At 45.3% G+C, this 57,671-nt stretch carries 56 protein-coding genes (2 of these 56 running past the window's edge); 31 read left to right on the top strand and 25 right to left on the bottom strand.

Annotation, left to right across the window (positions count from 1 at the left end):
* From VJL_RS01580 to VJL_RS01545, 8 genes are all read right to left on the bottom strand, one after another.
* A protein-coding gene (locus VJL_RS01580) for a formate dehydrogenase subunit gamma (RefSeq protein WP_038875059.1) crosses the window boundary here: on the bottom strand, positions 1-280 show its start. Its footprint begins 773 nt before the window's first position; the window shows 280 of its 1,053 coding nt (coding positions 1-280); the start codon lies at positions 278-280; its stop codon lies off the left edge, out of view.
* A gap of 13 nt (positions 281-293) precedes the next feature.
* A complete protein-coding gene (gene fdh3B / locus VJL_RS01575) occupies positions 294-902 on the bottom strand; it encodes a formate dehydrogenase FDH3 subunit beta (protein ID WP_005427693.1) in 609 nt (202 codons plus the stop codon).
* Between the two features lie 11 nt (positions 903-913).
* Complete coding sequence (locus VJL_RS01570) at positions 914-3,769, bottom strand: formate dehydrogenase subunit alpha (RefSeq protein WP_033006499.1); 2,856 nt, start codon at positions 3,767-3,769, stop codon at positions 914-916.
* 10 nt (positions 3,770-3,779) lie between these two features.
* Entirely contained in the window at positions 3,780-3,980 is a 201-nt protein-coding gene (locus VJL_RS01565) for a twin-arginine translocation signal domain-containing protein (RefSeq protein WP_005427585.1), read from the bottom strand.
* A 73-nt stretch (positions 3,981-4,053) separates the two neighbouring features.
* Positions 4,054-4,686: a TorD/DmsD family molecular chaperone gene (locus tag VJL_RS01560; RefSeq protein ID WP_038875056.1), complete on the bottom strand. Its 633-nt coding sequence runs from the start codon at positions 4,684-4,686 to the stop codon at positions 4,054-4,056.
* A gap of 9 nt (positions 4,687-4,695) precedes the next feature.
* Positions 4,696-6,357 carry a 4Fe-4S dicluster domain-containing protein gene (locus VJL_RS01555; RefSeq protein WP_038875053.1) on the bottom strand — a complete coding sequence of 554 codons (1,662 nt, stop codon included), beginning with the start codon at positions 6,355-6,357 and terminating at the stop codon, positions 4,696-4,698.
* Positions 6,358-6,667: 310 nt separating this feature from the next.
* Positions 6,668-7,306: a DUF3306 domain-containing protein gene (locus VJL_RS01550; RefSeq protein WP_038875052.1), complete on the bottom strand. Its 639-nt coding sequence runs from the start codon at positions 7,304-7,306 to the stop codon at positions 6,668-6,670.
* Positions 7,296-7,760, bottom strand: a complete 465-nt coding sequence (locus VJL_RS01545) for a DUF3305 domain-containing protein (RefSeq protein WP_038875049.1) — start codon at positions 7,758-7,760, stop codon at positions 7,296-7,298. Before VJL_RS01545 ends, VJL_RS01550 begins: the two co-directional genes overlap by 11 nt.
* A 320-nt stretch (positions 7,761-8,080) precedes the next feature.
* On the opposite strand from VJL_RS01545, the gene VJL_RS01540 reads away from it, so the two are divergent.
* Positions 8,081-8,905: a formate dehydrogenase accessory sulfurtransferase FdhD gene (locus tag VJL_RS01540; protein WP_038875099.1), complete on the top strand. Its 825-nt coding sequence runs from the start codon at positions 8,081-8,083 to the stop codon at positions 8,903-8,905.
* 284 nt (positions 8,906-9,189) lie between these two features.
* On the opposite strand, the gene VJL_RS01530 is transcribed toward VJL_RS01540, so the two are convergent.
* On the bottom strand, positions 9,190-10,782 hold the full coding sequence (locus VJL_RS01530) for an ABC-F family ATPase (protein WP_038872740.1): 1,593 nt from the start codon (positions 10,780-10,782) through the stop codon (positions 9,190-9,192).
* A 400-nt stretch (positions 10,783-11,182) separates the two neighbouring features.
* Here VJL_RS01530 and VJL_RS01525 point away from each other — a divergent pair, with 400 nt between their 5' ends.
* Together VJL_RS01525 and VJL_RS01520 are read left to right on the top strand one after the other, a co-directional pair.
* Entirely contained in the window at positions 11,183-13,528 is a 2,346-nt protein-coding gene (locus VJL_RS01525) for an ATP-binding protein (RefSeq protein WP_038875048.1), read from the top strand.
* Between the two features lie 2 nt (positions 13,529-13,530).
* Positions 13,531-14,409: a mechanosensitive ion channel family protein gene (locus VJL_RS01520; RefSeq protein WP_038872738.1), complete on the top strand. Its 879-nt coding sequence runs from the start codon at positions 13,531-13,533 to the stop codon at positions 14,407-14,409.
* 107 nt (positions 14,410-14,516) lie between these two features.
* On the opposite strand, the gene VJL_RS01515 is transcribed toward VJL_RS01520, so the two are convergent.
* Together VJL_RS01515 and VJL_RS01510 are read right to left on the bottom strand one after the other, a co-directional pair.
* Positions 14,517-16,559 carry a sensor histidine kinase gene (locus VJL_RS01515; protein WP_038875045.1) on the bottom strand — a complete coding sequence of 681 codons (2,043 nt, stop codon included), beginning with the start codon at positions 16,557-16,559 and terminating at the stop codon, positions 14,517-14,519.
* Entirely contained in the window at positions 16,549-18,000 is a 1,452-nt protein-coding gene (locus VJL_RS01510) for a sigma-54-dependent transcriptional regulator (RefSeq protein WP_038872736.1), read from the bottom strand. The genes VJL_RS01515 and VJL_RS01510 overlap by 11 nt, the downstream gene beginning before the upstream one ends.
* Positions 18,001-18,343: 343 nt before the next feature.
* Here VJL_RS01510 and VJL_RS01505 point away from each other — a divergent pair, with 343 nt between their 5' ends.
* The 6 genes from VJL_RS01505 (at position 18,344) to VJL_RS01480 (ending at position 23,311) form a co-directional block, all read left to right on the top strand.
* The gene (locus tag VJL_RS01505; RefSeq protein ID WP_005441551.1) at positions 18,344-19,162 is read left to right on the top strand and encodes an ABC transporter substrate-binding protein; all 819 of its coding nucleotides are present in this window, start codon (positions 18,344-18,346) and stop codon (positions 19,160-19,162) included.
* Positions 19,163-19,168: 6 nt separating this feature from the next.
* Positions 19,169-19,867, top strand: a complete 699-nt coding sequence (locus VJL_RS01500) for an ABC transporter permease (RefSeq protein ID WP_005427748.1) — start codon at positions 19,169-19,171, stop codon at positions 19,865-19,867.
* A gap of 43 nt (positions 19,868-19,910) precedes the next feature.
* On the top strand, positions 19,911-20,630 hold the full coding sequence (locus VJL_RS01495) for an energy-coupling factor ABC transporter ATP-binding protein (protein ID WP_038875042.1): 720 nt from the start codon (positions 19,911-19,913) through the stop codon (positions 20,628-20,630).
* A complete protein-coding gene (gene mobA, locus VJL_RS01490) occupies positions 20,608-21,195 on the top strand; it encodes a molybdenum cofactor guanylyltransferase MobA (RefSeq protein WP_005441549.1) in 588 nt (195 codons plus the stop codon). The genes VJL_RS01495 and mobA overlap by 23 nt, the downstream gene beginning before the upstream one ends.
* Positions 21,192-22,970, top strand: coding sequence for a bifunctional molybdopterin-guanine dinucleotide biosynthesis adaptor protein MobB/molybdopterin molybdotransferase MoeA (locus tag VJL_RS01485; protein ID WP_038875039.1), 1,779 nt, complete (start codon positions 21,192-21,194; stop codon positions 22,968-22,970). The genes mobA and VJL_RS01485 overlap by 4 nt, the downstream gene beginning before the upstream one ends.
* A 74-nt stretch (positions 22,971-23,044) precedes the next feature.
* On the top strand, positions 23,045-23,311 hold the full coding sequence (locus VJL_RS01480) for a DUF2960 domain-containing protein (protein ID WP_038872732.1): 267 nt from the start codon (positions 23,045-23,047) through the stop codon (positions 23,309-23,311).
* A 333-nt stretch (positions 23,312-23,644) separates the two neighbouring features.
* Here VJL_RS01480 and nagK read toward each other — a convergent pair whose 3' ends face one another.
* Together nagK and VJL_RS01470 are read right to left on the bottom strand one after the other, a co-directional pair.
* Positions 23,645-24,553, bottom strand: coding sequence for an N-acetylglucosamine kinase (gene nagK, locus VJL_RS01475; protein WP_038875036.1), 909 nt, complete (start codon positions 24,551-24,553; stop codon positions 23,645-23,647).
* 173 nt (positions 24,554-24,726) lie between these two features.
* A complete protein-coding gene (locus VJL_RS01470) occupies positions 24,727-25,476 on the bottom strand; it encodes a tRNA-uridine aminocarboxypropyltransferase (protein WP_038875033.1) in 750 nt (249 codons plus the stop codon).
* A 183-nt stretch (positions 25,477-25,659) separates the two neighbouring features.
* Here VJL_RS01470 and VJL_RS01465 point away from each other — a divergent pair, with 183 nt between their 5' ends.
* Positions 25,660-26,478 carry a sterol desaturase family protein gene (locus VJL_RS01465; RefSeq protein WP_038872727.1) on the top strand — a complete coding sequence of 273 codons (819 nt, stop codon included), beginning with the start codon at positions 25,660-25,662 and terminating at the stop codon, positions 26,476-26,478.
* Positions 26,475-26,699 (top strand): DUF7661 family protein, encoded by a 225-nt coding sequence (locus VJL_RS01460; protein WP_050566735.1) that lies wholly within the window; start codon positions 26,475-26,477, stop codon positions 26,697-26,699. Before VJL_RS01465 ends, VJL_RS01460 begins: the two co-directional genes overlap by 4 nt.
* A gap of 6 nt (positions 26,700-26,705) precedes the next feature.
* On the opposite strand, the gene VJL_RS01455 is transcribed toward VJL_RS01460, so the two are convergent.
* The 7 genes from VJL_RS01455 to VJL_RS01425 form a co-directional block, all read right to left on the bottom strand.
* Entirely contained in the window at positions 26,706-26,924 is a 219-nt protein-coding gene (locus VJL_RS01455; RefSeq protein WP_038872726.1) for a hypothetical protein, read from the bottom strand.
* A 39-nt stretch (positions 26,925-26,963) separates the two neighbouring features.
* Positions 26,964-27,344, bottom strand: a complete 381-nt coding sequence (locus tag VJL_RS01450; protein WP_038872723.1) for a hypothetical protein — start codon at positions 27,342-27,344, stop codon at positions 26,964-26,966.
* Positions 27,345-27,545: 201 nt separating this feature from the next.
* Complete coding sequence (locus tag VJL_RS01445) at positions 27,546-27,872, bottom strand: YceK/YidQ family lipoprotein (protein ID WP_038875030.1); 327 nt, start codon at positions 27,870-27,872, stop codon at positions 27,546-27,548.
* A 150-nt stretch (positions 27,873-28,022) separates the two neighbouring features.
* The gene (locus tag VJL_RS01440; RefSeq protein WP_038875027.1) at positions 28,023-28,499 is read right to left on the bottom strand and encodes a hypothetical protein; all 477 of its coding nucleotides are present in this window, start codon (positions 28,497-28,499) and stop codon (positions 28,023-28,025) included.
* Positions 28,496-28,912, bottom strand: coding sequence for an NUDIX hydrolase (locus VJL_RS01435; protein ID WP_038875024.1), 417 nt, complete (start codon positions 28,910-28,912; stop codon positions 28,496-28,498). The genes VJL_RS01440 and VJL_RS01435 overlap by 4 nt, the downstream gene beginning before the upstream one ends.
* Positions 28,902-29,315: an NUDIX hydrolase gene (locus tag VJL_RS01430; protein WP_038875021.1), complete on the bottom strand. Its 414-nt coding sequence runs from the start codon at positions 29,313-29,315 to the stop codon at positions 28,902-28,904. Before VJL_RS01430 ends, VJL_RS01435 begins: the two co-directional genes overlap by 11 nt.
* Before the next feature lie 208 nt (positions 29,316-29,523).
* The gene (locus VJL_RS01425) at positions 29,524-31,542 is read right to left on the bottom strand and encodes a methyl-accepting chemotaxis protein (protein ID WP_038875018.1); all 2,019 of its coding nucleotides are present in this window, start codon (positions 31,540-31,542) and stop codon (positions 29,524-29,526) included.
* A gap of 139 nt (positions 31,543-31,681) precedes the next feature.
* On the opposite strand from VJL_RS01425, the gene VJL_RS01420 reads away from it, so the two are divergent.
* Entirely contained in the window at positions 31,682-32,170 is a 489-nt protein-coding gene (locus VJL_RS01420; protein ID WP_038875016.1) for an NlpC/P60 family protein, read from the top strand.
* Positions 32,171-32,204: 34 nt separating this feature from the next.
* On the opposite strand, the gene VJL_RS01415 is transcribed toward VJL_RS01420, so the two are convergent.
* From VJL_RS01415 to VJL_RS01405, 3 genes are all read right to left on the bottom strand, one after another.
* Entirely contained in the window at positions 32,205-32,549 is a 345-nt protein-coding gene (locus tag VJL_RS01415; protein WP_038875014.1) for a DUF3802 family protein, read from the bottom strand.
* Positions 32,550-32,689: 140 nt separating this feature from the next.
* Positions 32,690-33,652 (bottom strand): GGDEF domain-containing protein, encoded by a 963-nt coding sequence (locus VJL_RS01410; RefSeq protein WP_038875011.1) that lies wholly within the window; start codon positions 33,650-33,652, stop codon positions 32,690-32,692.
* Positions 33,652-34,620: a response regulator gene (locus VJL_RS01405; protein WP_038872772.1), complete on the bottom strand. Its 969-nt coding sequence runs from the start codon at positions 34,618-34,620 to the stop codon at positions 33,652-33,654. Before VJL_RS01405 ends, VJL_RS01410 begins: the two co-directional genes overlap by 1 nt.
* Before the next feature lie 224 nt (positions 34,621-34,844).
* Between VJL_RS01405 and VJL_RS01400 the strand changes: the two genes are divergently transcribed.
* Positions 34,845-35,711, top strand: a complete 867-nt coding sequence (locus VJL_RS01400) for a fructosamine kinase family protein (RefSeq protein WP_038875008.1) — start codon at positions 34,845-34,847, stop codon at positions 35,709-35,711.
* A 251-nt stretch (positions 35,712-35,962) separates the two neighbouring features.
* On the top strand, positions 35,963-36,157 hold the full coding sequence (locus VJL_RS01395) for a CPXCG motif-containing cysteine-rich protein (RefSeq protein WP_038872701.1): 195 nt from the start codon (positions 35,963-35,965) through the stop codon (positions 36,155-36,157).
* A 107-nt stretch (positions 36,158-36,264) separates the two neighbouring features.
* Here VJL_RS01395 and VJL_RS01390 read toward each other — a convergent pair whose 3' ends face one another.
* Entirely contained in the window at positions 36,265-36,876 is a 612-nt protein-coding gene (locus VJL_RS01390; protein WP_038875005.1) for a riboflavin synthase, read from the bottom strand.
* Between the two features lie 281 nt (positions 36,877-37,157).
* Between VJL_RS01390 and VJL_RS01385 the strand changes: the two genes are divergently transcribed.
* Together VJL_RS01385 and VJL_RS01380 are read left to right on the top strand one after the other, a co-directional pair.
* Positions 37,158-38,528 (top strand): MATE family efflux transporter, encoded by a 1,371-nt coding sequence (locus VJL_RS01385; RefSeq protein ID WP_038875003.1) that lies wholly within the window; start codon positions 37,158-37,160, stop codon positions 38,526-38,528.
* A 106-nt stretch (positions 38,529-38,634) separates the two neighbouring features.
* Positions 38,635-39,666, top strand: a complete 1,032-nt coding sequence (locus VJL_RS01380) for a DUF3080 domain-containing protein (RefSeq protein WP_038875001.1) — start codon at positions 38,635-38,637, stop codon at positions 39,664-39,666.
* Positions 39,667-39,696: 30 nt separating this feature from the next.
* Here the strand turns inward: VJL_RS01380 and VJL_RS01375 are convergent, their stop codons facing one another.
* Positions 39,697-40,539 carry a DNA ligase gene (locus VJL_RS01375; RefSeq protein ID WP_038874999.1) on the bottom strand — a complete coding sequence of 281 codons (843 nt, stop codon included), beginning with the start codon at positions 40,537-40,539 and terminating at the stop codon, positions 39,697-39,699.
* 316 nt (positions 40,540-40,855) lie between these two features.
* On the opposite strand from VJL_RS01375, the gene VJL_RS01370 reads away from it, so the two are divergent.
* The 15 genes from VJL_RS01370 to VJL_RS01300 all read left to right on the top strand — a co-directional run.
* On the top strand, positions 40,856-41,176 hold the full coding sequence (locus VJL_RS01370; RefSeq protein ID WP_038872685.1) for an STAS domain-containing protein: 321 nt from the start codon (positions 40,856-40,858) through the stop codon (positions 41,174-41,176).
* A gap of 26 nt (positions 41,177-41,202) precedes the next feature.
* Positions 41,203-42,051, top strand: coding sequence for an OmpA family protein (locus VJL_RS01365; RefSeq protein WP_038874997.1), 849 nt, complete (start codon positions 41,203-41,205; stop codon positions 42,049-42,051).
* A 38-nt stretch (positions 42,052-42,089) separates the two neighbouring features.
* Positions 42,090-44,147, top strand: coding sequence for an SLBB domain-containing protein (locus tag VJL_RS01360; protein ID WP_439654142.1), 2,058 nt, complete (start codon positions 42,090-42,092; stop codon positions 44,145-44,147).
* Complete coding sequence (locus VJL_RS01355) at positions 44,147-44,833, top strand: CpsD/CapB family tyrosine-protein kinase (RefSeq protein ID WP_038874993.1); 687 nt, start codon at positions 44,147-44,149, stop codon at positions 44,831-44,833. The genes VJL_RS01360 and VJL_RS01355 overlap by 1 nt, the downstream gene beginning before the upstream one ends.
* Positions 44,834-44,845: 12 nt before the next feature.
* Positions 44,846-45,229, top strand: a complete 384-nt coding sequence (locus tag VJL_RS01350; RefSeq protein ID WP_038874991.1) for an Hpt domain-containing protein — start codon at positions 44,846-44,848, stop codon at positions 45,227-45,229.
* A 278-nt stretch (positions 45,230-45,507) separates the two neighbouring features.
* Positions 45,508-47,034 carry a sigma-54-dependent transcriptional regulator gene (locus VJL_RS01345; protein ID WP_038874989.1) on the top strand — a complete coding sequence of 509 codons (1,527 nt, stop codon included), beginning with the start codon at positions 45,508-45,510 and terminating at the stop codon, positions 47,032-47,034.
* The gene (locus tag VJL_RS01340; protein WP_038874988.1) at positions 47,009-48,088 is read left to right on the top strand and encodes a glycosyltransferase family 4 protein; all 1,080 of its coding nucleotides are present in this window, start codon (positions 47,009-47,011) and stop codon (positions 48,086-48,088) included. Before VJL_RS01345 ends, VJL_RS01340 begins: the two co-directional genes overlap by 26 nt.
* Before the next feature lie 152 nt (positions 48,089-48,240).
* The gene (locus VJL_RS01335; protein ID WP_038874986.1) at positions 48,241-49,425 is read left to right on the top strand and encodes a glycosyltransferase; all 1,185 of its coding nucleotides are present in this window, start codon (positions 48,241-48,243) and stop codon (positions 49,423-49,425) included.
* 10 nt (positions 49,426-49,435) lie between these two features.
* Complete coding sequence (locus VJL_RS01330) at positions 49,436-50,608, top strand: glycosyltransferase family 4 protein (protein ID WP_038874984.1); 1,173 nt, start codon at positions 49,436-49,438, stop codon at positions 50,606-50,608.
* Positions 50,601-52,031, top strand: coding sequence for a lipopolysaccharide biosynthesis protein (locus VJL_RS01325; RefSeq protein ID WP_038874982.1), 1,431 nt, complete (start codon positions 50,601-50,603; stop codon positions 52,029-52,031). The genes VJL_RS01330 and VJL_RS01325 overlap by 8 nt, the downstream gene beginning before the upstream one ends.
* The gene (locus VJL_RS01320) at positions 52,028-53,395 is read left to right on the top strand and encodes an O-antigen ligase family protein (RefSeq protein WP_038874979.1); all 1,368 of its coding nucleotides are present in this window, start codon (positions 52,028-52,030) and stop codon (positions 53,393-53,395) included. The genes VJL_RS01325 and VJL_RS01320 overlap by 4 nt, the downstream gene beginning before the upstream one ends.
* A 113-nt stretch (positions 53,396-53,508) precedes the next feature.
* Complete coding sequence (locus VJL_RS01315; protein ID WP_038874976.1) at positions 53,509-54,639, top strand: glycosyltransferase; 1,131 nt, start codon at positions 53,509-53,511, stop codon at positions 54,637-54,639.
* Positions 54,636-56,063 (top strand): GumC family protein, encoded by a 1,428-nt coding sequence (locus VJL_RS01310; RefSeq protein WP_038874973.1) that lies wholly within the window; start codon positions 54,636-54,638, stop codon positions 56,061-56,063. Before VJL_RS01315 ends, VJL_RS01310 begins: the two co-directional genes overlap by 4 nt.
* 241 nt (positions 56,064-56,304) lie before the next feature.
* On the top strand, positions 56,305-57,426 hold the full coding sequence (locus VJL_RS01305) for a glycosyltransferase (RefSeq protein ID WP_038874970.1): 1,122 nt from the start codon (positions 56,305-56,307) through the stop codon (positions 57,424-57,426).
* Positions 57,419-57,671, top strand: the beginning of a protein-coding gene (locus VJL_RS01300) for a glycosyltransferase family 2 protein (protein WP_038874968.1). 941 nt of this gene lie beyond the right edge of the window; only the first 253 of its 1,194 coding nucleotides appear in the window; its start codon is at positions 57,419-57,421; its stop codon lies beyond the right edge, outside the window. The genes VJL_RS01305 and VJL_RS01300 overlap by 8 nt, the downstream gene beginning before the upstream one ends.

The raw sequence follows: 57,671 nt of genomic DNA, 5'->3' as shown, positions 1-57,671 counted from the left end.
CGACAGCGCCCGCAGGAGACATCCATTTCTCTTTAAGAATGTACCAAGTCTCACCCGGAGTACTGATCAGCACACCGTGTTCCGCTGATTTCGACGTGGTATAGCCTTCTTGCCCCTCTTTGACCTGACGCCAGAAGTCTGCACCTGCAAGTTGCGTCATCTCCTGTTGTACCACTGGAGATGTGTCTTCTTGCGCAGACGCTGGCATCGAAAAGGTCAGCAGTAATGCTGTCATCATAGACAGCATTACAAGAGACGCACGTTTAAGAGTATTTAACATGTGTCTCTCCTACTTAGCTTTTGGTTGCGTCGTAAGAAAGATCGTTACCGTCTGTCCAACCTGCGTTTTTCGCACCGCGCTCAACCACACGTTGACGGAAGATGTCAGAAACTTTCTCTGCATCACCCGCTAGCAGTGCTTTTGTTGAACATAGTGACGCACACATAGGTAGCTTACCTTCAGCAATACGGTTCGCACCGTACTTCTCACGCTCTTCTAGAGAACCTGGTTCTGTGTTTGGACCACCTGCACAGAAAGTACATTTGTCCATTTTGCCACGCTCACCGAATGACGCTTGTTTCGGGAACTGAGGCGCACCGAATGGACAAGCAAACAGACAGTAACCACAACCGATACAAAGATCTTTGTTGTGAAGAACGATGCCATCTTCTGTGTGCTCGAAACAGTCAGCTGGACAAACCGCCATACAAGGCGCATCTGTACAGTGCATACAAGCAACAGAGATTGAGTTTTCACCTGGTTCACCGTCGTTTAGTGTTACCACGCGACGACGTTGAATACCCCACTCAAGCGCATCATCGTTTTCGTTCTTACATGCAGTAACACAGCCGTTACACTCGATACAGCGTTTGGTGTCACATAGGAATTTCATTCGTGCCATTGTCAGACTCCTTACGCTTTACGAATGTTACATAGGGTTACTTTAGTTTCCTGCATCAAAGTAACAGGGTCGTAACCGTAAGTGGTTGCCGTGTTGGCTGCTTCACCAACAACATAAGGATCCGTACCTTCAGGGTACTTAGGACGTAGGTCTTCACCTTCGAACTTACCGCCGAAGTGGAACGGAATGAACGCCAGACCCGGTTTAACACGACGAGTTACCATCGCTTTCACCTTGATGCGGCCTTTTTCTGCACCTTCAACCCAAACGTCATCGCCATCTTTGAAGCCAAGATCGTTTGCGTCTTTCGGGTTCACTTCAACAAACATCTCTTGTTGAAGTTCAGCAAGCCATGGGTTTGAACGTGTTTCTTCACCACCACCTTCGTACTCAACCAAGCGACCAGAAGTCAGGATGATTGGGTATTCACCAGACTTGTCTTCTTTCTGGATCGACTTGTAAAGCGTTGGTACACGGAAGATCGCTTCTTTGTCGTCCCAAGTTGGGTAATCCGTTACAAGGTCACGACGTGGCGTGTATAGTGGCTCACGGTGTAGCGGCACGCGGTCTGGGAATGTCCAAACAATCGCACGCGCTTTTGCGTTACCAAACGGGATACAACCGTGCTTGATTGCAACGCGTTGGATACCGCCAGACAGGTCCGTTTTCCAGTTTTTACCTTCCGCGGCTGCTTTTTCTTCAGCCGTTAGGTCGTCCCACCAACCAAGCTGTTTGATTAGCTTGTCTGAGAACTCTGGGTAACCGTCTTTGATTTCACAGCCTTTTGAGTAGCTGTCTTCAGCAAGTAGGCTTTGCCCTTCGAATTCAACACCGAAACGCGTACGGAAGTTACCGCCACCTTCTGCAACCGTCTTAGACGTATCGTACAAAATGTGCGTACCTGGGTGCTTCATCTCTGGCGTACCCCAACATGGCCAAGGTAGACCGTAAGTCTCACCATTCACAGGACCACCCTCTGCTTCCAGAGATGTCTTGTGGAATGTGTGCCAGTTTTGTTGGTGCGCTTTTAGACGTTCTGGGCTTTGACCTGTGTAACCGATGGTCCACATGCCTTTGTTGAATTCGCGAGTAATGTCTTCGATCACTGGCTGGTTGTTCTCTACGCGTACGTTTTTGAACAGCAGATCTTCATAACCTAGCTTCTTAGTTAGCAGGTACATGATTTCGTGGTCGGGTTTAGATTCGAACAATGGCTCGATAACCTGATCACGCCACTGAAGTGAGCGGTTAGATGCTGTCACACTGCCGTGCGTTTCAAACTGAGTCGTTGCAGGAAGCAGGTAAACGCCATCAGTACGATCGTTCATTACCGCTGCAACTGTTGGGTATGGGTCAACAATAACCATCATATCCAGCTTCTGCATCGCTTTCTTCATCTCAGGACCACGTGTCTGAGAGTTTACTGCGTGACCCCAGTAGAACATGGCACGAATGTTTTCACGTTGACGAATGTTGTCTTTGTTTTCAAGAACGCCATCCACCCAACGAGATACAGGGATACCTGCACTGTTCATTGGTTTTTGACCGCCGTACGCGTTGTCATCGAAACGACCTTTAATCCATTCGTAATCGATTTCCCACACTTTTGACCAGTGACGCCATGAACCTTCAGACAGACCGTAGTAGCCTGGTAGCGTGTCAGATAGTACGCCAAGGTCAGTTGCGCCCTGTACGTTATCGTGACCACGGAAGATGTTCGCACCACCGCCTGATTTACCGATGTTACCTAGTGCAAGCTCAAGTACACAGTAAGCACGTGTGTTGTTGTTACCAGTCGTATGCTGAGTACCACCCATACACCACACGATACAACCCGGACGGTTTTCAGAAAGCAGTTTCGCTGTTTGGTAAACTTCAGACTCAGGTACGCCAGTTACGCGCTCAACTTCTGCTGGTGTCCATTTAGCCACTTCTGCACGGATTTCATCCATACCGAATACACGTTGACGGATGAACTCTTTGTCTTCCCAGTTGTTCGCAAAGACATGCCATAGAACACCCCAAATAAACGCAACGTCAGAACCCGGACGTAGCGATACGTAGTGATCCGATTTTGCAGCGGTACGAGTACGACGAGGATCCGCCACAACGATCTTACAGTTGTTCTTCTCTTTCGCGATTAGGATGTGCTGCATCGCAACAGGGTGCGCTTCTGCAGGGTTTGAACCAATGAACAGCATCGACTTACAGTTGTGCATGTCATTGAAAGAGTTGGTCATCGCACCGTAACCCCAAGTGTTTGCTACACCTGCTACGGTTGTTGAGTGACAGATTCGCGCTTGGTGGTCAACGTTGTTGGTACCCCAAAGCGACGCCATCTTACGGAACATGTACGCTTGTTCGTTGTTGTGCTTCGCACTACCCAACCAGTAAACGGAATCTGGACCCGACTCTTTGCGGATGTCCATCACCTTGTTACCGATTTCTTCGATCGCTTGATCCCAAGAAAGCTTCTTCCACTTACCGTTTTCAAGCTTCATTGGGTATTTCAGACGACGCTCACCGTGACCGTGTTCGCGCAGTGCTGCGCCTTTTGCACAGTGTCCACCAGCGTTGAATGGGTGGTCAAATGCAGGCTCTTGACCTGTCCACACGCCGTTTTGAACTTCAGCGTAGATACCACAACCTACAGAACAGTGAGAACAGATGGTACGTTTTACTTCTGTTTTCGCTTCTGGATCCACCGATTTAGCTTGTGCTTTCTTCATCATGCCCGGTGCAAAAAGACTTGCACCTACAACCGCACCACCAGCAGCAAGCGAGGTGTTTTTCATGAATGCACGGCGAGAAACGCCAAGCTGATTGGTTTCTTTGCTCACACTGTCGGAGCGTTTGACAAGTTTCATCCGTTATCTCCTAAAGTGTGTCGTAGTAATCGCGAATGTGTTGAGTTTCACGATACCCTTTCTTCTTCACGTCTTTTTCAGAAGGCTCAACCGTTTCTGAAGCGCTTGCCACTTTTGTTGTTCCAGCGACAACCGCACCAGCTACGGCTGCAGTCGTTAAGCCTTTCAGGAGGTCCCTACGGCTTGTGTTTATTTCTTTATTATCTTTCATCATTGCTTCCTTACCTTACGGTAGATCTTTGGAGGCTATTGCCCCTCTATCGATATGACCAAGTACTGCCCGATTACTCGTAATCAGTGACGTTTTTCACATCAATTTTTAATTTGTGCTTACTGCTTTTGGTGTTCACGCTAAAGCGCACTTGTTCCAGTGTTAAGAACGCCTCACACAGTTGAGCTGCTGGCTTATAAAAGTTCGCGCTCTCTGCGTTTTCTAGTTGCTGAGTGAAAGAGTTAAACCAAGGTGCGATGTGTTTGTTAAACACCGCTTGTTGAAGATCTTCTTCTTCACCCGTTAGCATCGACATCACTTCACAAAGTGCTGCGATGTGGTCTTCCGGCTCTCTCACATTTTCATCGCGCTCGAAACCAAGCAGTTCCAAATCGTGACGAATTTCAGCCAGTGGTTTTTCCATCATTGCGCCCGTCATGTGCCATGAGCCAAACGGCATCACTTCACCACGACCGATACCAATGAAAAGATCTTGGTATTCATCTTCGAGCGCTTCACGGTTGGAATCTTTTGCCGCTTGCTGCAGTGCAATCCACGCTTTTTGCATTGCGCTTTCTGATGGTTCAACTTCTAGAGAAGTCAGGAACTCGATCATCTCTTCACTTGGTGCGCTACGGAAAAGCGCTGACAAAACCAAGTAGATCTCTGTTCTCAGTGTTTGTTCTTGTTCTCGTTGTGTATCCACTGCGAGCTCCTAGTATTTCAGTTGTTTCATTGGGTCTTCTGCCATCGACTCAAACATGTCGATCACACGGCAGTCTTCACACATCGCGATACGATTGATCGCCGCTTCATCAGAGAAATGAGAGTGACCGCGTAACTTGTTTTGTAGCATATCGATCATAGACTGAGGTGCGAATGGCTTATGACAGCGAATACATTCCGCTGCTTTCTCTTCGTGAATCACAACCGCTTTTTGGCGCTCTTCTTTCACCCAGTTCATGCGTGGCGTTAGAGTCAGAACTTTCTCTGGACATGCCTTTTCACACAAACCACATTGAATACAATCTTGTTCAACGAATTTAAGTGATGGAGATTCACCATCAGTATGAAGTGCACGTGTCGGACAAACCGCCACACAGCTCATACACAACGTACAATCTTTGCTTTCACAAGAAACATTGCCGTAAGGCGCGTTCGCAGGCAGTTCAACAATGTTCTCAACAGGAATACGAGAAGAAGACATTGCATCCAGCGCAGTAAATAGACGTTGACGCTTGTTACCTTGAAGATCGCCAAGGGCAAGGTCGAATGAATCTGTACATAGTGTTGGAGGACCTTCACGAAGCGATTCCAAGTAAAGGATATCGATGGTCTCTTTTGCGATACCAAGTTGATCCAATAGCTCTTGCGCGATACCTACTTCGTTATTTAGAACACGAATGATGGTTGCAGGCATAAAACGAGAAGCTGCAAATAGCACTTGCGTCGCGCCATTAACTAGAGCTGCGAACCATGTATCGATACCGATAGAAGGAAGCTCTTCAACCACAATTGGAATCACGTTATCTGGTAGCGCTTTCAGTGCCATCACGTTGTAAGTCTCGTGACGAGAACTACAGATAAGAACGATAGGATCCAGACCGCCCGCTTGCTCGTAGTTCGCTAGCGTGCGTTCAATGAATTTTTGCGTATCTTCAGGATTAGGTAGCGCGTAGTGAATCGCTTCTGTCGGGCAAGCCGTTGCACAAGTACCCACGCCCTGACATAGGTATGGGTTAATCTCGATGCGATGACCGGTTTTATCGCTGCCTTCACTTGATAGTGCACCAGCAGGACAAGCATCCACACAACGCTCACAACCTTTTACGCCACGAGAACTGTGCGCACATAGGTCAGTGTCCAGACGGAAGAATTTTGGCTTATCAAACGTACCCATTAATGTTGGGATTTCTTCTAACGCTTCTGCCAGTTTTGGATAGCCGCGTCCTACTGGGTAGTAACCCGGAACCGGAACCTCTTCTGACATGCAACTGTTTAGACAAAGATCGAGAACAACATCGAAACAATCACTATTAATAGCGACTTTTGCTAGGTTGCTTGTTAGACCGTTATTTTCGATAAGCACTTCAAACGTGCCTAGGAAACCAGAAACCTGAACTGAGTTTGCAAAGTACAGTTCTGGATTGGTGCCTTTCTCTCCGTCTGTAGAAAGAAGTGTCAGGCTGTTCATTTGAGATAGCTGCGCGGCTGCACTCTCAATGATGGCAGTCGGTCCAACAATCAGTGTATTACCGCCACTCTCGTAGCTCACCGTTGGTGGAATAAGATTGGTCAACTCTACGGTATTCTCAAACGCATACAGACGCGCTTTACCGTTATTGGAAGTTGCTTGTTCTAATAGTTGTTTCAACATTGCTCAGTTCCATTTATACGCATGGATAGTTTCTTCCATCTTTCATTGTAGTTAGCGCAGGCGATTCTGCTGATTAACTCGTCAGTAACTACCCCTTTTAGGTAGTCCCACCCGGGTTATCACTGCCTGTTGGGCAAATGGTCTAACTTCAACAAGAATGGTAATGAACAACAGATAGCAAATGTCGTGCCAATTAAATATCATCTAATTTTCAATAGGTTAGCTATTTATCTTGGAAATTGTAGGGATAAAAAAACCGACTGGGACATTTTGTCTCAGCCGGTTCATTGAGCGTTTAGTCAAAATGTACCTATTCTTTGTGTGGTATATTTTGTCTCACCTCTTCAGGGTCTAGTTTTGTCTCTGGAATATCACCCTCACTAGGCACTGTGTTTATATCCAGTTCTTTTTGTTCTTCGGGAATTTCGACACCTTCAGCAAGTTCTACATCAGCCGATTCAATATCACTTTCTTCATAAGATTCAGTTGATTGTGCGGTTTCTTCTGTTGGTTCTTCTTCCGTTTTCTCTTTTACCCAATCACGAAGTGTTTCAGCCACCCCTTCAGAAAGCGACTTGAGGTTACTGTAGTCATCATCGTAATCATCCAAGCCATCACGAACGTTAAACTCTTCTGATAAGAACATCTTACGCAGTGCGGCTTTCTTAACGCTCTCTGAAGCCTCAGACACCAATAGCTGCGCTACGGACATCTCTTCAGAATCAGTAGTTTCGCTTGATGCTTCTTGAGCTATTGCTCCTTTAGCTTCAGTCTCAGTAACAGAAGCCTCGGTAGCCAATGTTTGCGCTTCCGTACTTAAGTCTTCATGAGCTAGTGCGGTTTTTGGTTCAGTAGATTCAACAGGCTCCACTACCTTAGCGTCTGTAGACTCGGTAGTGGTTTCTTCCAATTTACGTTTCGACCAACGGCTAAAAAAACTAGTTGCCATTTGCTCTACCCGCTCCTTTGCGTTTCTTACGTCTTACTTCTAACAACTCACCATGGCGACCAATAAAGGCTTCCATCCAAGCTTGAATGGGTAATGGCATATCATTGGACAACACTAGGTTATCGCCATCCATATATTGTGCAGCAACCGTTTGAGAGGCAGTAAGCAATTGAATTATTGGTTTTTCACCAGAATCCACATTATCCATAATTAAAAACAACTTAGGTTGCTGAGAACTTAGATTAAATCGGTAATCAGTACGCTCATCTTTATGCAGTTGCAGTAAACACACATCTTGAGTCTCATCCGTTGGCGTGATTTCAAAACCTGCAAGCTGCCATTGAGTCGTAACCCAAATCCCAGTGCTGATTTCGTGCTCTACCAAATCAACGCCAATTGGCCATGAATCTTCTGTTTTTTCGTATTTGTTCTCGAACTCTTTCGTATTCGACATAACTCATCCAGTTTGTTCTATGTAGGCTTGAAGACAGAAAAGGACATTTTGTACTTTGCTTTCAACCATTTTAGCGTTACAAAGCAATAAACGCGCCAAATCAAACTCACTTTTCTCTCTATACAAAATTAGTCTAGCCGTCAGTGTGAGTCTGTGTCATTACTGCGAACTCTCAGTTTTAGCAGACATTTGACGTAAAGCCTCGCAATTTCATTTATACCCGCTATTTTGGAATGAGAATTGCTTTGTAATCCTTGTTAAGACAAAAGAACCCATCAATGAGAGCGTCCATGAGCTCTCTCATTCATCAGGACATGACTGTGGTAAAACCAAACATTATTAAAACCAGTGAAAATCCCCTACAGACCATCGAAGTAGAAGTGTTTGACGAATACGGTGAGAAGCTGACTAAGCAAATTGCGTGTGAACGCCCTCTTACCGTCATGTTGAACTGGAAAGAGATTGTCACACTGATGACACTCGGTTCTCGCCCAGAAGCGCTTGTATTGGGTTATTTGAAGAATCAAAGCTTTCTTTCAGATCCTGAAGCGATTGAATCTGTGATTATCGATTGGGAAACGCACACAGCTGCGGTTATCACCAAAGAGAACATAGAACATCTTGAAGGTGCATTGAAGAAGAAGACCGTCACGTCTGGTTGTGGTCAAGGCACTATGTACGGCAACGTAATGAAGCAGCTTGAAGATTATCAAGTACCACAAATGCCACTCAAACAGTCTGAGATATACACCTCGTTAGAAGCGTTGACGCACTATAATGACACTTACAAGAAAGCTGGTGCAGTTCATGGCTGTGCAGTGTGCAAAGGCGATAAAGTACTGTCATTTGTGGAAGATGTTGGTCGCCATAATGCTGTTGATACCCTCGCGGGCGAAATGTGGCTTAACCAAGAAACCGGCGAAGATAAAATTTTCTACACAACGGGTCGCCTTACATCAGAGATGGTAATCAAGGTCGCTCAAATGGGCATTCCAGTTTTGCTGTCTCGCTCTGGCGTTACGCAAATGGGCTTAGATCTAGCCAAGAAGTTTGGCATTACCACTATCGCTCGTGCTAAAGGTTTACGTTTCCAAGTATTCACAGGCGCAGAGAAAATTGATTTTGACGTAAAGGGAAATCAATAACTCATCATTAAGTCGCCAAATGAGTTAGACTTAAACAATCATATGGATTCACAAAGGATGTGAACGATGAACAACGATCAACTGTGGAATTATCTACTCACCCCAAGCGGTATCATCGTTTCGATGATCATTACTTTCGGGCTCGTTGGCATTTATGCTTATCTAATGAGGCAATTTAAGGATTGAACGCCACAACCTAGCGCTAGCAAAGAATTAGCGCTAGCAAAGAATAGACATAAAAAAAGACCTCGCGATGAGGTCTTTTTATTTATTCGGTAGAAGGATTAGCCTTCAATACCACGAGATTTTAGGAACTCAGAGTAAGTGCCTTTGAAGTCTGTGATTTTACCATCACGGATTTCGATGATACGCGTAGCTAGTGAGTCTACGAATACACGGTCGTGCGATACGAAGAACAATGTGCCTTTGTACTGCTCTAGTGCCGTGTTCAATGATTCGATAGATTCCATATCCATGTGGTTGGTTGGTTCGTCCATTAGCAGCATGTTTGGTTTGTGCATCATTAGCTTACCAAGCAACATACGACCTTGCTCACCACCCGACAGTACTTTTACTGACTTCTTAATGTCGTCTTGACCAAACAGCATACGACCTAGGAAACCACGGACCACTTGCTCGTCGTCGCCTTCTTGACGCCATTGACCCATCCAATCTGTCAGGTTCATATCTTCTGCAAAATCGTGTGCGTGGTCTTGCGCGTAGTAGCCAATGTTTGAGTTTTCAGACCACTTGAACTCACCAGAGCGTGGCTCTAGTACGCCAGCAAGAGTGTTTAGTAGGGTTGTTTTACCCACACCGTTCTCACCGATGATTGCAACGCGCTCACCGACTTCAAAAATCGCATTGAAGTTAGCAAACAGATCGTCTTCAAAACCTTGGCTTAGGTTTTCAACAATCAGAGCGTTACGGAACAACTCTTTAGACTGTTCAAAACGAATGAATGGGTTTTGACGGCTAGACGCTTTCACTTCGTCCAGTTTGATCTTGTCGATTTGCTTCGCACGAGATGTCGCTTGCTTTGCTTTCGATGCGTTTGCAGAGAAACGCGCAACGAACGTTTGTAGTTCAGCGATTTGTGCTTTCTTCTTCGCGTTGTCGTTCAACAGACGTTCACGGGCTTGGGAAGCCGCTGTCATGTACTCGTCGTAGTTGCCTGGGTAAACACGTAGTTCACCGTAATCCAAGTCAGCCATGTGCGTACATACTGAGTTTAGGAAGTGACGGTCGTGCGAGATGATGATCATGGTGCAGTTACGCGCGTTTAGCGTGTCTTCCAACCAACGGATAGTATCCATATCCAAGTTGTTGGTTGGTTCGTCAAGAAGCATCACATCAGGGTCAGCAAAGAGAACCTGCGCTAGAAGCACACGAAGTTTCCAGCCTGGCGCCACTCCACTCATTAGACCGAAGTGTTGCTCCATTGGGATACCTACAGCAAGAAGCAACTCACCCGCTTTCGCCTCGGCCATGTAACCGTCCATTTCCGCAAACTGAACTTCAAGGTCAGCCACTTTCATACCGTCTTCTTCGCTCATTTCTGGTAAAGAGTAAATACGGTCACGTTCTTGCTTCACTTCCCATAGTTCTTTATGGCCCATGATTACCGTGTCGATAACCGTGAACTCTTCATATGCGAACTGGTCCTGGTTCAGTTTTGCAACGCGCTCGTTCGGATCGTAGCTTACGTTACCGCTAGTTTGCTCTAGCTCACCACTCAGGATTTTCATAAAGGTTGATTTACCACAACCGTTAGCCCCGATTAAGCCGTAGCGGTTACCTTCGCCAAACTTAACTGAGATGTTTTCAAATAGCGGCTTAGCGCCAAATTGTTGAGTAATATTCGCTGTGGAAATCAAAACCTTTACCTTAGCAATTCAAGTTTATTGGGAAAAACCGCGCAACGTTACTGCTTAAGGCTACACACTTCAAGTTTTGTTTTTATTAATTAATGAGAAAAAGCTTTCTTCGTTCGGTTGTTTTTTGAGATTTGGCTAACATAAACCTTGCCATTCCTAAAGGTTCTTACCCTAACGGGTTCAAAAGTGAGACATAAATCTGTCATGACTAAGCATTGACATACCCCATGAGATTGGGTTTATAGTGCGTCCCCTTTTATCAATTCCGTACGTTATTCCTTTATTGAGCATCCGTTTCTCAAAGGAAATCGCAACATCACGCACGGTCATTGGGTAAAACTCGCATATCGCGATAAAGCAACTACACTAACTCTAACCTTATAAGTTTTAAGAGAATTTTATGCATTTCATGGCGCGCATTTTAATGCTAGTCGGTCTCGTGCTTTCTTTACCCGCTCACGCTGAGTGGGAGTACGAATTCCAACCTGAGCCTCAAGTATTGCCAGTGGCGCAAGAGATCACTCAGGAGATAAACAAATTGCCTGAACCTTTGTTTATGTCTGACCAAGACAAACGCAAAGTCAATCAACTGCTTAATGCAGTGATGAACGAGCAGCGCAAACAAACCCTCATCTTTGACCAACATTTAAAAGCTTATCGCGAGTCTGGTGAAGACAAAGAGTGGTTTGAAACTCAGTCTAGCAATTTGACTCTGAACAGCCTTGGTCAAAGCAAAGAGCAATTATTAGCGCTGACGGATCCGATTACACACGACAAGCTAACTGGCTTTGGTCCTTATGGTGTGACCCAATTCAAGCAAGAGTGGCGTCAAACTCAATTGAATGCGGAATACTTACTGTTCTTCCAGATTCGTTCATTCCAATCGCTGATAAAAGAGGTGTTCATTTCACCAATCCCAGTACTTTGGGCAGGCATTAAAGTACTGTTTATTTACTTTGGGTTGGTTTGGTGGTTAACCAACAGCAAGCGCATCATTACGCTGTTCCGTGAAACGCAATTAGACAATGTGGCCAAGCCTCCGATTTGGGTTCGTTTGATTTGGTACATTAGTCGTGCACACCGGGCGATTGCTTGGTTGATTGCAATTACGCTTTCTCTTCGCGTGCTATCAGAAATCCCGAGCTTGCAGCATTTGATCATTCTCGAGATCTTCACGTGGTGGGTGTTGGGTGGTTCTATTGCCATCAGCTTCATTTTAGAGTTTGCTTACCGTAACAGTCGTAGTACCAGCCAAGAAGTGATTGCGCTGCGTCTATCGACCATTCGTCGCTATGTATGGAGCGCGATTGTCGCAGGCGTGATTTTACAAATCTCGATTCGAACACTAGGCAAAGGCACCATTTATTCTTGGATCTACAGCGCACTGTTCTTTTGGTTTGTATTGGTGACACTGTCGGTATTGCGCCTATGGCGTAAGAAGGTATTTGAAGTCGCGGAAAAGCTCTCTGACCGCCCTGTTTGGGTAAACTGGGCCATCCGACGTAAAGATACCTTGTTACTAAGCATCATCGGTACGGCTATTTGTGCTGTGTGGATTATGCTGCACAGCTTTAAACACCGCATTGTTGCCATGTTGTCTAACTACACCATGTTTAGCCAAGCTTTAGCGTATTTGTTCCGTATTGAAGTCGCAAAACAAACGGGAAATAACGGTGCAGATACTAATCTCGTAAGAATCAAAGGCGAGCAAACGTTTGACTATATTCTCCCAGGTAGCGAAGAAAGCGAGTTGGTGGACTACGCCTCTGATGAAATCAAGCATCTGTCTAAATATCTCCTGACAGACAGCCCTGCCGTGTGCGTTATCTCGGGTGAGCGTGGCGTTGGTACAACAACCTTCCTACGCACTATCCTGAACAAAGTGAAGAACGCCGAACCGCTTTATTTGAACTGTCCATACGCAGGTTACAGCGAGTTGCTAAAAGAGTTGGCTCTGCAGCTTGGGTTGGAAGAAGACGCGTCTGAAATTCAGGTTCTTGCGCATCTTCGTAAAAGTGATACGCCTTACCTTATCGCCGTCGATAACGCCCAACGCTTAGTTAAGCCGATGGTGGGTGGTTTAGGCGGCCTAATCAAGCTGACTAACCTACTTCGCCGCTCTAAGAAGAACCACCGCGTTGTCATGGCGATTGAGAAAGCGAGCTGGCGTTTCGTTGACCGTGCTCGTGGCGAACGGTTGTTGTTTGACTGGGTGGCATTTATGCCGCGTTGGAGTGAGAAACAACTCTCTGCGCTGTTTGATACACGTATTAACCAACAGATTGAAAATCCAGTGACGTTTGATGGTCTTGTCGTCCCTAAGCAATGGGACCAAGAAGACATCACGGAAGAAGAACGTGCTAAACAAGGTTTCTACCGTATTCTGTGGCATTACTCAGATGGTAACCCGACAGTTGGCTTACGCTTTTTCCGCTTGTCCCTGCGTCAGGATAAAGAGACGCAGCAAGTGGTGGTTCGATTATTCCACGCACCAGAGTCTCAAGAGCTTGAGAAAATGCCGAAGCCAATGTTGGCCGTTCTGCGTTCTATTGTTCAGCTTGAAGTGGCATCGCCAGAGGAGTTGTCTGAATGTACCCAGCTCAGTATTGCGGAAGTTATCGGTACTCTTCGCTACTTCCAAAGCCGTGGCTTTATTGAGTGGAGCGAAGACAAAGCTCGCGTGTCGGACCACTGGTTCCGTCACATTACTAACGTTCTCGACCGTCAACATTTATTGGTGAAATAACGATGAAAAAACTACTCACCGTATTGGCTCTATGTTTATTGAGCTCCCCTGCATTGGCGACTGAAGAAATCGCGAGTGTCGATAATATCTCGCAAATTGCCAGCTTAATTCGCTGGAGCGGCGTGTTCTTCTCTATCATCGTAATTGCATGTACATGGTTGTTGCTTAAGTTCATGAGCTCGATGGTAGAAAGTATTGGTAGCCAATTTGTGCAGTATCGAATGGTGCTGCAAAAGCTCCAATCATTCCTGCAGTTCTTTATCTACTTAACTGCCGGCTCTGTGGTATTTATGATGAGCTTTCGCATCAACGACCAGATCCTTGCTTTGATTGGTGGTACGTTGGCGGTATCCGTTGGTTTTGCAATGAAAGACCTAGCGGCATCGTTCATCGCGGGTATGACGGTTATGGTGGATAGACCGTTCCAAGTTGGTGACCGCGTCACGTTTGAAGGAAATTACGGCGATATTATTGCTATTGGTTTGCGTTCTGTGCGTATGCGTACCCTAACCGATGACATCATTACGATTCCAAACAACAAGTTCTTGAGTGAAGTTGTGGTCAGCGGCAACTATGGTGCGTTGGATATGCAGGTGGTGATTCCGTTCTATGTAGGCATGAATGAAGACATTGCGTTAGCACGTGATTTAATTCAGGAAGCGGCCTCTTCAAGTCGCTATATCCATCTACCGAAGCCTGTGACGGTTCTCGTAAAACAGACGATTACTGATAACTACTTAGCAATTCAGTTAACGTGTAAGGCGTATGTGGTAGATACCGCCTACGAGAAGCTCTTTGAAACCGACATTACTCTACGTGTAATGAAAGAGTTTAAAAAGCACGGAATCAATCCTCCAAAGATTGCGGTGCATACGGGTTAATTCGACGTTTTCCTCTCGCACTTAGAGAGGAACAGATACAAAAAGGGTCAGTAAATTTACTGACCCTTTTTATTTGATTGGGACTCATAGTCAGTTCAAGAATAGCGCTAAACAATATTCATAACGTCAAGTAGCAACTCGGCTTTTTTAGGCAGATAGATACTGAATGTGCTTCCTTTGCCCCATTCCGATTCAGCTTTTAGTTCGCCGCCTGTTTGGCTAAGAATACTTTGCGAAACAGAAAGCCCTAGACCAGTACCGTCACGCTTAGTTGTATAGAACGGCGAGAAGATACGACTTAAGTTTTCTGGCTTGATACCGCAACCTTCATCGGTGACATGAATCGCTGCACCTTTCAGTTCGCCGTCTTCAATCCAATCATCACTCACGACGGTTAGCTTACCTCTGCCGTCCATCGCATGAATGCCATTCATCTGCAAGTTCACCAGAATCTGCAACAAGTGGTGGCGATTGATCTCGACCGAAGTATGAGCCTGTAAATCGGTGACAAACTCGATGTCGCGCTTCTTAGTACCGGTTTTAACCAGCGTAATACTCTCATCAATGATTGGGTTCACGTGTTGCCACGTAATTTCGTCTTGCACACCACCCTGACGGCTGTATTGCAGTAAACTACGCGTGATATTACGAATGCGGTCAATTTGAGCGTGAATGGCGTCAATTTCTTCCTGAACGCGGCTTGCCTCTTCACCTAACTCAAACTGAATCAATTCAACGTTACCCAGAATCACTGCGGTTGGGTTGTTAATCTCGTGTGCAATACCCGCAGTTAACTCACCCAGTGCGGCAAGCTTTTCGTTGACCACCAGTTTGTCACGCGTTTGGTTGAGCAGCTGAATATGGAGTTCGAGCTGTTCTGTTTTTTCCTTCAAACTCGCCGTACGTTTTTGAACTTTACCCTCAAGTTGCATCGCAGAGTTTTTAAGCTCGACTTTACGATCTTCAAGTGCATCCAACATATTGTCGAATTGGCGAGCTAACTGAGCCAGCTCGTGGTGTTCGTCTAGTCCGAGAGGCCCAATACGTTTTTCTTTACCCAACTGAACTAATTTCACGACTTTATGGATGCGTTCAATTGGACGGAATAAGTCTCGCGAGCCTCGATATACCATCACACCAGAAACTAAGAGCAGCATTAAAGTGATCAAGCTTATCTCGACGATATTGGTCATGTAGGCTTTTACGAATGGCCACATCAAGTAACCGGTGTAGAGCATACCGATGACATTATCGTATTGGTCTTTGATTGGCTGATATGCGGTGATATACCAAGCATCGTAAACAAATGCGCGGTCGACCCATTGCTCACCTTCCTCCAATACCTTGTTGTACACCTCAGAACTAACTCGTGTACCAATAGCGCGCCCCAAACGTTGGTCACTGTCTAAGGGAACATTGGTACTAACACGAAGATCATCCAAAAATACCGTCAGAGTCCCCACAGGACGGAGGGTGTCGTTATCACTCAAATAGATAAGATCACGAATTTGATCGACCAATACCGTGCTGTTGTTGAGCAGCAAACCGCCATCTAAGAAGCCAATTAAATCATTCTGCTGGCTGTAAACCGGTATTACGGTTCGACTCACCAAGCCACGCGCTTCCACACCACCATTTTTTAGAATCGGTACTTCAGCACGTTTTGCGAGTTCGGGGTCTAGCTTTTCCAGTTCTTTTCTGTCCAGAACATCGAAGAAAGATTCGCGCTTAGTTAAATCCATAAAGCGGAATTTGTTTTCCATCGAATTAACACGTTGGAAGGACAAAAAATCCAACCCGTAGCGTTTCTTCTGCGCAGTCACCCACTTTTGCAATTCTGCTTGTGGGACATTTTGGTTCACTCGGGTACGAAAATCATAAGAGTCCGCGAACGATTTCACGTAGTTCGCTTGTTTTTGTTGTAGTAAGGTGATGCTGTTATTGGCCACACCAAGACGTTCTGATACGTCCAGCAGCGCATTTTGCCACGTATAGTGAATCGACCAATAGATCGTGATACCAATCAATGCCAATGACGTTAAAAAGATTGGCGCGGAGGTCAAAATCAATAATCGATAGCGCACCATTGTTTTGAACCGATACGCCCATTTAGACAATCCCTTGCGTTGCTGCCAAGTACTATTCGGCATAATCCTCGTCCTCAGAGTCCCACTCTTTGTATTTGCGCTCTAGGGTTTTTCTTGCCACACCCAAATCACGTGAAGCAGCAGATTTATTGCCTTCATGAAGAGTAACTACTTGTTGTATATGCGCTTTTTCAACCTCTTTTAGCGTCCAAGTGTTTGGATAACCTTCACCGCTGAACTCTCTGCCCTCTTTGAATGTTGGCAGCTCTGCAGTATGAGAAACCGTAATCGACACGTTAGGCAGCGCATGTCCTCCATTCAATTCACGCCAATGGTGCGCGGGCGGTTTGCCTAACAAGATGCAGCGCTCAATGAGGTTTTTCAGCTCACGAATATTACCTGGCCATTCGTACTCACTCATCGCTTCCATATCCTCATGCGCCCACTTCGGTGCTTGCATACCCAGTTCGCTCGTTAGCATGTTGCTAAAATAAGGCACAAGCTCGAACAAATCGGTTTTGCGCTCACGCAGGGGAGCGACTTCGATCTTCAACACGTTCAAACGGTAGTAAAGGTCGCTACGGAAGTTGCCTTTGTTGACCTCTTCTTGCAGGTTGCGGTTGGTCGCCGCGACAATGCGCACATCAATGCTGATTTCGCGTTCAGAACCGACCGGACGAATGGTACGCTGCTCTAACACGCGCAGCAGTGACGCTTGCATGGATAACGGCATTTCACCAATTTCATCAAGGAATAATGTACCTCCGTTCGCTACGCGGAAAAGGCCTTCGCGAGACTTTTTAGCGCCCGTGAAAGCACCTGAGGTATGCCCGAATAGTTCACTCTCTAAAAGCTCTGGTGCAATCGCACCACAGTTAAGTGGGACAAATGGTCCTGTGCGACCACTCGCTTGGTGAATGCCGCGCGCAACGAGCTCTTTACCTGTTCCCGACTCACCTTCGACCAAGACTGATGCGCGAGAAGGCGCAAACTGGGTAATCAGCTGTTTGAGTTGACGGGTTTTCTCAGAGCCGCCAATGATTTCTGACGTGTGAAGACGCTGATAGTCACGTTTCATCGCGTATTGCATGCGCTCAGTCAAACGACGATCCATACAGCGGCTGACCGCTTTCAACATCTGCTCTAGGTTAAACGGCTTGAGGATAAAGTCCGACGCACCAAGCTGCAGTGCTCGAATTGCAATTTCCAAATCCGCGTAGCCAGTCATGAAGATGACATCCGCGCGTTTGTCGTCATCTTCAAACGCCTCTTCCCATTCAATCCCTGAACGCCCCGGCAAGTTGATATCCAACAGAATCAAGTCGTAGTGGCGTGAATTACGCAGTTCTTCCGCTTCTTCAATGCTGCCCGCTGTATCGACTTGCGAAAACAGTTTGCCCAGAGCCTTTTTAAGGATGGCTTGCATACCGAGTTCGTCATCAACGACCAGTACTGAAAAAGCGTTGTATTGTTGGTTTGTACTAATATGGGATTGAGTAGACATATTTACCCCAGTTGGATTGGAATGGGACAGAGTGTACCAAGTTTAAACAGAGATACCCTACAAAAAGTGCGACATTTTGTACCAACGCAAATTTTTATGCAAATAAGTCCATGAATTAGCGCATAAATCAAACCTTTTTAGCTTGTAAAATGTTGGCATCTTGTTTGCTATATGGAGTGTCCAAGTGACCTCAGGATGTGGGAGACATCAATGCAATACCATCGCTTCTCGCTCCCTCACCCTAAGGTGGCTTGTGATTTGAGCGCTCACTGACGCTCTGGCGACTTCTTTAGTAACCCAAGACTTAAGAAGCCAAAGAATCATTGGAAAGGAAACAACTAAAATGAAAAAAATTGCGCTGACTCTAGCTGCAACGTCAATCACTCTTGTAAGCTACTCTGCTTTTTCAGCTCAAGATGGCGAACACATTCGTCTGGCGACAACAACAAGTACTTACCACTCTGGCTTACTGGACTACCTACTTCCTCAATTTGAAAAAGACACTGGCTACAAAGTGGATATCATCGCTGCTGGTACTGGTAAAGCGCTGAAGATGGGTGAAAACGGCGACGTTGATTTGGTTATGACACACGCTCCTAAAGCAGAAGGTGTGTTTGTTGAGAACGGCTACGGCGTCCTTCCTCGTAAACTGATGTACAACGACTTCGTTATCGTTGGCCCTAAAGCTGACCCAGCGCAAGTAAAAGACGATGCGTCAGTACTAGATGTATTCAAAGAGATCGCAAACAAAGACGCGACTTTCATCTCTCGTGGCGATGACTCTGGTACACACAAAAAAGAATTGGGCATCTGGGCGCAAACTAAGATGGAACCAAACTTTGGTGGCTACCGCAGTGTAGGCCAAGGCATGGGCCCTACTCTAAACATGGCGTCAGAAATGCAAGGCTACACCATGACTGACCGTGGTACTTGGTTGGCTTACCAAAACAAATTGGATCTTGCGATTCTATTCCAAGGCGACGAAAAACTGTTTAACCCGTACCAAGTGATTTTGGTTAACCCAGAGCGTTACCCAACCATCAACTACCAAGGTGCGAAGGCGTTCAGTGACTGGTTGGTGAATCCACGCGGTCAAGAACTGATAAATGGCTTCCGTCTGAATGGTAAACAATTGTTCGTTGCGAATGCTGAGAGCAAATAACGCAATATGAATCTTGCTGATACAACACTAGAAGCCCTGCGCTTACTGGTGAATTTTGATGCAGACCTATGGGAGATCGTTGCGGTCTCCTTTAGTGTTTCTATTACGGCAATATCTTTAGTGGTATTGCCGTCTATTTTGATGTCCTTTGTCCTAGCTTACACCGACTTTCGTGGTAAGTGGTTCTTACTGTCCATTGTGAACACCTTACAGGCGGTGCCAACGGTCGTGATTGGTTTGCTGCTGTACATGATGCTCTCAAGAGCAGGCCCTTTGGGTGATTGGCAAATGCTGTTTACGCAAAAAGCCATGATCTTAGGACAAATGATCGTCTGTTTTCCGGTTCTGGTTTCCATGATGCACGGTGCGCTTCAATCAAGTGACCGTCGCGCAGTTGAAACAGCGATTACGTTAGGTGCGTCAATCCCTCGTATCGCTGCTACTATGATCTGGGAGACACGTTTTCCTTTATTGGCGGCTATCATTGCGGGATTCTCACGAATCGTCACAGAGGTAGGCTGTTCAATGATGGTTGGTGGCAACATTATGGGCGTAACCCGTAATATTCCGACTGCCATTGCTATGGAAAGTAGTAAAGGTGCTTTTGCGCAAGGAGTTGCATTAGGAATTGTATTACTATCGTTAGCGTTAGCGCTCAACTTCCTCTTATCGAGCATGAGAGGCAAAGGCTATCTAAGAACATGAAGCAAGCAATCGACTCGCCATCGACCCAATGTAAGGGTGAATTATGACTATAAAAATTACCGCCGAGCAATTGTCCATGCGCTTTAAAGAGCGTGTGCTTTTCCACATCCCTGAATTGGCCATAGGTCCAAACGACGCGATTTACTTAAAAGGTGACAATGGCGTTGGCAAAACCACCCTACTCAAGATCCTTGCAGGTTTGCTCAAACCGTCAACGGGTAAAGTAGTCGCACCAAGAGACACTTGGTTGAAGAAGTGGACGCGTCGCAATGGTCGTGTTGACGTGATTTATCTCCATCAGTCTCCTTACCTTTTTGACGGTACTGTGTATGAAAACGTCGTTTATGGAGTTAAATATCAACAAGACACGGCAAAAGATAAGCGAGCTCAAGTTATTAGTGCACTGCGCATGGTAGGGTTAGAAACCTTAGCCGACGAACACATCTCTGTATTGTCCGGCGGTGAAAAGCAACGCGTAGCAATGGCACGAGCTTGGATCTTAAAACCATCGATTTTGTTGATGGATGAACCAAGTGCCTCTCTCGACCAAGAGTCGATTGAACGTCTGGTTATCATGGCGAAAGATCTGCTTGATCGCGGCTCTAGTATTGTTGTGACTAGCCACCAAGCGAACGCGTTGACGGATTTATGTAAAAAACAGTGGTGGATTAAAGACAAGACTTTGGTAGAGTCTCCACTCTTGTATGTCATACCAAAAGAAACATCCCAAGAGAACGCATATGCTTCAGCCAACACAAACTAGTTGGGTCATTTTGGCTGGTGGTCAAGCCAGCCGTATGGGTGGAAAAGACAAAGGTCTGATCGAACTGAATCAGAAGCCACTCATCGAACACGTTATCGAACGTTTATCTCCGCAAACACCACGCATTCTAATCAATGCGAACCGAAACCAAGACGCCTACCGTGCGTTTGGTTTCGTCTTCAGCGATCAATTTAAAGATTTCCCAGGTCCGATGGGCGGTATCCACGCGGGCTTGGTTCATGCAGAAACCGATTGGGTTGGCTTCGTCCCTTGCGACAGCCCACAAATCAACACTGATCTTGTTGAACGTTTTTGCAATGCAGTAAAAGAAGACACCGATATTTTGGTTGCTCATGATGGCGACCACCAGCAACCCGTCTTCACGCTTTACCACAAGCGCGTACTGCCAAAGCTAACCGCGTTTTTAGAACGTGGCGATCGTAAGATCATCCTACTCTACAAAGAGTGCAACACCAGTTACGTTGACTTTAGCGACTCACCAAACTGTTTCGTCAACTTAAATACGCCTGAAGAATTGGCGCAATTTGGACAACTCGAATCATGAAACACACGCTAAACATCCCTATTCTTGGTTTTGCTGCCTACTCTGGTACGGGCAAAACTACGCTACTTGAAGCATTGCTACCAAAGTTGACCGAAGCAGGTTTACGCATCGGTATGCTAAAGCACGCACACCATAATTTTGATGTCGACCAACCGGGCAAAGACAGCCATCGCCTACGTAAAGCAGGCGCATCACAAATGCTGATCTCTTCTCGTAACCGCTTCGCACTGATGACAGAAACACCAGAGTCAGAATCGGAGTTTGATTGCCTTCTGACGCGTTTCGACGAAGGAAAACTAGACGTAGTTCTAGTGGAAGGCTGCAAAAACATTGCCTTTCCTAAGATCGAATTGCACCGTGAAGAAGTCGGCAAGCCTTGGCTTCATCCAAACGATGACAACATCATCGCGATTGCTTCAGACAGCGGCGAATTGGACTCTGAACTGCCACAAATGAACATCAACGATCTTGAGGCGATTGCCCAGTTCGTTATTGAGTATGTTCAAGAAGCGAAAGCACCAAAGGGTAAAGAGAAAGAAGCCGCTTGCTGCGATACCCTTTCTCCAGCTTTCCTTTCTGTGGTTCAAGGACAAGAAAAGATCCTTTCGTTGGTAAACACGGTTTCTGAAACCGAAGCATGTAAGATTGAAGATGCATACGGTCGTGTGCTTGCAGATCATGTTGTGTCACCAGTGAATGTTCCGCAATACAAAAACTCAGCGATGGACGGTTACGCGATTCGCGGTGATGACGTCGAGCGTGAAAGCTACCAAGTGGTTGCTGAAGTGATGGCGGGTCATGCTTACGAGCAGCCTTTGGAAGTTGGTCAAGCGGTTAAGATCATGACGGGCGCACCAACCCCTATCAATGGTGATACCGTTGTTATGCGTGAACAAGCTTCCCAAGACGGCGATACTGTCACGTTCAATGGTGCGAGCATCAAAACCGGTCAAAACGTTCGCCAAGCGGGTGAAGACTTAGCAATTGGTAGCGATGTGTTTACTGCGGGTACTCGCCTAGCCTCTCCTGAGATGGGTATGATTGCTTCTCTTGGCTTTGGCGAAGCGAACGTGTTCCGCAAGTTGAAAGTTGCAGTGTTCTCTACCGGTGACGAAGTTCAAGCGCCGGGTACAGAACAGAAAGCGAATTCAATCTACGATTCAAACCGTTTCACCATCATGGGCATGTTAGAGAAGTTAGGTTGCGAGATCTTGGATTTCGGTATCCTAGAAGATAACGAGCTGTTGATGATTGAAGCGCTTGAAAATGCTTCTGCGCAAGCCGACGTAGTGATGACTTCTGGCGGCGTATCCGTTGGCGATGCGGATTACATTAAGCTGGCATTGGACAAACTGGGGCAAATTGATTTCTGGCGTATCAACATGCGCCCTGGTCGTCCGCTTGCGTTCGGTCAAATCAACGATAAGCCTTTCTTTGGTTTGCCGGGTAACCCTGTGGCTGTGATGGTTTCATTCATCAACTTTGTTGAACCTGCTCTGCGTAAAATGCAAGGTCAACAAGGTTGGAAGCCACTTAAAGTCAGTGCTATTGCGACAGAAAATCTGCGCTCTCGCCAAGGTCGTACCGAGTTTAGCCGTGGTATCTACGAGCTAGACGAAACAGGTCGTCTAACCGTTCGCACAACGGGTAAACAAGGCTCAGGTATTCTGCGCTCAATGAGTGAGGCAAACTGTTTGATCGAAATCTCCCCTGCTGTTGATACAGTAAAAGCGGGAGAAAGCGTGACAATCATCCCACTTCAAGGCAGAATCTAGGCCGATTCAGAATTCAAAGGTCAGCGAGTCTGACCTTTTTATTGATAACAGAAAAATTTTTCAGAGAGACAGCTATGGCTCGCACCATTCTTTACACTTACAAAGACCAAGACAAAGAACTGACGTTCTCGTACCAGCAACACCGCAACATTCAAGAAGCGGTTGCAGAGGCGGAAGGTATCGATATCACTGAGTACCTAAAGATGGAGCAGCAAATCGAAGCAGTATCTGACACCAAGGCAGTGCGTAACTACCGCGATAATCATTTCAGAAAACTTGGCTTTAGCAAAATCACCCTAGCTCAAAAAGAAAACTTGGGTGTAGGCAAAAAGAACAAATAATACCAATCACAGTAAATAAGTGATCAGAAATAGCATAGGGAAAATGCTTGAGAACAAGACGCAATTTTTCGATAAGTAGTCATTCTACAATCAAAAATTGCAACGCACTTATCGAGTATTTTAACAAGCTAGAATGACCCGTTATTTACTACGATTGGTATAAGCCAAGCTACACAGACCAAAACAAAAACTCGCGATTCGTCGCGAGTTTTTTATACCTATTCTTTTTGCTCGTTATCTATAAGTAAAAAGCCCCGTTTCACCTTAATTTAAAGGAAAACGAGGCTTTCAATGTAGGTCTTATGTGTTTTCGCTTACTGAAAACTCAGACGATTATTTGATGTTTAGGAACGCAGCACCACGTACGCCGCCTGAATCCCCGTGTTTTGCTTTGATGATCTTTGGACATTTCGCCACAGAAAGCAGGTACTTAGGAATACGTTTTGGCATCTCTTCGTAAATCAGTTCGAAGTTAGATAGACCGCCGCCTAGTACTACAACGTGTGGGTCAGTCGCAGTAAACAGGTTCGCAAAGCAGATTGCTAGAAGTTCCATAAAGCGTTCAACGTGCTCAACCGCTTTTGCTTCGCCTTCTGCGTGTGACTTAATGATGTCGATCGCTTTCTTCTCTTCGCCGTAGTAATGCGCGTAAAGAAGCTCGAAACCACGACCAGATAGATAGCTATCTAGACAACCTTTCTTTTCACAACCACAACCTAGTAGAGGCGCGTTTTCGCCTAGGTGGAACCATGCGTCAATAGGAAGACGTGTATGACCTACCTCACCCGCGACGTGGTTACGGCCAGAGAATACTTTACCTTCGTAGATAAAGCCGCCGCCAAACCCCGTACCAAGGATCAAACCCAGTACAGATGGTTCGTCTTGAAGCTCTTCATCCCATGCTTCAGACAGCGCGAAACAGTTTGCATCGTTTTCAATTTTTACGCTGCGACCGATTTTAGCTTCCAGATCAGCACGAAGTGGTTTGCCTTTTGCTGCAGGTACGTTAACCGTTAGTACAGTTGCATCATCAGCGTCTTCCATCCCAGGAAGACCAAGACCAATCGTACCTTCACAACCAAATTCCGCATCGTATTTGTTAACCAGACCTGCGATAGTTTCTACCAGCAAATCGTAGTTGTCTGTTGGTGTTGGTACACGTTCAGTTGCTACACGCTCAAGTTTTTCGTTAAACGCACCAAACTCGATTTTAGTGCCACCGACATCAAAGCCGTAATACATGCAATTCTCTCCTAAAAAGCTCAAACGACTCCCAAAAAATGCTGGAGTCAAAAAAGATAAACTCCGAGCATTATCCATATCTGTACGCCTGCAAACCGTGACCGAATGCAGATTTATCCCCTCGTTGAAGCCAGTTGAACAACAAGCCATCAACAAAAGTTCATTCCTTAGAGTTAGCTCTCGATTTTAGCCCACTCTTTGAAACGTTTCAGATGCGGTCGAGACCAGTCGGTTTTCACGCGAGTTTTCGTCAGCATGTAGGTTTCACGGAAGGCTTCAAACCACAATTGCAGACACTCCGAAGCTTGCTCTTCACCTGCTTGTTTGAATACTAACGTCGCGACCTCTGCTGTAGACAGATGCTGCTCATTGTCCGAGCGGCGCATGATGTATTCAGACAGTGATTCCGGCTCAATAGAAAGCACAGGCAAAGATTTAAGAAACTCTGAACGGCGAAAGATCTTGCGCGCTTCTCGCCAGCTACCATCAATGAAGATCAGTAACCATTTTTTATCTGAGCCATCGGAAGCCTTCAATCGCTCTGGATTCAAACCATCCAATAAACGCTCAGGCTCATCCACGTAATCTGCTGGGAACACAACCACAGGTTGATAAGCATCGTTTTCTAGCAGTGCAAGCATATCTTGAGAAGGCTCGGTACGATTCCATTGATACACGTAGGTCTCTTGAATCGTATCAGCAATTAGACGCCCGGTATTGCTTGGCTTGAACACTTCGTTTTCCGATACGACCAGCATGCAGGCAATATTGGATTCGATGTTCGGCTGAATGTCGCACAAACAATATTGCTCAGAAACCTGACAATATGGACAGCGAACCACTTTACAGCCACGAGCGTTAAACGGCTTCGTTGAGATAGATTGACGGTGCTGGTATAAACGATGGAAAGCGTGGATTCTCATGGATAGAAAGTGCCAGTTAGAATAAGTGCATGTATGAAGTAGAGCGCGATTCTACTTGCATCGCCAGTGAGTCTCAAGAAATGCTCGTAAACGGACGGACATTCACATTCCTTTCTTCTCGGTGAAAGATACGGTGGAGTCTTAAGGTCTTAACAAATAAGCGAATCAATCAAGGAAATTAGCGTGACCGAAACTGCATTTAACGACCCTTCTTGGCTACGACTCAGCATCTTTATTGGTGTTTTGTTGCTTTGTACTCTGTGGGAAAACAAGCTACCGAGAAAGCAGTTGACCGTCGACCGTTCGTTTCGCTGGTTTAACAATCTCACACTGGTCGCGCTGAATAGTGTCGTTATTGCTGTTGTCATGCCTATTGCCGCTTTCCAAGCTGCTATCATCGCTTATGAAAACCAATGGGGTCTACTCAATGCACTTTCCTTCCCGACTTGGTTAAATGTGCTGATAGCCGTTGTGTTACTCGATCTCATCATCTACCTACAGCATTTAGTTTTCCATCGCGTTAAACCGCTGTGGAAACTTCACCGCATGCATCATGCAGACTTGGATATCGATGTCACAACCGGAACACGATTCCACCCGATAGAAATCATTCTCTCAATGATTGTAAAAATCGCTGCGGTGTTTGCTTTAGGCGTGTCTCCTATCGCCATCGTGGTGTTTGAAATCGTATTGAATGCTAGCGCGATGTTTAACCATAGCAATGCAAAGCTGCCACTACCTTGGGATTCGAAGTTACGCAAATTGGTTGTGACGCCAGACATGCACCGCGTGCACCACTCTGTCATCGTGCGCGAGACACATTCAAACTTTGGCTTCTTCTTGTCGATATGGGATCGTTTGTTTGGCACCTACCGCGCTCAACCAGAGTTAGGTCATGATGATGTTGTGATTGGTGTTCCAGAGATCCGCGACAAAGACGAGCAAAGATTGGATAAACTAATCACCCAACCATTTCGTTATAAGGAAAAGTCTTCCTCATGAGCAGTTCAATGAAAGTGAATGTGTTTGGAAAAATCATGCTTGCTGAATGCAAAGATGGGATTTGGACGCTTTATATCGATTCGGAAACTTCGATAAAGCGCCCAATCAGAGACTTTGTAGTGCCGCCCTTTCTCGATGAAGACGAGTTACTGACCTACCTAGATGATATGTATCACGAACACGCGACCGCAACTCATCCCAATGTATTTCGGATTGAATAGAAACCGTTAGGCTTTAATCAAATCGCGTTTTTTGTTTGATTGGGTCACACCAACAAACAAACCGATAATCCCAAGAACAATTGAAGAGATGGCGAATACACTCACATCCTGTTGTTTATTGATGGCTGCGTAAACAAATGCAGCACCAAAAAAGATTGCGCCAAAACTAAAGCCCGATAGCGCGGCAAAAATTCCGAAGCTCGCAAGATCCTTAAAATTGTCCATTTCTCATCCCTGTAAAAATACTTAATAACAAAACAATAATTAACGGAATATCTGACGTGAGTGGCGATGCTTTTGCGAATTCCACAGCCAAATTGATACTCCAATAGAAAACCCTAATAACAACGTTTGCCATTGCAGTTGTCCACTGCTCTCCAACACGCCCAATCCATAGTGCGCATAAGAGTTAAAGCCTACGCTGCTCAACATAATCAATAACAGTAAAACAAGCCCAGTCCGGCGGTGCCTGATCAGCAAATAAACGGCGAGTAAATCAAGGAGACCAAGCGCGCTCCAATACATGTTTAACCAGCCTGGGGCAAAATCGTAAGGCAAAAAACCATCGACAATATTGTCGTAAATGTGGATGGCACCACCCACCGTCAGGCAAAGGCATAGGAGAAACAGTACGAATTTATCCATTATCGTTTCCTTTCCTTATCTGAATGAATGCGCAAAGCATATAGAAATCAGCTAAATAATTGTAATTTCGACGCCATTTTTGAGAGCGACAGTGCCTTTAAACAGTACGTGAGAGGTTGAAATAACAACAATGGCTGTTCTTCCTTATCATTTCGCTCCTGATAAAAGCATAGCGTTTGGTTTGATGGTTCGCTTGAAAGCTTAGTTAACCTCTATTGACCCTTTCTGTGCCTGCATCGTTATCGTGTACGGTAGGAATAAGGTATCAGCCAACGCTGAAAAAGCAGTATCAAACACAAAGAAAGGCACCCCATCTAGTTTGGAACCCGTGTTTTCAGAATAGCTAGGCTCACCATTCAACAAACACATGTTGTAATTCACTCCACTATAAACTCTTGGAATTTCCTTGCAGTAGCTCCGTTTCCCCTCATGAGAGATTCTCACATGATTGTTTGTTGGGTTTAGGGTCTCTATCGTGGCACAACCTTGCAACACAATGGCTGCCAATATGACGAGTCGTTTTTTCATGAACTTTCCTTGTTTGTGTTTCCTTCGTGAGAATGATTTACGTATTTCTTTGCTTACTGCTGATAAACGTGAGATGTGACGTTTGGATGTGGTTTAGAAGCTGCAACAAATCTCCCAGTGAAATTGTCGGGAACGAGTAATAGTCAAACGTCAATATTGCTCCCCCTCTTTAGTCTTCGCATCAATGAACACAAACTTCATCGAAGGAGGAAAGATAAAAGCATCATCACATCGATAACCTCTTAGCCAAACACCATCATCCCGCTTACGCAAATACAAACCTCTGGGATAGGTCTCTTCCTGAGCAAGAGGCAAAGAAGCGAGCGTTATGTATTCGTCTTTTGTGAGCGAAATACCTTGAAGTAACAAGTATGGTGCCACGGCGAGCGGACAAGGCTCTAGCCCTTTCAGAGCTGCATGAGCAAGAAGCTCAGCCAGCGTTGCGCCAAAAGGTGCCCCCAATTCCGAAGGCGTTGTTATCGATAAAGACAAAGTCTGAACACGCTGTTTGGTTTGTATCAATTGATCTTCAAACAGCTGTAAGGCAAACGGATTGAATTGAATGCGTTGTTCTTTGAGTTCTTGAAGCAACTCTGCATTCGTGTGATTACCGATTTCAACTTTCACTTAATTGCCCCAATGCGGATAAACTCACGAACCTGCTCTAAAGCACGCTGAAAGACAGGGTGCGCATGGGAGGAAATGCCTTTCGCAACTTCATGCCAAAAGAATTCGAAATCATGTCCACCATCGTCTTGAGTGTGGAAGACCCAATGTTCCGGCAACGCTTCACATTCACACAAAACGAAATGCCAAAGTTGCTCTTTAAACCCACTCTCCCAAGCCCCTAAGTAGGTTGTGTGATTGACCGATTCGATGCCCGACTCTTCTGCCAATTCTCTTTTTGCCGCACTTAAGAAGTCGCAATCGAAGAGTTCAACAGTACCTTTCACCAACTGAACGCCCGCAATAGGATGTTTGAAAAGAAGAATCTCGCGGTTTTGTTTTCGTAACACCAGAGGACACACTTTATCGACCACAGAGTACCTCCTCGCTCTGAAGGCATATTTGTTTCGCCTCGACTGGAAAGAGAGGCAACATGGCTAGCTCAGTAAAATTCACCCATCTCAAAATATATTGATTGGAAGCCGATTGCCTTTGTTGTTCGGGGCCACTACCTAGCGTAGGGGTGGCTGAGCCGATATGGGATAAGAAGTAATGATCCTTTCGGCCTTGATTTTGAATCTGAAACACAGGTGTGAGCGATGTCAGCTCTATAGAGGTTTCTTCCAGTGCCTCGCGTTTCGCCGCTTCAGAAAGAATTTCTCCATCCTCTACACTACCGCCAGGAAACACCCAATAGTGTCTATCGCCCTTCACTCGTTCAATCAATAAAACTTCTCGGTGATCGTTTATTAATATCAAACTTGCTCGCTCCGGCATTCATCTCACTCCCTTGATTTAACGGAACATTCTAACAACCTTGATGCGATAACAAAGAATTAACAAATGCTGGTAACACATTTCTCTTGTGCAGTTAATCAATTTGCGATTTGGGTCACTCACTCTTGGTGTCAAAAAATAAAAAGGCAGAGCAATTGCCCTGCCTTTGGTCGTATTGGAAGTTCGTTTGGTCTTACCTAATGCTGGGTCAACTCACTTGATGCAGTTCGTATTTATGCAGCATCGCTTGTTGGTGGCCCGCGATGTCTGCGACTTGTTCCGAGCTTTCAACCATGGATTCTAATTGGAGTTTAGTGTATTCACCTTGGTCAGAAATATGTGTAATGGCTTGCGATACATCGGCTGTTGCTCGTTCTTGCTCTTCTGTCGCAACAGAAATCTGTTCGACACGTAGCTGTATATGTCGAGCCGCCGCATCGATATCCGAAAAAGCCGACTTTACTTCATGACTCGATTGAAGTGCATACGCCATCTCTTCACGCGACTCACTTACCGCTTTACGTGAACGTTCTGCGGCAGCCACCAGCTCATTCATCATCTCTCGAATATTTTTGGTTTGTTGGGACGTATCACTCGCTAACTTGCGTACTTCATCGGCGACAACTGCGAAACCTCGCCCTTGCTCCCCAGCGCGCGCCGCTTCAATCGCCGCATTCAAAGCAAGTAAGTTGGTGTTATCAGCAATACCACTGATCATGTCTACCATCTCGCGGATCTGTTTAACTCGTTGGTCGAGTTCTAACATCGACCGCTCGTTCAAATTAAGGGAGCTTTCAAGAGACTCCAAACGCTGACGGTTTTGCTCTACCACACCAACCCCCTTCACTGTGTGTTCTGTCGCTAAATGCGAATCTTCGGAAGAGGCATTTGTCACCGTCGCGATCTCTCTAATCGATGCTTCTAACTGAGTAATGGTCGTCACCATGCTCGCCAGCGCTTCATTTTGCAAAGTTAAGCTTTGATTTGTTTGCTCGGCCGCATCGTGGCTTATCTCAGCGGTTTGGTACAAGGTTTCGCAGTTACGCGTGACGGTAGAAATCGAATCGTGGGTTGAATCGATAACTTGGTTGAGTTTGCGTGCGACTTCTTTAAGCTCAAACGGGCCAATCTCTTGCGCTCTATCTCGGAAATCATGTTCCGTTAAAGCGGAGAGACGAGTAAGGATGTTTTTCAACCCTCGATTGATCCAAGTACGGAGGCCAAACCAAGTCGCTAACACCACAAGCGAGATGACGCCAGCGGCAACAACAACCATTAAGCTGACGTTTTGAATGGTACTGTGGACAATAGTTTCACGCTCATCAATCAACGCTGAGGCGGAATCAGATACTTGGTCGAGCAAATACATGGTTTCGTTTGAGAGCTGAGAGGCACGTTGAAACTCCACTTTTTGCTGTTCGCACTGTTCGAGTTTCGCCAGAATCAAACGCAAAACCCCTTCATCTTTGAAGCCTGCCTGTACCATCTCATAAGGTGCTGTTAGGCTGGCGAACTCAGTCACTTCAGGGTGCCATTCTTTGAAGTCATCGTAAGCGAGATTTATACCAGCGATACGGTTTCGCATTTCTCTGTATTCTTGCTCCGCTTTCTCTAGCTCGGTTTGCATCATCATGACCAAGAAAGTACTTTCCATCGAGCTCGCGGATGCAATGAAGCGATTTGCCGCATCACTCGATTCAGGGTTGTCGTTGCTGAGAAACGAGCTGATACGGTTCATCTCTGGACCAATCGAACTTAACCCATACCGAAACCCACCAACGGCCGAGTTAATGTCGCTTTGCATTTGAATCACCGCAGATTGTTTCGATAAAATGGAATTGGTGACTTGATGCAACTCCTGAACATTTACTTGTAACATGTTAGATAAATGTTCCGCGACTCCCGATGTTTGTTCTATTAAACCTTCAGTTTGCTGTGCGAGAGCGTCAATTTTGGCGGTGATGAGAGGAAGTTCATCTGGATCAGAAATTTGCATTCCATAGTTAAGCAACTTTACTTGCTCTAAAACATTTCTTGTCAGTGTCGCATTTGCCATCGCCATCGGTAACGCTTTTTGAGACAACTCTTCAAATTGTTCGCCAACCTGCTCCATTCCTTTGAAACTTGAGACAGAAAGGGCTATAACAAGAGCGATGATAGTTAAAAATGTTGCACTGATCGTTTGAATCAGTGAAAAAGAAAAGCGTAGACGTTTGCGCGTTGTCATAATCAATTAATGTTCTTTCTTGGGTTTGAATCAACTTTCCGTTTATTCGTCACAGAAGTGAGACAAAACGTGATTTGCTGCCCATACTAGGTATTGGTCATGACATTAATATTTCAGTTTTAAGTTGTAGGGATGACAGGTGGGTGATGTGCGTCGTATTTATTTTCCTTTGATAATCAGTGTACTACTTAGTGCATGTTCGTCCGCCCCCGATCCAGAAAAACAAGCTGAGGTCTCTCTTCCTGTTACTGAACTGCTCTCCGACAATCGGGGCCTGTTCGACTTTTATGATGAGTGGGAAGGCACGCCTTATCGCTTGGGTGGAACCAAAAAGTCTGGTATTGATTGTTCTGCCTTCGTACAGAAAGCCTTTGTCGAGGCATATCAAATGTCATTACCAAGAACGACAAGACAGCAATCTAAGCAAGGCGTAGAGATGAGCTGGTCAGATGCACAACAGGGTGATCTAGTGTTTTTCAAAACAAGAAGAACCACTTACCATGTTGGTATCTATCTAGGGAATAAGCAGTTTATGCACGCTTCTACATCGAAAGGCGTGATCATTTCAAGAATAGACAACCCTTATTGGGCATCGAAGTTTTGGCAAGTAAGAAGAGTTACCATGTAACTCCTCTTTAGATCGAAATGACGAGAGACTAGATTCAATCGTAAGTCGCGACAGCGGTATCAAATAAGTTTTTCACTAGCGCAATGTATTCATCAAGGAATGCAATTTGCTCGTTGGTCGCTTTCTTACCCCAAACGCCAGCTAACACTTCGCCAAGGTCTTCAACGACGGCATCCGCTTCTTTAAGTAGCTTGAAACGTACACTTGAATGCAGTTCTGGGTTTTGTTCGAAAATCGCCATGATGTTCGACGCCACCATGTCATTCACGACATCTTCGATGCTTTCTGATCCTGTGTCACCAATTTCAGACGTGAAAATATCTAAGTTAAGTGACAGGTGCTCTATAAGAGCGAGATATCCATCGGTTTCTACAACCACTGTTTTTCTCCGTTTAATGCAAGCCTTCGAAGATGAAAGCGAATTAGTTTCAATAGTAAGACATGCCGAGAAAATTTCATTAACTTATTTCATATTAACAAGCATTGATGCGCCAACTGAATAATTTTTATCCAATTAGGTTAGTCGTCTTGATGACAACAAGTCTGATTGCGTCCATTCTCTTTCGCGCGATACAACGCTGCATCGGCACTCTTCAGCCATTGTGTGTGACTCTCAAAGTTAGATTTATACTCGCAAACACCGATACTTATCGTGTAGTTAATCAAAAAGTCTTCAACTTTCACAATTTCTTGCTCAATTCGTTTTCTAAGACGCTCTGCGAAATAGGACGCTTGTTCTTGGTTGGTATGTGGCAATAAAACGGTAAACTCTTCTCCACCAAAACGCCCACACACGTCGCTACTGCGTGCGGTTTTCCGCAATAAACTGGACGTCCGACGGATTACTTCATCCCCAGTATGGTGACCATAGGTATCATTGACTTTTTTAAAATGGTCGATGTCAAAAATAACCAATGAGCACGACCCTTCCATCACTTTAAGTTGATTGAATTCTTCCTTCAGTGACTGTTCCCAATAAGCACGGTTAAATAATCCGGTTAATCCATCTTTGCGGCTGATTTCAGACAGGTGTTGGTTGGTTTCTCTTAAGTGGATTCTATTACGCGCGGTTTCCGAGACATCGTTGATTTGAATGGCTATGTGGCTCACGTCGCCTGATAACGAGCGTAACGGCGTGATAACAATATCTTGGAACATCAAATGACTGCTGTTGGAAACCGGCGAAAAGTTGTTAAATTTAAAAAGGTATGGACGGTTTTCCCAACTTGAAAATGAACGAGTTTCTAAATCCGCGGACGTTTTGAGCTTGGTCTCTAGCCAAGTTCGGGGTAAATCTTGGAAATGGTCAAACAAACATTCACCGAGGATATTCTGCGATAGTATGCCACTATAAGACTGCATAAAACTGTTCCACACGCAGACTTTATAGTCTTCATCTAATACGATGAGCCCTGAGTCCATGGTATCGAGTATTTGGGTAACCCAATGAAAGTCTGCTATGTCCAGCGTAATTTCGGACATTAGATTAGCTCCATAATTTCATAGATGATTTCTACGGATGATTTATCTATCAAAAACAGAACTTCACACTCAAAATCGAGCGCCTCTGCCATGTAGGTGTATTCGATGGTAAAGAGTTCACCAGATTCACTCTTCTCTTCATTGTATGGAATGACGTTTTCTATAATGGCAGGCTGGCGCAACGAAAATTGCTTATCCAACTGTGTACCCAATGACGTTAAGAATGAAGATACCAAAAGATTCGACACATTTAGGATAATCTCGTTGTGCCGAGTGAACTCAAGTAAATAACCAAGGCGCTCTCCGATTTGATTAATGTCTTTACCACGCAAACAAACTAAAGCTTCACCATGGATACCACCACCAACAAATCGCTGAGCAACGGCAACTGAACTGTCTCGACCGATCACGTCCACTAACGTCATATGCAGTTCTCCATACGACAATGGACCAACGTGGGGCACTGGCAGTTGAATGAACTCATGAAGATGGTCGGCCATAATCGCAGCACCCTTACCTAACGCGATGTTGGCGACTTCACGAAATTTCGCCAGAGGGGTAATCTCAATTTCGGGGGCTGGCGCTGCATTTCCACTCGAGCTAAATGCGTATTGCAACCCTAACGTTTCGTATAGCGGGATAACCTGTTCTTCTGACAGAGGCTTGGCGATAAAGTCGATTGCGCCAAGATCTAAACAACGTTGTTTAGCCTCTTGCTGAACGTCACCAGAAATGATGACAACTTGAGTGGGATAATTGCTGACCGGTAGAGACTCTAGTACCTCGAACCCGTCCATAATCGGCATCGTTAAATCGAGAAACAAAACGTCAATATTTTGTTCCGCTAGAATCGTCAACGCTTCGTAACCGTCTTGGGCTTCGATCAGGTGCAATGATGTTTCGTGTACGATGGAACGGGATATCAACTTTCGTGCTACCGCCGAATCATCACAAATCAGTATTTTCATGCCACCAATGGAACTAAAGTCAAAAAAATAATAATACTCGTTGTATACCAATAGCTCCATATGTTAAGTCCATAAATCATAGGGTTATAGGCGACATGATTCACACTTATGCACATTTTCTACTATATGCAGCAGTTTTATTGTCGAAGTTTGCTCAACTGCGCGTCAATCTTCCGCCGTTTATCCTAAACTATTGTTGGTCAAATAGATAAGCGAGGTTTTGTATGTGGCAAGCAATATCGCAACAGCTTTCTGATACCTTGATGTTCGAATATCAAATCACTGAGAAGACACGCCTCTCTGGTGGAGACATCAGTGAGAGTTACATGATCAATGACGGAGAACAGCGCTATTTCGTCAAACTCAATGATCGAGACTTTTTATCTAAGTTCGAAGTTGAAGTAGAAAGCCTTCACTTGTTACGTGAAACCTCGACGGTTTTTGTCCCTGAAGTCGTGTTAGCGGGCAAAACCAAAACCCACTCATTCTTGATCCTGAATTACCTACCAACCAAACCACTTGAAGATGCAAAGCACAGCTTTAAGTTTGGCCAGCAACTGGCGCGTTTACATTTGTGGGGAGAACAGAAAGAGTTCGGATTTGATTCCGACAATTACATAGGCTCTACCCTTCAACCAAATCAATGGCATAAAAAGTGGTGTGTCTTTTTTTCTGAGCAACGAATAGGTTGGCAGTTACAGTTGCTGAAAGAAAAAGGTGTCACCCTCGTCGATATCGATGACTTTATTGATGTTGTGAAACAGCTTTTAGCCAATCACGCTCCAGAGCCATCATTGCTTCACGGTGATTTGTGGAATGGGAACACGGCATTGACACCATTTGGCCCTATCTGCTTTGACCCTGCTTGCTATTGGGGAGATCGTGAATGTGATATCGCGATGACTGAGCTGTTTGGTGGGTTCCAACCGGAGTTTTATCAAGGATATGAATCCGTTGCGCCATTACCCGCAGGCTATGATGAACGAAAAGACATCTACAACCTTTATCACATCCTCAATCATTGTAACTTGTTCGGAGGTCACTATCTTGAACAGGCCCAATCGATAATTAAGAAGATTATTTCTTATTGATCTGGAAGGGAAAGATCATTGCCGAATGTAAAAATTCGACGCATATCACCCTAGTTTAAGACCCCAAGCTCAATCATGAGTTTGGGGTCAACTTTTGTACTTATTTCGACTCAATTAGCAACAACAACACCTAATATTCAAAGTAACTCGACTTAATTTGAATCTCTGCACCAGAGAGAAGACGAGTGTTCAAGGGCTGAATTTTCGAGACACCAAAGTATTAAAAGCCCTGCAATACTAGGAGTTTTTGTATGCAAAATTACACTGAAAGACATGTTAAATGCCCTCACTGTGGGCACTCTATCGGTATCACTTTAGATGCAAGTAATGGTAACCAAGAGTTTTATGACGACTGCCCTGCGTGCTGCCACGCCATCCACCTCAACATGAAAGTGGATGAGATGCACGAAAAGGTAGAACTGTTCATTGACGATAACTACGAATAGAGAGCTTTAATCCCCCCGAGTAATCATCTACATGAAGTAAACATCGACACAAAATATAAAAAGGAGCGGTTAAGCTCCTTTCTTGTTTCCGGTCATAAGTAAACGCCTTACAACTGCTTTGCTGCTAATACACGTTCAACCGTATCGACGATGGCTTGAGTTTGCGGGTCAAATTCAATGTTTATTTTCTCTCCAACCTGGCGCGCACCAAACAAGGTTCTTTGCAGGGTTTCTGGAATCAAATGCACCGAGAATCGATTCTCTTCGACTTCGCCGATGGTCAGTGAGCAACCGTCCAAACCGATGTACCCTTTAGCCAGTACATATTTCATAGATTCTTGCGGCAGTGTAAACCAAATGGTGCGGTTATTTGGCGTATCAATCACATCAACAATTTCGCCCATTAAACTGATGTGCCCCGACATACTGTGACCACCAATCTCATCACCAAATTTGGCTGCTCGCTCAATATTTACGCTGTCGCCTTCTATCAATTCACCTAGGTTTGTAAGAGCTAAGGTCGCTTGCATTAGATCGAAACTAATGTGCGTTCCTTCAATTTTGGTGACGGTTAAACAACAACCATTGTGTGCGACCGAGGCTCCAATCTCTAGCCCTTCGCTTAACGAGCCTCCAAGTTCGATAACGTGAGTTTGAAAGCGCTCTTTTTTTTCGATTTGAACGACTTTAGCCGTACCCTGAACTATTCCTGTAAACATTCTCTTTACCTATTTGTTAGAAGCGACTGATAGCCAGAACGAACATTCGCAAGCTGTTTTTACCATTGTCTATCAATTAACCAAAAATCCCTATCTTGTGGGTATGGCATCTGGGCATACAATTGTTTATCATCTGCGCGGAGTTCCTCCGAGGCATTTTTTCACCTTATAGTGACTAAAATCAACCATCAGATCAGTTCATCACATCTTTTGTCCTCGAGTACTCCCTATCTTTTCAACTTATTTCATTTTCAACTTATTGTTCCGCTCTGGAGTATTTCGTGCATCGCTATAAAGAAGAAGCATCGAGTCTTATTAAACTGGCGACCCCTGTGTTGATCGCTTCTGTCGCACAAACCGGGATGGGGTTTGTCGATACCGTCATGGCTGGTGGCGTCAGTGCTACTGACATGGCTGCGGTATCTGTTGCAGCAAGTATTTGGTTACCGTCAATTTTATTTGGCGTTGGCTTATTGATGGCCCTTGTACCTGTTGTCGCTCAATTAAATGGTTCTGGCCGTCGAGTAAAAATTCCTTTTGAGATCCAACAAGGCATCGTTTTGGCATTGTTGATCAGCATCCCTATTATCGGCGTTTTGTTCCAAACTAAGTTCATACTTGGATTGATGAATGTAGAAGCAGCGATGACAGAGAAAACCGTTGGTTACATCCACGCGGTTATTTTTGCGGTACCCGCTTTCTTATTGTTCCAAACGTTACGCAGCTTTACTGATGGCATGTCGCTAACCAAGCCCGCCATGGTGATTGGTTTCATCGGCCTAATGTTGAACATCCCATTAAACTGGATTTTCGTTTACGGTAAGTTTGGTATGCCAGCCCTTGGTGGTGTTGGTTGTGGCGTCGCAACCGCCATCGTTTATTGGGTGATGTTTGGGCTGCTTTTCCTTTATGTGACTACGTCTGCTCGTCTAAAAAGCATTAATCTGTTTGGCGAATTTCATAAACCACAGCTGAAAGCTCAGATTCGTCTGTTTAAGCTCGGCTTCCCTGTTGCCGCTGCATTGTTCTTTGAAGTGACATTGTTTGCAGTGGTCGCGCTTTTGGTCTCTCCATTAGGTTCAATCATTGTTGCCGCGCACCAAGTCGCCATTAACTTCTCTTCATTGGTGTTTATGCTGCCAATGAGTGTGGGTGCCGCAGTCAGTATTCGTGTTGGTCACCGTCTTGGGGAAGAAAACGTCGATGGCGCACGCGTCGCTTCTCGTGTTGGCGTCATGGTCGGTTTAGCGTTAGCAATGATGACCGCGATTCTTACGGTTCTGTTCCGTGAGCAAATCGCTTTGCTTTACACGAATAACCCAGAAGTTATCGAACTAGCAATGGTGCTATTGCTGTTTGCTGCAATCTACCAATGCACTGATGCGGTTCAAGTTATCGCTGCTGGTGCACTACGTGGCTATAAAGACATGCGTGCAATCTTCAACCGTACCTTTGTTGCGTACTGGTTATTGGGACTTCCAATTGGTTACATTCTTGGCCGCACAGATTGGATTGTTGAACCTATGGGCGCACAAGGCTTTTGGTTGGGCTTCATCATAGGCCTATCTTCAGCGGCTTTCCTATTGGGTATTCGTTTGCGTTGGATGCACCATCAAGAGCCGGAAGTTCAGTTGAATTTCTCTCAACAATAACTCGAACTTCAACCCGCCAAATTTTAAAGCCAGCACTCGCTGGCTTTTTTGATCTCTCATATTCGTTAAGCGGTATACTTATCTAAGTGATTAAAAAGGAAATGCTGTGAGAAGTTCCCTTGTAAGAAGCTCCCTTGTTGCTGCGGCGCTTGTACTACCGACAACCTTACTCAGTGGGTGCAACGACTGGTTTAACCCAGAGAAAGCGGTATTCGAAAAATACAATCAACGCCTAGCCAACGTGTTAGATACGTCGGAGTCGGAGTTAGAAGCCTCTCCCGCTGTCACTATTCCTGATAAAAGAGAACTGTTTCAAGAGCTCCCTCGTCTATCACTTGGCTTACTCGAAAGCTACCAACTGCGTCAATGTGGTTTGTTTAACTTACTAGCAGAAAAAAACTCTCAACTGGGTAAAGTTCAAGACGCCTTTTACGACTTTGATTATCAAACCAACCTGCTGAGAACACTGAATGGCTGCATGAGTGATTACCCATTGAGTGATGAAGAAAATACAAAGCTGAACGGTTTGTACGACCAGAAGTGGCACCATCTAACAGTGCATCTCGACAATATGTTGCTGACTAGCGATGCCATGCGCAAACAGCTAACAGGATCTGAATGGTTACCGTTGGAAAGCAAAGACCAAGTTGCACACGTACGAGATGCTTTCCTTGCTTTGGATGAAATGTACCAAACACCGTATCGTGCCCTTTCTCGCTTGCCCGATGTGACCATTGTGAACTACCAAGAAGAGATCGAAAAAACACGTCTCGTTGGTCGACTCTATTACACTTTGCTCGATGCGACTCATTGGTTAGAACAAACCACACACATGCTCGAAGCAAACCAAGACAAAATCATTTGTGGTGCCAACCGTGATACCACTCAATTTCGTTACTTGAGAAACGTCTTCCAAACAATTTATGTTGCAGAAGTTCAACCTTACATGGCATACGTCGACAGTACCTATCAGCAACTCGACGGGGGACTTTCCCTTGTTGAAAAGAGAATGCAAGCTCATGGTGCAAACTATGGAATAGAAAAAGCACACGATCAGTTTCGTGAGGAAACAATGAAACATGTGCAATTTTGGAAAAATCTATTTAAACGTTGTGGTGTGAAAATCGGAAATAGTTAGCTCAAGCCGTTTATACGCCGTTATTTAGATTTATTGTGAAGCCCGTTCTCTTAAAAATCGGGCAAATCTTGGTTTGCCATTATGGGTAAAACCGTTGTAGCGAAACGTAATGGTAGATCCTATTCGAGGAGGAGTTTTTCGAACGTCATCGGTAAAGCCGCTACCAATGTAAAACTCGGTGCCGTCTGCCAACCTAACCAACAAGGCGCCCATCATACCCAATAAACGACCAGTTCCTGGTTTGTAGCCCAATACTAAGGCCTCTGCATCTTCATAACGCTTAAGTTTGAGTAAATCACTACCTCTACCCGCTTGGTATCGGCTTGATACCTTTCGCAACATCACACCTTCGCCGTCAGATTGCGAAATTCGGTCCAATTGCGTGAACAAATGTTTCTCATCTTGAATTGCACGATGCTCAACGTATTTAATATGAGGGGCGTCAATCGTAAACACCAGATCTTGAATGTTGTAGTAGCGCTTTTGATAATCACCCGCAGAATACGGCATATCGAAAACCATAAAATCGATTCGTCGCCATGCGCCTTCTACTGGCGTTTTATCCAATACTGTTTGTTGAACAAGATGGAAATTTCCTCGACCAGCCCATAACTCGCCATCCAAAGGGTAATCTGGCAATACCTTGGTAAACCACTCTGGCGCGTAAATGCGGTTGCCGTTGCGTGTAACGAGATGTTGACCGGTCCAATACGCTCGAATCCCATCCAGTTTCTCGCTATACCAATACTGAGAGACATCGATACCATCTTGGTATGATTCAGCTAAAGAGACAGGTGGAAGTAAATTAGGATCAGCTTGTGGCTGAGCAGAAGCAATTACAGCGAGGGCAATCAATGTCATTCTTAATGGCATGCGGGGACCTTGTACAAAAAAGCATCTCCATTGAACCGTAAGTCGATCAATTCACCTACTCAACATTTTGCATTCTACGATCTACAGCAACACTCATAAGCAAGCAAATGCAAACAAGCACATAAAGTTCAGATCGAAATAGCATTTATAAATTCCTCGACCTGTATGCGTTTTTGATTCTCAAAATGAAATCGCCTTAATTCTCAATATAAAAACCAAGAACTTGCATAAGTAACTGTATGTTTTTATGAACTTTTATTCTTGGCATGTTCCGTGCTCTATACCAAGCAGACAGTTTGTTAACGGAGAATGCACTATGGAACTGCGAAAATTGGAAACCGACCAAAACACATTGACCATCGAATTTTTTGGTGATTTAGACGCAAAAGGCTGTCGTCAAGCTCAGCATCATATTGATGAGGTAATTCACAGCGATGATCACAAGGAAGTCGAAATCAACCTCAAACACGTCCAATTTCTTGATTCCTCAGGGATTGGTGCCATTGTTTATTTATATAAGCGCCTAGTTGAACGTGAACGCAGTATGATAATCGAAAACGTATCGGGACAACCGTTAGAGATAATGAGCCTGTTACGTATCAATCATGCGATTCCCGTCAATTCAAAAGGCCACTAAAAACACCGGTTAATACGGAGGTTGGCATGGTGAATCTAATACGACAAAGTGTAATGAGCGGTCTCGTTGTCGGCGTTGTTGGTTGCTCAGCGTTTAGCTACCCCGATCATGGTCAGGGCGGCATGGCGGAAAGTTACCGAGATATTTCTATCGAGAATTATCAGTTTTCACCGGTTATGCCTGATGAGCCTCTTGGCCCAGAGCATGGGCTTCGCTTCGATTGGCAACTCACAAAACTTCATTTAGATGCCTTAATTGATGAAGGCGCAAGATGGTGTTTCCCTGCTGCCGTAGTGCAAGCATTAGAAAAGCAAAATCGAATCGCAAGAGAACTCGAGGGCGGGCTTTTACTTGATGCTGCAAACGATATTGTGATTCAGCGTCGTCGATTGAGCCAACTAGAACAACAACTTGATTACGTGCTCTCTCAAACCACATGCTCGCCGCCGCAAGACATTGAAGCTCTGCGCAGCGACTTGAACATCGTCGCTGACGTCTATGACCTGCTCAATATCGATAATCAGTTCGCCGTCGATTCTGCCGAAATCAATCCAAAGTACATGGGACACCTTGCGGAAGCGGCTTACATTTTACGAGAGCACCCTTCTCTCTCCTTAGTGGTAACCGGTCATGCCGACGTTACTGGCGAACCGGAATACAACCAAAAGCTCGCACAAGAACGTGCAGAACAAGTAAAACGATACCTCAATGTCTTCGGTATCACCTCTGACCGCGTGCAAACAAAATCCGTGGGTGAAAAGCTCCCACTCTACGAAGGACAAACACCAGCGGTTCGCTTGACCAACCGTCGAGTAAGCATTGAAGTACTCAACTCAAATTCTGACAGCACAACAGAAATGGGAGACACGCTATGAGCATCCTCAAATCGATTGTCGCCCTTTTGTTACTTTGCATGGTCAACATAAATGCGAGTTGGGCTGCGGAAGACGATGTCGTTAAAGTCGGTGATTTAGTCCAAATCAACCTTCCAGGAGAAGCCTCACTAAACAAAGGCTTCCAAGTCGATAAACGAGGTCGCATCAGCCTACCGGAAATCGGACCTGTATTTGTAGCTGGATATAATGAAAAGCAACTTCAAGATGTGATTATCGAAAACCTGAAATCCGTTTATCGAGACGTGAACAACGCGCGCGTTTTCATCAAGCAGCAGCAACTACTCATATCCGTTCAAGGCTATGTGGTCAAACCCGGAGAATACACTTTACAAGCCGGCTCTAACATTCAAATGTTCCTATACGAAGCCGGTGGACTCCGTGCTGGTGCGCAGTTGGATAAAATCATCGTCAAGCGCGGTAACAAGAACATCGAATTCGATTACAAACGCTTCCTTGATACTGGTGATGACACCCAACTGCCGACGCTTGAATCTCTGGATGTTCTCTTCGTCCCTGCCTCTCCTCTCGTTGGTAACATAGAGCAAGAATTTGACGCTGCTAAACTGGCCAACTCTGGCGACAGTGCAGATGAAACGAAAGCTATCAAAGTGTTTGGTGAGGTGAACGCACCCGGCTCATTCACATACAAGCCAAACACAACACTCGTCGACGTTGTGATGCGAGCGGGTGGTGTTACGCGCTTCGCGAGTGTCGAACAAATCCGTGTGATCACCAACAATACACCAGTGATTTTTAACCTAAAGCGCTACCTAGACTCAGGTGATTCCAACTTACTACCAGACATCTTACCAGGGGCAACAATCTTTGTGCCTAAACAAGAGGAAGAGATAAAAGCGGGTGCCAATGTTGTTTATGTTATGGGTGAAGTCGCAAACCCTGGAGCATTTGAAGGCAAAAAAGGCGCGAGCTTTATGGACATTCTCGCCAACGCTGGCGGCCCTACTCGTTTTGCTGAATCCCGCCAAATCCGTGTGATTAAAGCGAACGGACAAGTGATCAAATTCGACCTTACGGCACACACAGAGGGGCTCACTTCTGCGAGACCGCCTGCAATATCCTCAGGAGACGCTATTTTCGTACCTGAGAAAACCGATATGAATGAAAAATCATGGTTGAAAGTCGCACCAAGCCGAGCTGTCGCAGTGATGGGGGAAGTGGTTCGTCCAGGTCGAATCGAATGGTCCAATGAAATGGATTTGATTGACCTACTCGCCCATGTTGGCGGCCCAACTCGCCGCGCAGACACCAGCAAAATAGAAGTGGCGAATAACAGTAAGATGACTCAGTTTGATTTGGACAAGTACATCCTACAAGGTTCACCAACCTCTAAGTTACCGAGCGTATCTGCAGGAACCGTGGTTCGAATTCATGCCCTGCCAGATGATCCAACAGACAACAAATCACAATGGGTTAGCCAAAGTTCAGATGCGTCTATTTATGTTTTTGGACAAATCAACTCTCCAGGCCGCTACCGTTTTACCAACGAGATGCACTTTCTCGACATTCTTTCTGCGGCTGACGGCCCAACGAAAGATGCCGATATTCATAATATTCGAGTAACGCACCGTGGTCTTGGTTACGCTAAAGTCAGCAAATTAAACCTATCGATGTATTTTGAAACCGGTGATGAAAACATCTTGCCGGATGTTCGCCCGGGCGACACCATCTACATCCCTGAGAAGAATAAGAACTGGCTTGACCGCTCAAAAGAATCGACCGTACGAGTGTTGGGCGAAGTGAGAGACCCAGGTCGTTACGTATTTAATGACAATATGACAATCCTTGACCTATTGGCAGAAGCCGGAGGACCAAGTGATAACGCTTACGTAGAAAAAATTAGCGTGGTCAACATGTCTTGTTGCCAAGGCCAAGCTCGTACATTCGACCTAACCGAGTTTAGTAAAACCGCTAACATTTATGACCTTCCGGTTATTCGCGCGGGCGACACTATCTATATTCCACACAAAGATGAGAGTTTTGCAGAGAAAGCACGGGCTGGCTTACGTGACCTTTTGCAAATCACGACCACCATTGTGTTAATAGGAGCGCTGTAATGACTATTCCTGCGACTCATGCTGAAATCGAACAAATCTACTTACAGGGCGAATTAAAAGGCCATCGCTCCCTATGTATCGTCGCTTGTCAATCCGAAGACGGCGTGACATCCGTGGCTTCCGCTTTGGCCGAACGTTTGATTCTTGCAGGGCATAACACACTTTACGTGGATTTGAACTTGTTCAAGCCTGCATACAATACGGTGCATCAATTTCCTGAGCAAGACGGCATCGGACAGCTCATCGCAAGAGAAGAAGATCATCAGACCTTAGTCGGCTTAACGGCCCCATCGATGGCCAGCACGCAACTCGCTTATCGCGATCCAACCATGCTTAAAAAAGTCATTGAGACTTGGTTGGACCAATATGATCGTGTCGTCATCGACACCTCACCATTATTGAGCTTAAATCGTAATAACATCCCCGCTCAAGTGGTTGCAGGCGTCTGTGATGCGAGCATATTAGTCGCCAGTTACGGTTCGACCACAGCTACACAAATTGACCAAGCAAAAAAACTATTAGAGAACAGTAACGCCAACCTACTTGGGGCGGTATTAAACATGAAGCACAATGCAGGCTTAAAAGACGAATTGATTCGTCAGGTAAAAAAGCTGCGCTTTTTGCCAGACAAGTTAAAAGCAAAAATATCGCAACAGATTAAAGACAGCGAATTATTTACCTTATAGGGAGCGTATCCAATGAACAATCACACAGATGTGGCCGTAGAGCCTGAATTGGTCGATGAATTGATTCTTCAACAAATGATCAAAGATACGTGCGCTGAGATAATGCCCACACTCATTGAGCACTACATCGAGGAGTCTCGCGAACGGGTAGAAAAGATCAAACAAGCATTAGAAACCTGCAATATCAACACCCTAGAGTTTGAGGTGCACACTCTAGGCAGCTCCGCACTTGCTCTAGGGAACCGTACCCTTTCTCGACATGCGAGAACCATTGAGAAACACTGCGTGGAAGGTGAAACTCAACAAGCCCTACTCCTATGCCAATCATTGCCGCAACTCGCCGAAAATTCCTTTATTGCCTTGAATCAGAGAAAGGAGCAAGGATTTGAGGATTAAGGTCTATACCTAGGTAACTTCAACACGCTTGGGTATATATTGATTTATTTAATTAGCTAAAAAATAAAGAATTTTCTGCAAGACTCCCAACCTGTGCTAATACTTAAATATAACGATTCTCAAAATGAGAATAGAAAAGAAGCTATCTGCTTGAGAGTACGACAACTATTCATTCTCGCGAACTGACTCACAAGCTGACAAAGCAACGTTAGAACCAATACAGTGTCAGTACTGATTAAAGGTTTTAACGGAAAGCGAATAAAAGTTGGGAAAGGACTATGAGACCAAGGGTGTTATTGGTAGAAGACTCTACCTCACTAGCCATACTATACAAACAGTATGTCAAGGACGAACCTTACGACATCTTTCACGTAGAAACTGGACGTGAGGCCATCCAATTCATTGAGAGAAGTAAACCGCAACTCATCATTCTCGATTTAAAATTACCCGATATGTCCGGGGAAGACGTTCTTGATTGGGTCAATGAGAATGAAATTCCAACTTCAGTCATCATTGCAACCGCACATGGCAGCGTAGACATTGCGGTAGGTTTAATTCAAAAAGGTGCGGAAGACTTTCTTGAAAAGCCCATCAATGCAGACCGACTCAAGACCTCTGTTGCACTTCACCTTAAACGTGCCAAGTTAGAAAACTTAGTAGAAAACATTCAATCTACCTTCGACCGACACAATTACCATGGATTCATCGGTTCTAGTTTGCCAATGCAAGCCGTCTACAAAACCATTGATGCTGTCGCTCCAACCTCTGCTAGTGTATTTATCGTTGGTGAGAGTGGTACTGGTAAAGAAGTCTGTGCCGAAGCAATCCATCGTCAAAGTGATCGTCGTGATAAACCCTTTATTGCCATCAACTGTGGTGCGATTCCACGAGATTTAATGGAAAGCGAAATTTTTGGTCACGTTAAAGGCGCATTTACTGGTGCGACAACAGATAGGAAAGGTGCAGCAACCGTTGCTCATGGTGGAACCCTCTTCCTAGATGAACTGTGTGAGATGGAATTGGAAATGCAGAAAAAGCTGCTCCGTTTTCTACAAACAGGCACTTACACGCCACTTGGCGCGACCAAAGAAATGAAAGTGGATGTTCGCATCATCTGTGCGACAAACCGCGACCCACTTACGGAAGTCGAAGAAGGCCGCTTCCGCGAAGATTTATACTATCGCGTCCATGTTGTACCTATTGATATGCCGCCACTCAGAGAGCGAGGTAGTGACATTGTCACTCTTGCTAAGCATTTTCTGACCACCTACTCCAAGCAGGACAAAAAGAAGTTCAACAATATCGATAATGAAGCACAGTACGTGATCAAACATTACGACTGGCCGGGGAATGTTCGTCAATTGCAAAACATCATCCGTAACATCGTGGTGTTAAACAATGAAGACAAAGTCACCGTCGCGCATCTACCCGCGCAGCTAACTCGCAAGCCATCAAAAGCACGTGTAATTACGCAGCCCGTAGAACCCGCACCGACCACCGTTGCTAAGCCTTCTCCAATACAGCCCGTTGAACATATCGCTACCGATATGCTGCCTCAAGAACCGGTAACCAGACCCGAACCGATACCAATGAGTGCTTCTGCACAAGTCGCGTCGCCGTACTTTAATACGGATGGCACCATTCGACCGATGTGGAAGGTGGAACGGGAAGCAATTCAAAATGCGATAGCCTACTGCGATGGTAACGTACTCAACGCCGCGGTAATGTTAGAGCTGAGTCCATCTACTGTTTATCGTAAAAAACAAGCGTGGGAAGCGGATGAGGCTAATCTCGAACAATCGTGAGATACCTGTCGCTGGCGAGGTTTGGATTTTACTCGATAGCCGAATTTTTGGTGGCATAGAAAGTCACGTCCTTGAGCTTGCCAAAGGATTACAAGCATTTCATGTCCACGTTAGAGTGGTATTGGTGGTTGAGTACAACCCACCAGCATCGCTTGTTTCTAGGTTGGCCGATTCCGATGTTCCCGTAAGCTACTTACACCAACTTTGCCCCAAGAATAATGACACACATTCTGTCATTGCGGTAAAACGACTTACCATTGCGGTTGCAGAGCATCAACCAAGCGTTATCCACACTCACGGCTACAAAGCGAGCTTACTTGCGCGCAGCGCCGAACTGTTTACACGTACCTTCCCTCGTCTTATTTCTACCTACCATGCCGGCGAAACACCAACGGGAAAAGTGTGGTTTTACGATTGGCTTGATCGTTATAGCGGTCGTTTGTCCGATCATTGTTTTGCGGTTAGCCAAAGTATTCAAAATAAACTGCCGATAAAAACCGAGCTATTGAACAACTTTGTTTCACTTCCTGCACAAAACAGCAGCTACAAAGAAATCGCATTCGTTGGTCGATTGAGCCATGAAAAAGGCGCGGATCGCTTTATCGACATCGCGAGGCATTTTCCTGATCGTCAGTTTTCTATTTACGGCGACGGTCCTGAAGGAAAAGACCTCGCCCAACAAGCGCCCGGTAATGTTGTGTTTCATGGGCATCAACACAACATGAACGCGGTATGGAACAATATTGGCGTATTGATTATCTCTTCTCGCTATGAAGGCCTCCCAATGGCGGCATTAGAAGCGATGTCGAGAGGAATTGTGGTATTCAGCCTAAAAGTCGGCCGATTACATGATCTTATTGAAGATGGCAGTAATGGATTTATTGCGCCAGATATTCTCAATTTGATAGACAAGCTCAACCATTGGATAACCATGAGCACCTATACCCAATCGCTTATTCGCAAAAAGGCCATTAAGACCATCTCGGAGCAGTATTCTTCACAAAGTATCATTCCTATTTTGATTGAACGCTATCAAATTGAAAATCAAACTTGATGCATATGCATTCTCATTATGAAAAACTTGCTTTCCCCTACCTACTCTTAAATATCTTTACTCCATTAAATCAGTAACTTAAACAAATGATAAGGTTTGGCATCTCGGTTGCAGTATCCCAGTAAACAAAAGGGCAAACCGAGGTGACGACGATGGCTACTCCAAAACGCATTCTATATGTTCATTATGGCGACAACTGGCTTCGCCACAACGAAGTTGTATTACTTGATCTTTTGTCGCGCATTGATCGTGAGCAGTTCTTGCCTTATGTCTGGACGAACTGTGAGCCTTTAATTGAAAAATGCCGAGAGATGGGGATTGAAACTCAATATTCTCCCTTCAAGTTAGTCGGAGGCTGGAGTACGCCCCGCTGGGACATCAGCGCATGGAATCGCCTTATCAAGCAAGGCTCTGAACTCATCGAAAAGCACGCTATCGATCTTGTGCATGTGAACAATGGTGCGACCTGTCAGTGGATGTGTCTGGCGACACGAATGAACCACATACCTTTGGTTACGCAGCTGCATTGCCATTATCCCATCCGTGATCGATTTTCACTTGACTTGCACATGTCGCCAAAGCTGATCTGTGTCAGTAAGGGAATAAGCCAAGAGCTGGCCCGCGACGGCTACCCAAAAGAGAACTTACACGTGATCCACAATGGCGTTTCGTTAAACCGAAATGAACCGTCGGTTGATGTGAAGGACTACCTCGGTATCCCAAAAAACGCTTTCACCTTCCTATCCGTTGGTGCTCTGATAAAAAGTAAAGGTTTTGATCGCCTGATTCGCGCGATTCACATGCACAACTATCATCAGAATAATCCGCACCTTGTGATTGTTGGAGACGGGGAAGAAAAAGCCCCCTTACAACAACTCACAGCGGATCTTGGTGTTGAAGACCGTGTGCATTTTGTCGGGGAACAGCATAACAAAGACGCATGGATGACAGGCAACGTCGACGCCTTTATCAGTGGTGCTTACGAAGAAGACTACGGTCTGGTGATTGGGCAAGCTGCGTTAGCAAAATTGCCTATCGTGGCCCCAAAAATCGGTGTTATCCCTGAATTAGTCGAACACAATCACAGTGCTCTTCTGTATTCCAATCATGGGATGGCCGGTCTGCTCAATTCTGTGCAGCGCATGCTAAATGATGCTCCGCTGCGAAATCAAATTGCTCACAATGCTTATCACTACGCGACGCAACACCTTACCGTTTCGGCTTCGGTGAACGCGATAGAGTCAATTTATCATGCAGAGCTGGCACATGAGCCTACGGCTTCTATACCACCCACGCACAGTCTTAAACCTATGCCTCGTTGGCTAAAACACAATTGAGGATAGGGTCATGAAATACGTACTGATGTTGGACACTATCCCGTTGCAAAGCGGTTCAAAAACAGCAAATGCTGAACTCTTAAAACAGTGCGATCAGCGAGATGTCGTCGGTTATGTCGCAACGACTCACCCAGAGCACTGGAATCGGTTACTGAAAGATGACGAACGTATTCAAGTCGTTAAAGTTCGTCGGTCGCCGATTATTTCTCAGCATGGTCTGGCTTATTGGTTAATGAATGGATTTTACCTTTTCCAATTGTTGTTCATCTTGTGCAGATTACCCAAAATTGATTGGCTACTCGGCCTTTCTAATCCCAACAACGATATGCCTTTGTATCTATTGCGCTTATTGAACCGTAAACCAATCGTTCAAATCATCAGCCAATCGGTTGGTAAATCACGATCTGCAGGTTATTGCGTCACAAAAGCAACCAGTATCTATTACTTGGCAAGTTGTCGCGAATCCATAATCCACGCATTGCAAGCGTATCTCAACCAACCCATTGCTGCAGTTAAACGTTACTGGGCAGACCTAAATACCTCATCATTCGTCAACGGTCTCTCTTCAGAGCGTTGGCCAAAGCAAGCGAATCCTATGTCCTCTCGCGTGTTTTGGGCAGCGACTCTCCTAAAACGCAAAAACGTCGACTTGCTCTTAGACGCCATTCAATTGGAAAACGGCACAAACTTCAAAGCAACCGTGTGTTATATCCAACCCAACCTAATTGATGATGAATGCTTAACCCCTGATTTAACTGCAAAAAGTGTCGATTGGTACGAGGCACCAGCAAACCTTGATGACCTAAGAGCACAATGTGGTGTGTTTGTTGCAACAGCAGAGAATGAGCCGTTTGGTCTTGCAATTTTGGAATCATTAGCCGCAGGAATGTGTGTGGTAATTCCACATGATGACAGTTACTGGGATCGAATCCTTACTGACGGAAAAAATTGCATCAAATACACACCCAACGACGCGGCCTCGCTGCACAACGCGATTCGCTTACTCAATGAGTATCCATGGTTAAAGGTAACGATGGGAATCGAAGCACTCAATGTCGCTCAACTTTATACGGCTGAACGTTGTTACTTCCCAATCACTCAGCATTTGTGCTCAGGCCCAGAACAACAAAATGAATCCAGCGCGAAAAAGCGCAACAACGTCAAAGGATATGACCATGTCTAGAGCAATGACCAACATGTCACTCTTTGCCATTGCACTGGTGATCAACAAGAGCATTAGCTTAATCATGCTACCAATACTTCCGCAATATTTGACACCGGAACAAATCGGTAAAATGGAAATCATCGCGTCTGTTGGTATTGTGATTGCTTTAATCATTAGCCTAGCGTTGCATGAAGCCCTAAATCGCTTCGCTGGCGTGGAAGACGACCCGCAGAAAAGGAAGTCACTGCTAGACCAAATTTACTCTCTTTCATTGCTTATCTCTGTTCCTATCGCTTTGGTCTTGGCTACGATCATCATTGTTATGCCCGTACCAGAACCTTTTACTAAGACAGAATGGATGGTTGCCTTAGTTGCCATTGCTTTCGAGGGAGCGATTGCGATAGGGACAGCGTGGCTAAGACTACAAGACGACAAGGCGAAAACCTTGTTGTATGTGATGGTGACGACCACGGCACTTCAAGCGGCGTTCATTATCATCGCGCTTCAATTTAGCCAAACGGTGCTGTCCGTCTTACTTGGTGGGCTGCTCGCTGCTGCGGCACAATTAATTTGGTTACACTTCATCAATCGCTATCAATTGGTTCTTCCGAGTTTTATCTCGACAAAACAATTCTTTAAATACTGCTATCCCATTATGTGCTCGGGCTTAATCATGTTTTGTTTAAATGGTGCAGAACGTTGGTTTATTGGGGCAAATGCATCGTTAGCAACGCTAGGGGTGTACACAATCGCATTTAAATTCGCAATTGGTATGTGTTTTTTGGCACAACCTTTTGCCATGTGGTGGTCGCCAAGACGGTTTTCGATTTTAGAGAAAAAGGGCGCCAACGAAGCGACGCGAATCACCCACCTAGGTATGATTTATCTGACATTTCTAGTCGTAGTCGTAGGCTCATTAGCCGTAATCATTATCAACAATTTCTTGCCTGTGGCGTATCGAGAAGCGTCGCTTTATGTTCTGTTTCTTTTACCGATAGCCCTACTTAAAGAATGGAGTGACTTGCTGTGTATTAGCATCCTATACAAAAGGAAGACCCACTGGTTAATGGGCATTAATGCAATACCGGCCGCAATTGGTCTTGCGATGTTGTTCAGCTTATCAGCACTAGGGATCTTCGGTGTGTTTATCGCTCTTTATTATGCTCAGCTTTGTCGACTGGCGTTGACCTTTAGCATTGGTCAACAATGCATGAAGCTCCCTTTCCACCTGAGCTTAATGGTAATACTACATATCCTTGCTGGCGCGTCGTTATTCTTGATTCATTCAGCCGGTTCTACCCCACTTATCATGCTGGTATGTTTCACAAGTTGCGTGCTCATCGCGACCATAGCGTTTCGTTACTTTGATGCGCAAACCAAAAGTAACGTGCACCACTTTTGGCTCAAGTGGCGCGGCCAAATGAAGAGAACACCGCTATGATCAGCGCTGAATTGAGAATGAAGCAGTCCATCATCGCGATCGCGCTCACGACGTGTATCGCGCTGTTATGGTTGGTGATGCCAAATCCAATTCTGATTCTCGTACTTTGTTTTGCGCCATTGGCTATCTTGTTTGTTCTCAACCAAACCTTCTGGTTCGTGACTCTGTTTGTGATTTTTTCTTTCTTTCGGATTCACGAAACCTTTCCGGTGATTTACAACTTCAAAATTCCTTTGCTGCTTTCACTTGGGGCTCTTATGGCCTTGTCATTTCATTTATTGATTAGCCGTCAAATTATTGCGTTTTGGCACCCTTGCTTGAAATGGCTATCCATTTTTTGGGTTCTGGTGACATTAGGCGTAGCATTCGCTTCAAACCGCCCTGTTGCGATTGATGAATTCAACAGTGTTTATTGGAAGATCATCGTAATGACGCTAGCGATAACTTGGCTCATCACCACACCAAAACAAGTTGCTCAAATGTCGAAAGCCATCATGCTAGCAGGACTATTGGTTGGCTTAACCGCCCTGTCTAACGCGAGTAATGGTATAGGATTGGTCGAAGGCTCACGCGTGACCATCAGCCGCGACTTAGGTTCGGTACTTGGTGATCCAAATGATTTATCTTTAGTACTGATGTTCCCACTTGCATTTACTGTTAGCCAATTGCTAGAGAAAAGAGCCAGCTTTGTTCTTCGCTTGTTTGCATTGATCACCTGTGTCGTGTTGTTCTTCGCGATATTAGAAACACAAAGCCGAGGAGGCCTACTTGGCGCGCTTTCTGTCTTTGCGTACTTTGCGTTTAAACACATCAAAAGCAAAGCGTTAGTTATCTCTCTAGGGCTGGTTGGGGCGCTCGTTCTTTATGCCGTTGCAGGGATTTCTGGCCGCTCGTCTGGCGGTGCCGCGGAAGAAGGGATAGACGAGTCCGCAATGGGACGGATTTATGCTTGGGAAGCCGCAATAAAAATGGCGATAGAAAACCCATTAACGGGCATCGGGATAGACAACTTCTACAATAACTACTTCTTCTACAGTTCTCATTGGGATGGACTCAATCACGCCGTACACAGCACGTGGTTTGGCGTGTTAGCTGAAACTGGATTTGTTGGTTTATTCGTGTTTATCGCGCTGATTGTGTCTTTGATTCGAACTTCTCGTGAGACCATCCAGATGCTCACCCCTACTAGTGACCATACGTTGTCTATTGGAGCAAACGCCGTCTTGGGGGGTCTTATCGGTACGATTGTTTCCGGTACTTTTTTAACTCAAGGGTTTACTTGGCCAATATACATCCTAGCCGCGCTGACTATTGTGATACATCGTATCGTTCAATCTGATTGTCAAAATGCGAAAGCGTCATAGCCCTTTCTCTCGTTAAGTTCAACCATCTGTTTTTATTAAGTTATTTCCTTGGCACGCAATGTGATAAGTCTACTTATTAGAACAATCATAAAGTTGGCTCAAAGGAGAAAATGATGACGGACATCGTAGTGTTTGGCGAAGACTTTGGCGGATTGCCTTCTTCCACTCAACATATCATTAAACATCTGACAGACAATCACCGCATCCTGTGGGTTAATTCCATCGGTTTAAGGCAACCGAGGTTGGTGACAAAAGACGTAAAGCGCATTGTTAACAAACTCACACGTTCTTTTGATGCACATACACAGAACAATACAATGTTCAATCAAGACTGCCACATGAGCACCAGCATTCAAACGATTAACCTACTCACCATCCCTGCCCCGCGGACTCAATGGGCAAGGAAGGCGGCTTCGAGCATGATGCAACATCAACTGAAGCGAAAGCTAAAAGAGCTTGGCTTTGAAAAACCGGTACTCTGGACGTCTCTGCCGACTGCCGTTGATGTGTGTAAGAGTATGGATAACTATGGCATCGTTTATTATTGTGGCGACGATTTTGGTGCACTCGCCGGCGTCGATCATCAAACGGTCTTGGAACACGAAGAGGATTTGATTGATTGCTGCGACCTCATTTTGGCCGCGAGTGAAAAACTGGCGGCTAAATTCCCACAAGACAAAACTGTCACCCTCCCTCACGGTGTGGATTTCACCTTATTCTCAACTCCCGCAGTCAAAGCTAACGACTTGCCAGATAATGGCAGAAAAATACTTGGCTTTTACGGCAGTTTATCCGAATGGTTAGACTATGCATTGATTGAACAAGTAGCGGTTCAAGCACCCGATTGGGATCTCGTTTTTATTGGGCCAAACGAACTGCCCCACAACCCGCTCCCACAACGAACTAATGTCCACTACCTTGGACCTAGAGCACATCAACAGTTGCCAAGCTACTCACAGCACTGGGATGCGAGTTGGTTACCTTTCGTCAACAATGCTCAGATTAAAGCGTGTAATCCACTCAAGCTTTTGGAGTATTTAGCAACCGGCACACCTGTTATCAGCACCACTTTCCCAGCGCTCATGCCTTACAAACAGATGTTGCATGTTGCAGCGGATGCCGAGGATGTATGCGCCAGCTTAAATCATTTACTGCCTCCTCCAATTGGTTCTATGGCTTTGATCGAAAAACAAAGCTGGGCATCGAGAGCCTTTCAAGTTGAACAACTCGTGAGGTCACTATGAGCGATTTAAGAGAAAACCTATCTGTATTGCTTCACGGGGCCTGGCGTCGACGTTACCTGATCGTGGTCCCTATGCTAGTGCTGCCCGTCCTTGGTTTTATTGTCAGCAAGCTTTTGCCTACAAGTTACGTTGCGCACACCAGCATGCTGGTACAGGAAACCGCCAAAATGAATCCGTTTCTTGAAGATCTGGCCGTTTCTACTCAACTGAAAGACCGTATCAACGCGTTGAGTACATTATTAAAGAGCCGACACGTGCTCTTCTCCGTCGCTCAAGAACAAGGGTTGATAAACGATGAGATGGATCTAAAGGAACAAGAGTTCATTATTAAAGATCTCGCCAGTCGACTCTCCGTCAAACAGTTGGGTAAAGACTTCATTCAAATCGAACTTACCAACAAGACACCAGATGGCATGGAAGCGATGCTCACGTCGGTCAGTAATCATTTTGTCGAACAATTGCTTGCACCAGAGCGCTCCTCTATTAAAGATTCCAGTCACTTCCTGACGATTCATATCGATAAGAGGCGCACAGAGCTTGATGCAGCAGAACAAGCATTTGCTGAGTACAAAAATACTTACGCCCACGCAACACCCGAGATGCAGGCGCAAAGTTTGTCTCGACTCGCCAGTCTCAAGCAATCCTTGGCAGAGAAGGAAGCAGAGCTAGCCGGGGTAAAACGCAGCTTGGGTAGTTTGGACCAACAACTTTCTAAAACAAACCCAGTTATCGGTAAGATTGAAGAACAGATCATAGAAATACGCAGTGAGTTGACGCTGCTTCGTGCTAAATACACCGAAGCACACAGTCTGGTTCAAGGTAAAGTCCGAGAACTCAATCGACTTGAGCAAGAACGTACGGTACTGATTAATTCTAAACAACCGGAAATGAACAGTAATCAGCTTTGGGATATTGCCAGTACGGCAACGGTCAGCAACCTTGGCGACGCACAACCCTTGCTTGTCTCTCAACTCCATCAGCTGCAAATCATGCGAGGTCGATACGAGTCGCTAGAAGAAGAAACCGATAGTCTCTACAACATGATTCAAGATCTGGAAAACAACGCCAACCGTTTTGGTAGTACCGCGACTGAGATAAACAGGCTTGCACGAGACGTCGCAGTCAAACGCGAATTATACGATGATTTGGTTGAGCGTTATGAGATGGCTCAATTGACGGGTTCTCTCGGTGTGTTCGAAGAAAACAAACGGGTAAAAATCATTGATGAACCCTACACGCCAACCCTCCCTTCTAATCTACCCAGTATTGTTTTCGTCCTTCTGGGGCTCATTGGCGGTACGGGATTAGGAATTGGCATCGCAACTCTTATCGAGCTGGCTGACAACTCTATCCGTTCACGTAAGGCATTAGAAAATCACTTAGGCGTCGCTGTCATCACTACGATTCCAAAGGTGACATTTTAGCTCTTCACTGACGGCCCCCTCAGCACAATCAAAGCACTCGAACTTCGGGTGCTTTTTCTTATTTATCAACTTCTTACTTATTTGAAAGTGCACAACGAATATGAATTTCAATTTGAGAATAATTTTGTGTCATTTTAAGCACCTCACCAAAGTCTACTCTAACCATATGTTTTAACTGAATTTAATGATTGGCATGCACTGTGCAGTATTACTGATAACAACTGACGTCGAGGGCTGAGGAATGGAAAACGTTAAGACCCGAGAAAGTAATAGTAAGAGCAAAGGCAAAGTGATCGTTCATGTCGTTCAGCATCTCGCACCTGGAGGCTTAGAAACCTTGGTTCTTGAGATGCTTCGCTTTGCCAAAGCAGAAGACTCCGTTTTTGTCATTAGTCTAGAGGGAAACCGGTACACCGCGCTAAACCATTGGGAAAAGTTAGCAGACTATCAAGACCAACTCCACTTTCTCAACAAACAATCTGGTTTGGATCTTGTCACACTCAAAGCGTTGAAGAAGACATTAAAACAACTGCATGCCGATGTGGTACATACCCATCATATCGGGCCTCTTCTCTACGGAGGCATCGCCGCTCGGCTTCACGGAGTGAAGGCCTTAATCCATACCGAGCACGATGCTTGGCATCTTAACAACAGAAAAGCCGCACGATTGCAAACCGCCCTGCTCAAATTGCTTCGTCCTCAGGTTGTCGCAGACGCCGATTTTGTCGCAGAACAAATCATCAATAACTTGGGTTATGAACGAGTAAAAACGATCCACAACGGCATCGATTGCGAAAAATTCAAAGACGGCAATGGGCTGTTAGCTAAACAAACATTCTCGCTACCAACCGACAAGTTTATCATTGGAACCGCTGGCCGCTTAGAGGCCGTCAAAGGACAAGAAATCCTAATCAAAGCATTTTCGCAATTACCAGAAAGCACACACCTCGCGCTTGCTGGTTGTGGCAGCCAGCGAGATTTGCTTGAGGCACAAGTAAGGACTCTCGGCCTAGAAGAAAGAGTGACGTTTCTCGGGTTAGTCAATGACATGCCAAGCTTTTATCAAAGCCTCGATGTGTTTTGCTTGCCATCATTACAAGAAGGTTTTCCACTTTCAACACTGGAAGCACAAGCATGCGGCGTACCTTGTATCGCCAGCAATGTCGGCGCGGTAAAGGAAACATTATGTCCTCACACCAGTGCATTGGTAGAACCAAACCGAGTCCCAATGCTCACGGAAGCGTTAACAAACTACTTATCACGACAATCTCGTTCACCACGAAAACACATTCTTAAGCACTTTGATATTCGCGATATGGTTAATCGCTATGCTGTTTTATCTGGGGAGACTTCTTATGAGTGATTTACTTTGGACAGCGGGTTTCGTTTTATCTGCGCTACTGATTATTTACCACCACGTTGGCTACCCCCTTATTCTCAACTGGTTATCTGCTCATCGCAGAACAAGTAAAGTTTCCTCGAAACGAGGCGAAGGTAACTATAAAGCGTCAAAAAGCGACGGTACTTTACCCTCCATTACGGTGATCGTTCCCGCTTATAACGAAGAACAGTGGATAGCAGAGAAAATTCGCAACCTTGCTAGTTTAG

This window comes from Vibrio jasicida CAIM 1864 = LMG 25398 (genome assembly GCF_000400365.1).
In the GTDB taxonomy this organism is placed as follows: Bacteria; Pseudomonadota; Gammaproteobacteria; order Enterobacterales; family Vibrionaceae; genus Vibrio; species Vibrio jasicida.
The sequence above is the reverse complement of the archived record's forward strand: the minus strand, read 5'-3'. Positions and strand labels throughout refer to the sequence as shown.

Bases quoted from the DNA above. Each gene is read 5' to 3' on its own strand.
- fdh3B (WP_005427693.1), bottom strand. From the start codon at position 902: ATGGCACGAATGAAATTCCTATGTGACACCAAACGCTGTATCGAGTGT.
- VJL_RS01570 (WP_033006499.1), bottom strand. From the start codon at position 3,769: ATGAAACTTGTCAAACGCTCCGACAGTGTGAGCAAAGAAACCAATCAG.
- VJL_RS01565 (WP_005427585.1), bottom strand. From the start codon at position 3,980: ATGAAAGATAATAAAGAAATAAACACAAGCCGTAGGGACCTCCTGAAA.
- VJL_RS01555 (WP_038875053.1), bottom strand. From the start codon at position 6,357: ATGTTGAAACAACTATTAGAACAAGCAACTTCCAATAACGGTAAAGCG.
- VJL_RS01550 (WP_038875052.1), bottom strand. From the start codon at position 7,306: ATGGCAACTAGTTTTTTTAGCCGTTGGTCGAAACGTAAATTGGAAGAA.
- VJL_RS01545 (WP_038875049.1), bottom strand. From the start codon at position 7,760: ATGTCGAATACGAAAGAGTTCGAGAACAAATACGAAAAAACAGAAGAT.
- VJL_RS01525 (WP_038875048.1), top strand. From the start codon at position 11,183: ATGCATTTCATGGCGCGCATTTTAATGCTAGTCGGTCTCGTGCTTTCT.
- VJL_RS01520 (WP_038872738.1), top strand. From the start codon at position 13,531: ATGAAAAAACTACTCACCGTATTGGCTCTATGTTTATTGAGCTCCCCT.
- VJL_RS01515 (WP_038875045.1), bottom strand. From the start codon at position 16,559: ATGCCGAATAGTACTTGGCAGCAACGCAAGGGATTGTCTAAATGGGCG.
- VJL_RS01510 (WP_038872736.1), bottom strand. From the start codon at position 18,000: ATGTCTACTCAATCCCATATTAGTACAAACCAACAATACAACGCTTTT.
- VJL_RS01505 (WP_005441551.1), top strand. From the start codon at position 18,344: ATGAAAAAAATTGCGCTGACTCTAGCTGCAACGTCAATCACTCTTGTA.
- VJL_RS01500 (WP_005427748.1), top strand. From the start codon at position 19,169: ATGAATCTTGCTGATACAACACTAGAAGCCCTGCGCTTACTGGTGAAT.
- VJL_RS01495 (WP_038875042.1), top strand. From the start codon at position 19,911: ATGACTATAAAAATTACCGCCGAGCAATTGTCCATGCGCTTTAAAGAG.
- mobA (WP_005441549.1), top strand. From the start codon at position 20,608: ATGCTTCAGCCAACACAAACTAGTTGGGTCATTTTGGCTGGTGGTCAA.
- VJL_RS01485 (WP_038875039.1), top strand. From the start codon at position 21,192: ATGAAACACACGCTAAACATCCCTATTCTTGGTTTTGCTGCCTACTCT.
- VJL_RS01480 (WP_038872732.1), top strand. From the start codon at position 23,045: ATGGCTCGCACCATTCTTTACACTTACAAAGACCAAGACAAAGAACTG.
- nagK (WP_038875036.1), bottom strand. From the start codon at position 24,553: ATGTATTACGGCTTTGATGTCGGTGGCACTAAAATCGAGTTTGGTGCG.
- VJL_RS01470 (WP_038875033.1), bottom strand. From the start codon at position 25,476: ATGAGAATCCACGCTTTCCATCGTTTATACCAGCACCGTCAATCTATC.
- VJL_RS01460 (WP_050566735.1), top strand. From the start codon at position 26,475: ATGAGCAGTTCAATGAAAGTGAATGTGTTTGGAAAAATCATGCTTGCT.
- VJL_RS01455 (WP_038872726.1), bottom strand. From the start codon at position 26,924: ATGGACAATTTTAAGGATCTTGCGAGCTTCGGAATTTTTGCCGCGCTA.
- VJL_RS01450 (WP_038872723.1), bottom strand. From the start codon at position 27,344: ATGGATAAATTCGTACTGTTTCTCCTATGCCTTTGCCTGACGGTGGGT.
- VJL_RS01445 (WP_038875030.1), bottom strand. From the start codon at position 27,872: ATGAAAAAACGACTCGTCATATTGGCAGCCATTGTGTTGCAAGGTTGT.
- VJL_RS01430 (WP_038875021.1), bottom strand. From the start codon at position 29,315: ATGCCGGAGCGAGCAAGTTTGATATTAATAAACGATCACCGAGAAGTT.
- VJL_RS01425 (WP_038875018.1), bottom strand. From the start codon at position 31,542: ATGACAACGCGCAAACGTCTACGCTTTTCTTTTTCACTGATTCAAACG.
- VJL_RS01410 (WP_038875011.1), bottom strand. From the start codon at position 33,652: ATGTCCGAAATTACGCTGGACATAGCAGACTTTCATTGGGTTACCCAA.
- VJL_RS01405 (WP_038872772.1), bottom strand. From the start codon at position 34,620: ATGAAAATACTGATTTGTGATGATTCGGCGGTAGCACGAAAGTTGATA.
- VJL_RS01400 (WP_038875008.1), top strand. From the start codon at position 34,845: ATGTGGCAAGCAATATCGCAACAGCTTTCTGATACCTTGATGTTCGAA.
- VJL_RS01395 (WP_038872701.1), top strand. From the start codon at position 35,963: ATGCAAAATTACACTGAAAGACATGTTAAATGCCCTCACTGTGGGCAC.
- VJL_RS01390 (WP_038875005.1), bottom strand. From the start codon at position 36,876: ATGTTTACAGGAATAGTTCAGGGTACGGCTAAAGTCGTTCAAATCGAA.
- VJL_RS01375 (WP_038874999.1), bottom strand. From the start codon at position 40,539: ATGCCATTAAGAATGACATTGATTGCCCTCGCTGTAATTGCTTCTGCT.
- VJL_RS01370 (WP_038872685.1), top strand. From the start codon at position 40,856: ATGGAACTGCGAAAATTGGAAACCGACCAAAACACATTGACCATCGAA.
- VJL_RS01365 (WP_038874997.1), top strand. From the start codon at position 41,203: ATGGTGAATCTAATACGACAAAGTGTAATGAGCGGTCTCGTTGTCGGC.
- VJL_RS01360 (WP_439654142.1), top strand. From the start codon at position 42,090: ATGGTCAACATAAATGCGAGTTGGGCTGCGGAAGACGATGTCGTTAAA.
- VJL_RS01355 (WP_038874993.1), top strand. From the start codon at position 44,147: ATGACTATTCCTGCGACTCATGCTGAAATCGAACAAATCTACTTACAG.
- VJL_RS01350 (WP_038874991.1), top strand. From the start codon at position 44,846: ATGAACAATCACACAGATGTGGCCGTAGAGCCTGAATTGGTCGATGAA.
- VJL_RS01345 (WP_038874989.1), top strand. From the start codon at position 45,508: ATGAGACCAAGGGTGTTATTGGTAGAAGACTCTACCTCACTAGCCATA.
- VJL_RS01340 (WP_038874988.1), top strand. From the start codon at position 47,009: ATGAGGCTAATCTCGAACAATCGTGAGATACCTGTCGCTGGCGAGGTT.
- VJL_RS01335 (WP_038874986.1), top strand. From the start codon at position 48,241: ATGGCTACTCCAAAACGCATTCTATATGTTCATTATGGCGACAACTGG.
- VJL_RS01330 (WP_038874984.1), top strand. From the start codon at position 49,436: ATGAAATACGTACTGATGTTGGACACTATCCCGTTGCAAAGCGGTTCA.
- VJL_RS01325 (WP_038874982.1), top strand. From the start codon at position 50,601: ATGTCTAGAGCAATGACCAACATGTCACTCTTTGCCATTGCACTGGTG.
- VJL_RS01320 (WP_038874979.1), top strand. From the start codon at position 52,028: ATGATCAGCGCTGAATTGAGAATGAAGCAGTCCATCATCGCGATCGCG.
- VJL_RS01315 (WP_038874976.1), top strand. From the start codon at position 53,509: ATGACGGACATCGTAGTGTTTGGCGAAGACTTTGGCGGATTGCCTTCT.
- VJL_RS01310 (WP_038874973.1), top strand. From the start codon at position 54,636: ATGAGCGATTTAAGAGAAAACCTATCTGTATTGCTTCACGGGGCCTGG.
- VJL_RS01305 (WP_038874970.1), top strand. From the start codon at position 56,305: ATGGAAAACGTTAAGACCCGAGAAAGTAATAGTAAGAGCAAAGGCAAA.